This is a genomic window from Streptomyces sp. NPDC048196 (assembly GCF_040652715.1).
In the GTDB taxonomy this organism is placed as follows: Bacteria; Actinomycetota; Actinomycetes; order Streptomycetales; family Streptomycetaceae; genus Streptomyces; species Streptomyces siderophoricus.
The window spans coordinates 732,843-774,982 of the sequence record NZ_JBEZMM010000001.1; the positions used below are offsets into that span (position 1 = coordinate 732,843).

Annotated in this window: 32 protein-coding genes and 9 pseudogenes; 19 read left to right on the plus strand and 22 right to left on the minus strand. The window is 68.7% G+C overall.

All coding sequences use genetic code 11. The features are described 5' to 3' along the window. Window positions 1-11: 11 nt before the first annotated feature. Window positions 12-713: a VOC family protein gene (locus AB0E02_RS03435; protein ID WP_362135446.1), complete on the minus strand. Its 702-nt coding sequence runs from the start codon at window positions 711-713 to the stop codon at window positions 12-14. Between the two features lie 20 nt (window positions 714-733). Between AB0E02_RS03435 and AB0E02_RS03440 the strand changes: the two genes are divergently transcribed. Beyond that, window positions 734-874, plus strand: coding sequence for a hypothetical protein (locus AB0E02_RS03440; RefSeq protein ID WP_362135448.1), 141 nt, complete (start codon window positions 734-736; stop codon window positions 872-874). Between the two features lie 211 nt (window positions 875-1,085). Here AB0E02_RS03440 and AB0E02_RS03445 read toward each other — a convergent pair whose 3' ends face one another. Beyond that, on the minus strand, window positions 1,086-1,958 hold the full coding sequence (locus AB0E02_RS03445; protein WP_362135450.1) for a helix-turn-helix transcriptional regulator: 873 nt from the start codon (window positions 1,956-1,958) through the stop codon (window positions 1,086-1,088). Between the two features lie 190 nt (window positions 1,959-2,148). Here AB0E02_RS03445 and AB0E02_RS03450 point away from each other — a divergent pair, with 190 nt between their 5' ends. Both AB0E02_RS03450 and AB0E02_RS03455 read left to right on the plus strand, forming a co-directional pair. Further along, entirely contained in the window at window positions 2,149-3,015 is an 867-nt protein-coding gene (locus AB0E02_RS03450; RefSeq protein ID WP_362135452.1) for an oxidoreductase, read from the plus strand. A 782-nt stretch (window positions 3,016-3,797) separates the two neighbouring features. Further along, the gene (locus AB0E02_RS03455; protein ID WP_362135454.1) at window positions 3,798-4,376 is read left to right on the plus strand and encodes a dienelactone hydrolase family protein; all 579 of its coding nucleotides are present in this window, start codon (window positions 3,798-3,800) and stop codon (window positions 4,374-4,376) included. Between the two features lie 129 nt (window positions 4,377-4,505). Here the strand turns inward: AB0E02_RS03455 and AB0E02_RS03460 are convergent, their stop codons facing one another. The 4 genes from AB0E02_RS03460 to AB0E02_RS03475 form a co-directional block, all read right to left on the minus strand. After that, window positions 4,506-4,727 (minus strand): NUDIX domain-containing protein, encoded by a 222-nt coding sequence (locus AB0E02_RS03460; protein ID WP_362135456.1) that lies wholly within the window; start codon window positions 4,725-4,727, stop codon window positions 4,506-4,508. Window positions 4,728-4,856: 129 nt separating this feature from the next. Then, the gene (locus AB0E02_RS03465; RefSeq protein WP_362135458.1) at window positions 4,857-6,896 is read right to left on the minus strand and encodes an ATP-binding cassette domain-containing protein; all 2,040 of its coding nucleotides are present in this window, start codon (window positions 6,894-6,896) and stop codon (window positions 4,857-4,859) included. A gap of 674 nt (window positions 6,897-7,570) precedes the next feature. Continuing rightward, a complete protein-coding gene (locus AB0E02_RS03470) occupies window positions 7,571-7,831 on the minus strand; it encodes a hypothetical protein (RefSeq protein WP_362135460.1) in 261 nt (86 codons plus the stop codon). 77 nt (window positions 7,832-7,908) lie between these two features. After that, window positions 7,909-8,802, minus strand: coding sequence for an NADP-dependent oxidoreductase (locus AB0E02_RS03475; RefSeq protein WP_362135462.1), 894 nt, complete (start codon window positions 8,800-8,802; stop codon window positions 7,909-7,911). Window positions 8,803-8,872: 70 nt separating this feature from the next. Here AB0E02_RS03475 and AB0E02_RS03480 point away from each other — a divergent pair, with 70 nt between their 5' ends. Next, window positions 8,873-9,448: a helix-turn-helix domain-containing protein gene (locus AB0E02_RS03480; RefSeq protein ID WP_362135464.1), complete on the plus strand. Its 576-nt coding sequence runs from the start codon at window positions 8,873-8,875 to the stop codon at window positions 9,446-9,448. A 478-nt stretch (window positions 9,449-9,926) separates the two neighbouring features. After that, window positions 9,927-10,694, plus strand: coding sequence for a GNAT family N-acetyltransferase (locus tag AB0E02_RS03485; RefSeq protein ID WP_362135466.1), 768 nt, complete (start codon window positions 9,927-9,929; stop codon window positions 10,692-10,694). A 78-nt stretch (window positions 10,695-10,772) separates the two neighbouring features. Here AB0E02_RS03485 and AB0E02_RS03490 read toward each other — a convergent pair whose 3' ends face one another. The 3 genes and pseudogenes from AB0E02_RS03490 to AB0E02_RS03500 form a co-directional block, all read right to left on the minus strand. Further along, the gene (locus AB0E02_RS03490; protein ID WP_362135468.1) at window positions 10,773-11,063 is read right to left on the minus strand and encodes a hypothetical protein; all 291 of its coding nucleotides are present in this window, start codon (window positions 11,061-11,063) and stop codon (window positions 10,773-10,775) included. Beyond that, window positions 11,045-11,482 (minus strand): helix-turn-helix domain-containing protein, encoded by a 438-nt coding sequence (locus tag AB0E02_RS03495; protein WP_362135470.1) that lies wholly within the window; start codon window positions 11,480-11,482, stop codon window positions 11,045-11,047. Before AB0E02_RS03495 ends, AB0E02_RS03490 begins: the two co-directional genes overlap by 19 nt. A 1,019-nt stretch (window positions 11,483-12,501) precedes the next feature. Beyond that, window positions 12,502-12,823: pseudogene (locus AB0E02_RS03500) on the minus strand (transposase); the annotation flags it as partial. Between the two features lie 316 nt (window positions 12,824-13,139). On the opposite strand from AB0E02_RS03500, the gene AB0E02_RS03505 reads away from it, so the two are divergent. Continuing rightward, window positions 13,140-15,536 (plus strand): Orn/Lys/Arg decarboxylase N-terminal domain-containing protein, encoded by a 2,397-nt coding sequence (locus AB0E02_RS03505; protein ID WP_362135472.1) that lies wholly within the window; start codon window positions 13,140-13,142, stop codon window positions 15,534-15,536. A 582-nt stretch (window positions 15,537-16,118) separates the two neighbouring features. Here AB0E02_RS03505 and AB0E02_RS03510 read toward each other — a convergent pair. The 4 genes and pseudogenes from AB0E02_RS03510 to AB0E02_RS03525 all read right to left on the minus strand — a co-directional run. After that, window positions 16,119-16,289: pseudogene (locus tag AB0E02_RS03510) on the minus strand (AAA family ATPase); the annotation flags it as partial. 460 nt (window positions 16,290-16,749) lie between these two features. Next, entirely contained in the window at window positions 16,750-17,076 is a 327-nt protein-coding gene (locus tag AB0E02_RS03515) for a MerR family transcriptional regulator (RefSeq protein ID WP_362135474.1), read from the minus strand. 1,541 nt (window positions 17,077-18,617) lie between these two features. Further along, window positions 18,618-19,517: an NAD(P)-binding domain-containing protein gene (locus AB0E02_RS03520; RefSeq protein WP_362135476.1), complete on the minus strand. Its 900-nt coding sequence runs from the start codon at window positions 19,515-19,517 to the stop codon at window positions 18,618-18,620. After that, on the minus strand, window positions 19,514-20,395 hold the full coding sequence (locus AB0E02_RS03525) for an NAD(P)-binding domain-containing protein (protein WP_362135478.1): 882 nt from the start codon (window positions 20,393-20,395) through the stop codon (window positions 19,514-19,516). Before AB0E02_RS03525 ends, AB0E02_RS03520 begins: the two co-directional genes overlap by 4 nt. A 128-nt stretch (window positions 20,396-20,523) precedes the next feature. Between AB0E02_RS03525 and AB0E02_RS03530 the strand changes: the two genes are divergently transcribed. From AB0E02_RS03530 to AB0E02_RS03545, 4 genes and pseudogenes are all read left to right on the plus strand, one after another. Then, window positions 20,524-21,543, plus strand: a complete 1,020-nt coding sequence (locus tag AB0E02_RS03530; RefSeq protein WP_362135480.1) for a helix-turn-helix domain-containing protein — start codon at window positions 20,524-20,526, stop codon at window positions 21,541-21,543. Between the two features lie 174 nt (window positions 21,544-21,717). Continuing rightward, window positions 21,718-22,002, plus strand: coding sequence for a hypothetical protein (locus tag AB0E02_RS03535; RefSeq protein WP_362135482.1), 285 nt, complete (start codon window positions 21,718-21,720; stop codon window positions 22,000-22,002). A gap of 83 nt (window positions 22,003-22,085) precedes the next feature. After that, window positions 22,086-23,642, plus strand: a complete 1,557-nt coding sequence (locus AB0E02_RS03540; RefSeq protein ID WP_362135484.1) for an oxidoreductase — start codon at window positions 22,086-22,088, stop codon at window positions 23,640-23,642. Window positions 23,643-23,701: 59 nt separating this feature from the next. Continuing rightward, a pseudogene (locus AB0E02_RS03545) lies at window positions 23,702-24,004 on the plus strand (IS5/IS1182 family transposase); the annotation flags it as partial. Here the strand turns inward: AB0E02_RS03545 and AB0E02_RS03550 are convergent. Next, window positions 23,897-24,874 (minus strand): methyltransferase domain-containing protein, encoded by a 978-nt coding sequence (locus AB0E02_RS03550; protein WP_362135486.1) that lies wholly within the window; start codon window positions 24,872-24,874, stop codon window positions 23,897-23,899. The pseudogene AB0E02_RS03545 and the gene AB0E02_RS03550 overlap by 108 nt on opposite strands. Window positions 24,875-25,215: 341 nt before the next feature. Here AB0E02_RS03550 and AB0E02_RS03555 point away from each other — a divergent pair. The 5 genes and pseudogenes from AB0E02_RS03555 to AB0E02_RS03575 all read left to right on the plus strand — a co-directional run. Beyond that, window positions 25,216-25,448 (plus strand): annotated as a pseudogene (locus tag AB0E02_RS03555) (ABC transporter permease); the annotation flags it as partial. 170 nt (window positions 25,449-25,618) lie between these two features. Next, window positions 25,619-25,888: pseudogene (locus AB0E02_RS03560) on the plus strand (ATP-binding cassette domain-containing protein); the annotation flags it as partial. A gap of 21 nt (window positions 25,889-25,909) precedes the next feature. After that, a pseudogene (locus tag AB0E02_RS03565) lies at window positions 25,910-26,271 on the plus strand (ABC transporter permease subunit); the annotation flags it as partial. 5 nt (window positions 26,272-26,276) lie between these two features. Then, a complete protein-coding gene (locus AB0E02_RS03570) occupies window positions 26,277-27,260 on the plus strand; it encodes a glycine betaine ABC transporter substrate-binding protein (protein WP_362135569.1) in 984 nt (327 codons plus the stop codon). Window positions 27,261-27,960: 700 nt separating this feature from the next. Next, window positions 27,961-28,755 (plus strand): annotated as a pseudogene (locus AB0E02_RS03575) (Tn3 family transposase); the annotation flags it as partial. 381 nt (window positions 28,756-29,136) lie between these two features. Here AB0E02_RS03575 and AB0E02_RS03580 read toward each other — a convergent pair. Beyond that, entirely contained in the window at window positions 29,137-29,430 is a 294-nt protein-coding gene (locus tag AB0E02_RS03580; RefSeq protein WP_362135488.1) for a DUF1330 domain-containing protein, read from the minus strand. 182 nt (window positions 29,431-29,612) lie between these two features. Between AB0E02_RS03580 and AB0E02_RS03585 the strand changes: the two genes are divergently transcribed. Then, a complete protein-coding gene (locus AB0E02_RS03585; RefSeq protein WP_362135490.1) occupies window positions 29,613-30,695 on the plus strand; it encodes a helix-turn-helix domain-containing protein in 1,083 nt (360 codons plus the stop codon). 930 nt (window positions 30,696-31,625) lie between these two features. Here the strand turns inward: AB0E02_RS03585 and AB0E02_RS03590 are convergent. The 3 genes and pseudogenes from AB0E02_RS03590 to AB0E02_RS03600 all read right to left on the minus strand — a co-directional run. Then, window positions 31,626-31,947 (minus strand): annotated as a pseudogene (locus tag AB0E02_RS03590) (transposase); the annotation flags it as partial. Between the two features lie 47 nt (window positions 31,948-31,994). Further along, window positions 31,995-33,050: a hypothetical protein gene (locus tag AB0E02_RS03595; protein WP_362135492.1), complete on the minus strand. Its 1,056-nt coding sequence runs from the start codon at window positions 33,048-33,050 to the stop codon at window positions 31,995-31,997. A gap of 62 nt (window positions 33,051-33,112) precedes the next feature. Next, a complete protein-coding gene (locus AB0E02_RS03600; protein WP_362135494.1) occupies window positions 33,113-33,670 on the minus strand; it encodes a hypothetical protein in 558 nt (185 codons plus the stop codon). A 496-nt stretch (window positions 33,671-34,166) separates the two neighbouring features. Here AB0E02_RS03600 and AB0E02_RS03605 point away from each other — a divergent pair, with 496 nt between their 5' ends. Then, window positions 34,167-34,634: a carboxypeptidase regulatory-like domain-containing protein gene (locus AB0E02_RS03605; protein ID WP_362135496.1), complete on the plus strand. Its 468-nt coding sequence runs from the start codon at window positions 34,167-34,169 to the stop codon at window positions 34,632-34,634. A 750-nt stretch (window positions 34,635-35,384) separates the two neighbouring features. On the opposite strand, the pseudogene AB0E02_RS03610 reads toward AB0E02_RS03605, so the two are convergent. Together AB0E02_RS03610 and AB0E02_RS03615 are read right to left on the minus strand one after the other, a co-directional pair. After that, window positions 35,385-35,823, minus strand: a pseudogene (locus AB0E02_RS03610) (TnsA-like heteromeric transposase endonuclease subunit); the annotation flags it as partial. A 677-nt stretch (window positions 35,824-36,500) separates the two neighbouring features. After that, window positions 36,501-36,638 (minus strand): hypothetical protein, encoded by a 138-nt coding sequence (locus AB0E02_RS03615; protein ID WP_362135498.1) that lies wholly within the window; start codon window positions 36,636-36,638, stop codon window positions 36,501-36,503. 95 nt (window positions 36,639-36,733) lie between these two features. On the opposite strand from AB0E02_RS03615, the gene AB0E02_RS03620 reads away from it, so the two are divergent. Beyond that, entirely contained in the window at window positions 36,734-37,855 is a 1,122-nt protein-coding gene (locus AB0E02_RS03620) for a hypothetical protein (protein ID WP_362135500.1), read from the plus strand. 296 nt (window positions 37,856-38,151) lie between these two features. Here the strand turns inward: AB0E02_RS03620 and AB0E02_RS03625 are convergent, their stop codons facing one another. Both AB0E02_RS03625 and AB0E02_RS03630 read right to left on the minus strand, forming a co-directional pair. After that, window positions 38,152-38,634, minus strand: coding sequence for an SAM-dependent methyltransferase (locus AB0E02_RS03625; RefSeq protein WP_362135502.1), 483 nt, complete (start codon window positions 38,632-38,634; stop codon window positions 38,152-38,154). Between the two features lie 215 nt (window positions 38,635-38,849). Further along, on the minus strand, window positions 38,850-41,390 hold the full coding sequence (locus AB0E02_RS03630; protein ID WP_362135570.1) for a Helicase associated domain protein: 2,541 nt from the start codon (window positions 41,388-41,390) through the stop codon (window positions 38,850-38,852). 22 nt (window positions 41,391-41,412) lie between these two features. On the opposite strand from AB0E02_RS03630, the gene AB0E02_RS03635 reads away from it, so the two are divergent. Next, window positions 41,413-41,835, plus strand: coding sequence for a hypothetical protein (locus tag AB0E02_RS03635; protein ID WP_362135504.1), 423 nt, complete (start codon window positions 41,413-41,415; stop codon window positions 41,833-41,835). Window positions 41,836-42,140: the final 305 nt, after the last annotated feature.

The window sequence follows — 42,140 nt, forward strand, 5'->3', positions numbered from 1 at the left end:
TTTCTTGACCCTCAGTCCAACAACTGCGTGAGGCGCTTGAGGTCGTCGTGCACGGACTCCTGCTCCTGCGGGGTGAGGTGGACTGCGGTGGCCGCGGCGATCGCGGATCTCGCGGTTTCTTCGTCGCCGGCACGAGTGGCGATGTCGGCACGCAGTACGAGAAGACGAAGCAGCTGTACGGGAGTTGGCCGTTCTTCCTGTAGGCGCAGTGCCCGGTCGATGATCTTCGCGGCGGACTCCAGGTCCTGCTTGGAGTCGGCTAGGAGGGAGGCGTGATGCAGGGCCCGGGCGAAGGTCTCCTTGGGAGCGGGGCGGTGGTGCTGGTTGTCGCTCGTCTGCTGCCCTATGCGGATGCAGTTGCCGCCCGGGTCGGTCATGAGGAACTGCCGCACGCCGTGTGACGTGTTCTTCAGCGGCCCGATTCGCGGCAGCCCGCGGTTCGGTACTCGCCCGTACGCCGCCTTCAGCCCGGCCCGAAAGGTTTCGTGGAGCCCGTCGACGTCATCGGTTTGGACGATGCACGTACTGAATGACTCGGCGGGCTCGTAGTGCTTCATCCCGAAGAAGTGGAGCTGTATGCCGCCGCGCTGGACGACTGCGTACGGATTGGGGCTCTTCTGCTGGAAGGTCACCTCGAACCCAAGGGTCGTATAGAAGTCGAGAACAGGCTGGATGGTCCGACACGGCAGGATCGGAATCGTCTTCTCGCTCATACCAGCAACTCTAGTCAAAGTTGAGTAGAAGGGGCGCGGACAACACCGGCAAGACCAAGCAGCTCGGGATCCTCGCGCGGCGGCTCGGCTCCGCCGCCGTGGCGAGCGGGCCGCTGGACGCGCACGACGCCCCGTGGGAGGCGATCAAGAGGAACGACTGAGCCGGTGATGATTCGAGGCAGGGCCGATGCAGGAGGTCGCCGCAGTCCTGACCGCCTCCTACCTCCGCCTCCTACCTCCAGCGTTCTCGACACCCAGCCGCAGGGGTCGCGAACCTGCGCCTGATGGACCGGGGCATCCCGATGCCGGAGGCGTCCGTTGCCGCGGCCGCCGCGGTAGGTGGCCGACCGCTCCTCGTGGACCGGCGGGCGTCTAATGATCTGCGTGCTGCCCGTGCGAGGTCTCGGGCTGCCGTATCCACGCGGCCAGTAGCCGAAGTGCCTCTTCGGAGCTGGAGCCTGCCTCGGCGGTGTAGACACTCAGCCGCTGGTCCGGGTCGGCGGGCAGGGTGAGGGACTCGTAATTGAGGGTGAGAGGGCCGACGATCGGGTGGTGGAAGTGTTTGCTGCCATGCGTGTGCCGATACACGTTCTGGTCGGCCCACCAGCGGCAAAAGTCCTCATCCCGGACCGAGAGTTCGCCGACGAGTTCGGCCAGCAGCGGATCGTGGGGATGGCGTCCGGCGTCGCGCCGGAGCGAGGCGACGATGTCCTGGGCGTGGGTTTCCCAGTGGGTATACAGCGAGCGGGCGGTCTCGTCGCAGAACATGAACCGCACAAGGTTCCGCTCGCGGTGCGGCAACGCGTCGAAGTCGGTGAGCAGCGCACGTGCCATGTGGTTGGACGCAAGTACGTCCAGTCGCCGCCCCAGCACGAGGGCGGGGGTGTGCTCCAGGATCCGGAGCAGGTCGCGCAGCCCCGGGCGGACCGGCTGCGGACGCGTCGCCGTGCGGCGGGGCCTGCCTGCGGCGGGCTTGGCGAGCTGGAACAGATGGGCGCGTTCGACGGGATCGAGGCATAGCGCGCGGGAGATGGCGTCCAGCACGGTCCCGGAGACGTTCAGCCGGCGTCCGCGTTCCAGGCGTACGTAGTAGTCGACGCTCACGCCCGCCAGTTGCGCGACCTCTTCGCGGCGCAGTCCTGGCACTCGCCGAGAGCCGCCGTCGTCGGACAGGCCCGCCTGGCGCGGGGTGATTCGTGCCCGTCGAGAGCGGAGGAACTCGCCGAGAGCTGTGTTGCGGTCCATGCCGTTCACGATAGGGCCCGAGATCGCCCCGACGGCCGGCGAAAGGGGGACTGGCAGTCCCCCGGTCCGGCTGTCCCCGGGCCGAAGCGGAACCCCCGGAAGCCGATCAGCAGCCGATTTCGGTGCTGAAGTGGAACGTGTCGAGGCCGACCGGGGCTCAACCACCCCGGTCGGCCTCTGTTCGCAACGTATGAAGGGAACTCCTGTGTCGGACACCAAGACATTCCTGATCACCGGCGTCAGCACCGGCCTGGGCCGCGCACTCGCACGCGCGGCGTTGGCCGCGGGCCACCGGGTGGTGGGCACGGTGCGCACGCCCGCCGACGCACGGGCCTTTGAGGCGCTCGCCGACGACGCGCACGCCCGCATCCTGGACGTGACCGACCATGACGCGGTGGACACGGTCGTGGACGAGACCGAGCGCGACCTGGGCCCGGTCGACGTACTCGTCGCCAACGCCGGGTACGGCCATGACGGCCTCTTCGAGGAGTCGTCGATGGATGACCTTCGCCGTCAGTTCGAGGTGAACGTCTACGGAACCGTGGCGGTGATCAAGGCCGTGCTGCCGCACATGCGGGAGCGCCGTGCGGGCCACATCATCGCCGTCACCTCGATGGGCGGGCTGATCACCATGCCGGGCCTCAGCTTCTACCACGGCAGCAAGTTCGCGGTGGAGGGCATCCTCGAAACGCTCGGCAAGGAGGTCGCCGATTTCGGCATCCATGTCACCGCCGTCGAGCCGGGCAGTTTCCGGACCGACTGGGCCGGCCGCTCGATGATCCGCGCACCCCGTGCGATCGCCGACTACGACGAGCTGTTCGAGCCGCTGCGCGCCCGGCGCATCAACGGCAGCGGGCACCAGCCGGGCGACCCGGACAAGGCCGCGGCCGCGGTGCTGCGCATCGTGGTGGCCGACCAGCCGCCGACGCGCCTGCTGCTCGGCACCGACGCGCTTCGGCTCGTCCAGGCCGGACGCGACGCCTTCGAGCGCGACATGCAGGCATGGGCCGAGCTGTCGGCCTCCACCGACTTCGACGACGTCAGCCGGCCCGCCTGACGTCACTCGCTGTCGGGCCCCCAGCGCGGGGCCTCGACGGCGGCCGTCACCACCAAGCGGGCCCGTTCGAGGTCCACCACAGCCGGACCTGCTCGTAGCCGTTCACGTCACCCAGTGCCTCCTGTTAACCGCGTGGAGGTGAAACTCAAACTGAGAAGTCGTCTCATGTGGTGAGTCTGCGGTAGCAGATGAGAGTGCAAGAGAGCCTGGTGAATGCGAGAACGCCCAGGCCGGCGGCTTCCCGTGGCGCAGCAGCCGCACCACGTCCCTGGTGATGAGGAACGGGGGAATGAGAGTTCCCGGTGGAGTACGCAGCGGAAGGGTGTCGGCCGTCGGAAAGCCGCCGTCCCTCGGCTCCCCGCCTGAGTTCCGGTCGGCCGGCGTGCAGGGCGGCCGGATCGTCGGACTGCTGACCTACACGGTCTCGCACGAATACTGGAGATCGTCTCGTTGGACGCGGTGGTTCAACATAGCGGAGTCGGCAGCTCTCTCCTGAGCGCTGCTGCCAAGACCGCGAAGCAGACCGGCGCACGACGAATCTGACTGGTCACCACGAACGACAATCTGGATGCGCTGCGGTTCTACCAGCGCCGCGGGCTGCGGATCATCGGAATCACCCCGGGAGCGGTGGATGCGGCGCGTGCCGTGAAGCACAGATCGCTGATCCTGGTTCCACCACCTGACCCTGCCAGGCTGGGGACCCGCCCGTGGTTGTCAGTGCTGCGGGTCATACTCGTGCCGCGGCGCCGCCTGGGCACTGCATCACGAGGGGAGCGAGCGATATGGCTGAGGTGCTGGTTTTCCACCACGGGCACGGACTGACTGCCGGTGTCCGCGAGTTCGCCGAGCAGCTGCGACGGGCCGGACACACCGTCCATGCCCCCGACCTGTTCGAGGGGCAGGTATTCGACAGTCTTGAGGAGGGCATCGACTACGCCGAGAGGATCGGGTTCGGCACGGTCATCGCGCGCGGAACCGCCGTCGCCGAGGGGCTGCCTGCGGAGCTCGTCTACCTCGGGTTCTCACTTGGTGTCCTGCCGGCGCAGAAGCTGGCTCAGACCCGACCGGGCGCGAAGGGCGCGTTGTTGCTCGAGGCATGCGTCCCGGTCTCGGAGTTCGGCGCTGCCTGGCCGCAGGACGTCCCGGTCCAGGTCCACGGCATGGACGCGGACCCGTTCTTCTCCGGCGAGGGCGATGTGGATGCGGCCCGCGCGCTCCTCGATACGGCGGCGGATGCTGAGCTGTTCCTCTACTCCGGCGACAGGCATCTGTTCACCGACAGCAGCCTGCCGTCGTACGACAAGCACGCTGCCATGCAGGCCACCCACCGGGTGCTCGGCTTCCTCGACCACATCAAATAGCCAACCGAAGCGGGATCAACCATCTGATCTGAGCACGTCCCCCTGCCCGCCCCTCGGGACCACCAGGAAGCGCGACAGCAACGGCCTCAACTCGCCGTCGCAGACCTGCAGTCTGCGAATCGTCCCAGTTCAGAGCCGGACGGCGATACCGTCGTTGGTCCCTGCTTCCTGTACGGCGAAGGGGACCAGGTCGGGGATGTCGAGGCCGGCCTCTTCGCGCAGTTCACGCCGGACCGTCTCTTCCAGGGGCCGGTCGCCCGGTTCATGGCCGCCGCCGAGCAGGGACCACGAGCCCGGTTCAGATGCCGGGGAGCTCGTCCCGCAGGTGCAGCAGGTAGGCGCCGGACCCATTGTGGATGAGTGCCGAGGCGTTCGCCATCTCCGCTTCCGCTCCTCGCTCCGCTCCCGGCTCGGCTCCCGGCTCCGGTTCCGGCTCCGGTTCCGTCGGTGAAGCGGAGACGCGTTGTCGCCTCTTGTCATTCACGGGTGCACCGTCCCGGAGCCGGAGCCAGAGTCAGAGGCGGAGGCTGCGGACGCGGTCTGGTAGCCGGCGGCCTGGAGGGTGAACATCTGGGCGTAGTCGCCCTCGAGAGCCATGAGTTCTTGATGGGATCCCGACTCGGTGATGCGCCCGCCGTCGAACACGTAGATGCGGTCGCAGTCGACGACGCTGGCCAGCCGGTGGGAGATCAGCACGGTGATCCGGTCGTCGCGGAACTTGCCGCGCAGCACGGCCTGGTAGACGTCGTGTTCGGCGCGCGGGTCCATGCTGGCGGTCGGCTCGTCCAGCAGCAGTACCGGTGCGTCCTTGTAGAGACCGCGGGCCACGGCGATCTTCGCCCATTGTCCGGCCGACAGCTCCTGGCCGTCGCGGAACCGCTTGGACAACAGCGCCTGCCAGGTGCCGGGCAGACCGGCGATGACCTGTTCGGCACCTGAGGCCCGCGCGGCGTCCAGTGCCCGCTGGGGATCGGCCTCGGTGAGCGTGCCGCGCGAGACCGTGAGGTTCGCCAACGCGCTGAAGGGGAAGCGCACCGGATCCTGCAGCACGGTGGCCACACGCCTTTGAAGGGATTCGGTGTCCAGATCCGCGACATCCACGCCGTCCCACAGGACCGCCCCCGTCTGCGGCTCGTAGAGACCGGCGATCAACCGTGAACAGGTGCTCTTCCCCGACCCGTTGAGGCCGACGAAGGCGACGGTCTCGCCGGCACTCAGGGTTAAGGAGATGTCATCGAGCGCTGGGGCATCCTTGCCGGGGTAGGTGTAGCTGACATTCCGCAGCGCGATGGTCTTCACGGTCCCGGGTGCCGTCTGCTGTCCGCGGCGGGGTTGCAGGGTGCGGCACCGTTCCTGGAAAGCCAGGAGGTCGCTGACCCACATCGCATGCTCGTAGACCAGGTGGGCGACGTCGACGAACCGGGTCAGGGAGGTCTGGCCTGCCTGAATGGCGATCACTGCTCCGGCACCGGCCGCCAGCGGAAGCCACCCTGCGATCAGCATGGCTCCCAGCGCGACGTAGGTGACTCCGGCCCCGATCCCACCCAGGCCACGCCCGGCCAGAGTCAGGAGCGCGGCACTCACCCCCAGGCGGGTGTCCTCCTCGGCGATCCGAGTGGTGAGACGGTGGTGCTCGTCGAGCAGGGCTCTTTGGGCGGTGTCCGCTCGCAGTTCGGCGGCCGAGTCGCGGTCCAGCAGCAGCCAGGAGAAGACCCGCACTCGGCGCTGGAGAGCGTTCCACCGCCGGAAGCTGTGAAAGTGCGCTCGGGCGGTGCGCACGGCCGCGGCTCCCACCGGCAGGACGGACAGCGGAAGCAGGGGCAGCAGCAAGGGGTGCAGGACGGTCAGGACGCCGGCTGTGCCGATCAGTGCCAGGAAGGCGGAGGCCATGGAGATGACTTGGCCGACGATCTGCCGGGCATAGAAGAGGCCGCGGTCATTGGCCCGGTAGACGTCGTCGTGCCAGTCGGCGTCGTCCACCACCTCCAGGCTGACGTGAGCGGTCAGTTGAAGGAAGTTGCTCTCCAAGGCGGTGCGGATCTTCGGCGTTACGTGGGCCTGCGCGACGGAGACGCCGGCTTCGAGGAGGGCTCGGGCGGAGAGGAATCCCACCACGAGCAGGATCTGCGGGACGGCCGAGCGGACCTTGTCCGGGGTCGGGGCCTGGGCGAACAGCTGGTGCAGAACGGCGACGGACGCGGCCAGGCCGAAGGCGGACATCGTCGCGGACGCCAGCTGGAGCACCACCACGGCCACGGTCGCCGGCCGGTCGGCACGCCACGCCAACTGGCCGATCTGGCGCACGATGCGGGGCAGCCGGCCGAGGATCTGCCCGACCGTCGCTTTGGCAGCGGCGCCGTCGTAGATCGACCAGTACGCCTCTTTGAGGTCGTCGGCGATGTCGTCGCTCGGCGGTCCTGCAGGCATAGCCGTCGGCGGCAGGCCCAGGGCCTCGCGCCGGGGAGCGGGTACTTTCCCGTGCGGCTCGGGCGTGCCGGCTGAGGCGGTCGACTCGCTCATGCCCCCCACCTCGTATCGGGTCGTGACGAGCGCAGTGCACGGCGAATTACGGCGTCAACTCCGCGCCTGGGCAGACAGGTGGCCGCGGGCGTGGGCTGCCTCCGTTCGCACCGAACCGGGGGAGGGGTGATGGTGCGCGCGGGATTCACGGCTTCTCCAGGAGGCGGTGATGGGTACAGGTGCTCTAAAGAACGGTCCTTTCTGCTCCCCGTAACGGGTGACGAAGGGGCAGATTCTGGCCGGATGTTCTATTCAGTGGTTGAAGGTAGATGGAGCCTGGGTTGCAGGGGGGCGGGAACTCGAACGGCATGCTTCATTCCTTCGTGGGATTGCCTCGCTGCGGTTGGTGAGGATTCGAGGCGGGGCTCGGGCATGCCTGGGCGGGCAGTGGCCCTGACGCGCCGCTGCCCCGTGGAGGGGGCTTCAGGATGCGGAAGCGTGCAGTTCCTCGTGCCAGCCCTTTGTGTGTAGTTGGGTGCCGCGCGAAGAGCATTGACGGGCGTTCGACGCTGGCCAATGTACGGACGGGCGGTTCATTTCCGCTCGCGCGGAGACCACGTCCACCAGACGTTGCCCGTAGGCCGGCCGTCCGGTTCACCTCTTGTTGCGCGGAGAGCACCTTCGCTGGGCATTGGGAAGATTCACGGAACCGCGCTGACGGACGGACAGCTGGCTCAACCGTCGTGCTCTTCAGGGAAGCTGCCCATCGTCTCCCTCAGACGGCACCGTGCCGCATCCAGACGCTCCGCGTAATCAGCAGCGAAGATCCCGGGAAGTGCCGTGTCCAATGTCCCCGCGAGTTTGTGGATCGGGGCCCACGCGGCTGGGTCGTCGACCAGACGGCTGAGATCGGTCATCTGAACTCGCTGCAGCCAGTCCGAGAGGACGAGGGCTTCGTCGGAGGTGAGCTTGATGGTGATCTCAGTGTCGTCCACGAGTCGAACTTAGCCCGGCGCTTGACGGAAGTCTCGTTCGACGTAGAGGCAGAAGGGGACGCCGGGCGGGCGGCGGCTCAGATGACGAGGACCCGGCGTCCCCGGGTGTGGCCGGCGCGACTGTCGGCGTGCGCCGCCGCTGCCTCGGTGAGGGGGTACGACTTCTCGACCGGGATGTGGAGCCTGCCCCGGGCGATGAGGTCGACGGCCTCGGCGAGCGCGTCCGGTACGCTCCCGGCCACGCCGGAGAACCGGACGCCCAGCTGCGGCGCATCGAGGTCGGCGATGGAGACGACCTTGCGTGAGTCCCCGGTCAGCTCGACGAGTTCGCGGATCACGCCCGAGCCGGCCAGGTCGAGGGCCGCGTCGACCCGGCCCAGGTGCCGCACCCGTTCGACCCAGCCCTCGCCGTAGGTCGTGGCGAGGGCGCCCAGGCCGCGCAGGTAATCCTGGTTCGCGGCCCCGGCCGTGCCGATCACCGTGATGCCGCGCTCGCGGGCGATCTGCAGCACCGCCGACCCGACGCCGCCGGACGCGCCGCTGACCAGCAGCGTCTGCCCGGACCGCACGCCGACCTCGCGGATGATGCGCAGCGCGGTCTCCACCACCGACGGGTACCCGGCCGCCTCCTCGAAGGTCAGCCTCTCGGGCATCCGGGCCCAGGCCGACAGCACGGCGAATTCGGCGTACGTGTCGGTGCCTTCGCCGAACACGCGGTCGCCGACCTCGACCCCTTCGACGCCGTCGCCGACCTCATCCACCACCCCGGCGGCGTCCAGTCCGACCCCGGCGGGCAGCTCGACCGGATGGGCTCCCAGGACTTGGCCCTCCCGAATCCTCCAGTCGACGGGGTTGACACCCGCCGCCCGTACGGCGATGCGTATCCGACCGGGGCCCGCGTGGGGCTCCTCGGCTTCCACCAGTTGCAGGACCTCGGGACCGCCGAACTCGGCGAAGCTGATTTTCCTCATGCGGTCGAAGATAGCCATAACGGTTAGGATTAAGCAACGGTTAGGGATTGCTACCTGGTAGTGTCAGGGCATGACCGAGCCGCCCGGACGCCGCGAACGCAAGAAGGCCGCAACCCGTCAGAAGATCGCTGACACCGCGCTGCGGCTCTTCCTGGAGCGCGGGTACGACGCCGTGGGCATCCGTGACGTGGCGGCCGAGGCCGACGTGGCCGTCACCACCGTCTTCGCCCATTTCGCCTCGAAAGAGGCCCTGGTGTTCGAGCGCGACCAGGACTTCGAGCAGCGCCTCACGCGGGCGGTCACCGACCGGCCCCCGCGCGAGCCGCTCATCCCGGCGCTGCACCGCGAGGTCCAGGCCCTGGTGCGGCACTGCACGGCGGAGGGCAGCGCCCCCGTCCGGCGCATGATTGAGGGATCGCCCGCCCTGCGGGAGTACGAGGAGTCGGTGAGCCTGCGTCACGCGCAGGCGCTGGCTGCGGCCCTGGCCGCCGATCCCCACCTGTCCCGGAGTACGACGGCCTGCCGGGCGACCGCGCGGTTCGTCATCGACGCCTACGCGCTGGCCTGCCAGGCGGACGATCCCGGGGCCACGGTGGACGAGGTCTTCCGGATGATCCAGGCGGCCTGGGAAACCACCGCGCCCTGAGCCGGGGCGCCGGCCCGCTGCGCCCTGAGCCGGGCCGGGGCACGACACAGGCGGGTTGCACTGGGCGGCCCGTAACGGACCTATCCGCGCGGTCATGTGACTACCGCCTGGCCGCCCAGGAACTGTCCGATGGGTCGTGTGACCTGCTCGCGCTGACGTCGTTCGGTCGGTGTGGGGCGGGGTGTCTGTCGGATCAGGAGTAGCCACCCGCTTCGACAAGAGAGCGTACATTTTCCACGGCACCGTGACCGTTGCAGCCATTCGGCTCTGGCTTCGTTCGTGACCTGCTGGACAGTCCTTGGCGGACTTACAGCGGTGATGGTGTCGGCTTGTGCGTACTCTTGCCGTCGTCGCCTCAAGTCCGTGCAGGCAAGGGTGGCTACCGCGAGGCCGTGGCTTGGGCCCGCTTCGAATAGGGGCCGTCTCGGTCCGCTCATTTTTCGTTGCCTCTTGTGCCTGGTGATGCTGGAGTGAGCGGATGGATCAGGACACAGTGCTGGCGGTCTTCGATCGCGAGATGCGACAGGGCGTCCGGGCCGATGGGCCCGGAGCCCGGGTAGAGCGGGTGGGCGGCGTCGTACGCCATGTCGGGGCAGACGCCGACGGTTGGAACGGAATCGTCTGGTCGGACCTGGACGAAGCCACTGCGGACGCCGCGGTCGCGGAACAGGTGGAGTACTTCACCTCCCTCGGGCGCGGGTTCGAGTGGAAGCTGTACGGGCACGACCGGCCGGCTGACCTGCCCGGGCGGCTGCGGGCAGCGGGTTTTGTACCCGAGCCCGAGGAAACGCTGATGGTCGCCGACATCAAAGACCTGCCCACGAGCATCGAACTACCCGAGGGTGTTCGCCTGCTCCCGGTGACCGATGCTGCCGGGGTCGAGCTCGCGGTGGCCGCGCAGGAGCGGGCGTTCGGCGAAGCGCGGCCGTACCACCGGCAGCTGTTGCTCGGCCAGTTGGCCGCCGGCTTGCCTCCCGCGATCGTTGCCATGGCCGGTGACGTGCCGGTGAGCGCCGCACGGATGGAACTGCACCCGGGTACGTCCTTCGCGAGCCTGTGGGGCGGGGGCACAGTGCCAGAGTGGCGCGGCCGGGGCGTCTACCGGGCCTTGGTCGCCTTCCGCACCCGCATCGCAGCCGAACACGGCTACCGCTACCTCCAGGTCGACGCTTCCGACCAGAGCCGTCCGATCCTGCGACGCCTCGGATTCGTACCGCTGGCCACCACCACCCCGTACGTACGCTGACCTCACCCAGAACGCGCCATCGACCGACCGCGCTCAGCGCCACGAGGACGACGAGGCCGCCGGTGACCGCGAGACTGGTCAGCACCGCCGGGAAGGCAGCCCATGGCTTGCCTGGCGCGGCCTGATAGGACCGGAGCGGATGAGGTCGTCGCCGAGGCGTTCGAGGAATCGGCCTGCCAGGGCCAGCCGGGCTCCGGCAGTGGTCTGGGCTCCGAAGACCTCGGCGCCGCGCAGCGCGGTGGCGGCGAGCCGATGGTTGGCGGCGGCGCTGGCCACGACGGTCCGCAAGCCCGCGTTGTCGTCGAGGAAATACCGGTGGCGGCGACTCCCGTCGTCGCGGCCGCGGCGGATCAGGTTCTGCCGTTCCAACAGGCGGACCGCCTGCGAGATGGTCGCCGCGCTGACGTGCAGGTGCTGCGCTGGCTGCCGGTCTCGGAGGCGAACAGGCAGGCCATGACGCGGGCGGCGGTGCGTGGGAGGCTGGTTTCGACGAGTGCCGCGGTGAGGTCGGTGACGAACGCAGCCGTTGCGTCGGGGCCGGCGCCGGGGCGCTCGATGGTCCGCTGCGCCGACGCGGGCGGCTGCGGCCTGCGCCGGGCTCGGTGGGTGGTCGCGAGCTGTGCCAGTTCCGCGCGGTAGCGGGCGGGTCCGCCGTTGCGCGCGACCTCGCGGCTCACCGTCGAGGTGGGACGGTTCAGGCGCCGGGCGATGTCGGCATAATTCAGGCGCTGTGCCAACCCGGCGGCGATCTGCTGCCGGTCGGCTCTGGTCAGCCTGCGTCCTGGCATCGGGTGCGGTTCCTCCGCTTGGGGGAGTCTCGGCCACAGTGTGCACTGGTCGCCGATCGTTGCAACGTCCCCTCGCTCGGCGTGCGTTGACCCGGCGCCGCCCGCGGAGGCCTCGGCTGGTGGGCCGTCGTCGACCACGATGCGGACCCGCCCCGCCTCCCTGGCGACTGCATCCGCGACGAAGACGAACAGGCCCGCTACCTGCGGCAGCAATTGGACGTCTTCAACGAGGAAGGTGTGGACACCACGTGAGGACAGCCTCGGCCATTGACGACATTGCGATTCGGGCTGCAGCGGGAGCCGCGAAAGATTTGCCATGCCTTCAGCCGGGCGACCCCGCGCTCGGCCGGGACCCGTTCAGTCGCGCCTGTGCCCATCTGGCCGCTCGCTGTTCGGGCGTCAGCTCCTCTCACCGGTGCCGCTTGGTCGGCGTGGTAAAGGGAGGGTCGGGCCCCTGGTAGAGCCAGGCCGTCTCTTTCGGGTCATCGACCGGCATACTGGGCGCCATCCTAAACACGGCCGGAAGAAGATAGCGTGAAATCCGACATATTTCGCATCAGTGCAAGCCTTGCAGCTGCCACCGTGACGGCACTCGCCCCGTCCTCTTGCGGGGCAGGCAAACCCGTCATCACTCCAAAGGCCGTAACTCATTCCGAATTGGTCGGCCGATGGGACGGGGAGCGGAAGTGTGGATCGCCGATACTTCGACTACGTGACGATTACACCTTTTCCAGCAAAGATTTTCCGGTCCAGTGGGACGGACCCGTGCCGGACGCGCAGGTGACACGCCGTTCATCCGACGGGAAATGGCATGGGGTCAACAAAGACCCTGGCCTGCCGCCCTATCTGATGCTGAGTTTCAAGAATCACAATGACATCCAGACTCTGGACTTCTATTTGAAGCATGGAGAGCTGCAGATGGATGGGACTGTCCACGCGGACGGAGGGGACCCCTATCCCTACCCATGTCACTACAGACGCACTTCTGTCGACCCTGAGGCCTAGGACGTTTATCTCGGTCATCTCGCTGGCCAAATGAAGATGGCGGCGAGGTAGATTCCGGCGAGGTAGATGGTGGCGATCCTGTCGTAGCGGGTGGCCGGGCCGCGCCACTGCTTGAGTTTGTCGATGCAGTGTTCGACTGTGTTGCGTTGTTTGTAGGCGTCACGGTGGAAGGCCGGTGGTCTGCCGCCGCGGCTCCCACGGCGTTTGCGGTTGGCGGCCTGGTGGCGGGCTGCGGGTCACGGCCCGGATTCCGCGCCGGCGGAGAGGGGAACGGCTCGCGCGGGACGAGTAGGCCTTGTCGGCCAGGATCATGTTCGGTGTGGTCCTGGGCCGACCCGACCGATGGGCCGGGCACCCGTAAAGCGGGCCATGACGTCGGTGAACGCTGGTGTGTTGCCGTGTCACCGGTTCGCCCTCGGCCCAGTCGGCCTGCCGCCATTCGTAGCGCTCGACAGAGGGCGGACCCACCGGACTTCGCCGCCACATGCGTTCACATGGCGCGGTCAGGGACGTGATTTCCCATCTCCCTCGTGGGAGTGGTTTCGACCAGTCAACGGGGCGCTGCCGGTGATCTTCCGGTTGTCTCTCGGCCAGCAGGCATGGCACGCACCAGCAGACCATGCGCCGACACGCGCAGAACAGAGGGGCCACTATGACCGACGGGACGGTTCTGTTCGCGGTACACGAGTTCCCAGGGAGCCAAGGCGCTGCCGCTGAGCAACTGCGCAGAGTACGCAACGAGTTGGAGGCCCGAGGTCTCGACGTGCGCTGGGCCACGACGGCCGACGACGCCCAGGCGGTGCTGCGCACCGAGGCAGGTATGGCCGCCGCCGTGGTCGACTGGGACCTTCCCCGGGCCACCGGAGGCGACGGTGAAACAGGCGGCGCCGAGGTACTGCGCCACGCCGCCGGGCGCTTCCAGAATCTCCCCGTCTTCCTGGTCACGGCGGGCGAAGACCTGGAACACCTGCCCCTGTGGGTGGCCGAAACGGTGATCGGCTACATCTGGCCGCTGGAGGACACCGCACCCTTCATCGCCGGCCGCATCGCCAGCGCCGCCCGCGGTTATCAGCACAACCTGCTGCCACCGTTCTTCAAGGCACTGCGCCGCTTCGACCACGCGCACGAGTACTCCTGGCACACCCCTGCCCACTCCGGCGGTGTCGCCTTCCTCAAGTCCCCCGTCGGCCGGGTCTTCCACGACTACTTCGGAGAACGTCTGCTGCGCAGCGACCTGTCGATCTCCGTCGAGGAACTCGGTTCCCTCTTCGAACACACCGGCCCGGTCGGTGCCGCTGAGCGCAACGCCGCCCGCGTCTTCGGCGCCGACCGCACCTACTTCGTACTCCACGGTGACTCCACCTGCGACCGGATGGTCGGTCACTTCAGCGTCACCCAGGACGAGATCGCCCTGGTGGACCGCAACTGCCACAAGTCGGTCCTGCACGGCCTGGTCCTCTCCGGAGCCCGGCCGGTCTACCTGGTCCCCACCCGCAACGGCTACGGACTGGCAGGCCCCCTGCCGCCCGCCGAGATTGAGGCACAGTCGGTTGCCTCCCGGACCAGCCGCAACCCCCTCACCCAGGGCGCCGTCTCGCCCAAGGCCCAGTACGCGGTGCTGACGAACTCCACCTACGACGGCCTGTGCTACGACACTCTCCAGGTCGCCCAGGCCCTCGCACCCAGTACCCCCCGGCTCCACTTCGACGAAGCCTGGTTCGCCTACGCCCGCTTCCACCCCCTGTACGCCGGCCGTTACGGCATGGCGGTCGGCCCCGACACCTTCCCCGGCCCCGAACGCCCCACCGTCTTCGCCACCCAATCCACCCACAAGCTGCTGGCCGCCCTGTCACAGAGCGCCATGGTGCACATCAAACCCGCACCCCGGGCGCCGGTGGAGCACGACCGGTTCAACGAGGTGTTCATGATGCACGGCACCACCTCACCGCTGTATCCGATGATCGCCTCCCTCGACGTGGCCACCGCGATGATGGACGGCCCCCAGGGACGCTGCCTCATCGACGAAGCGGTGACCGAAGCCATCCGCTTCCGCCAGACGGTCGTACGTGTCGCCCGGCGCATCGCCGCTGCCGGCGACCGGCCCGACTGGTTCTTCGGCGTCTGGCAACCCGCGACCGTGACCGACCCGGCCACCGGCGAGCGTCTGCCCTTCGCCGACGCACCGCCCGAACTGCTGCGCACCGAACCGTCCTGCTGGCAACTGGCGCCCGACGCCGACTGGCATGGTTTCACCGGCCTGACCGAGGGCTACTGCCTGCTCGACCCCATCAAGGTCACCCTCACCTGCCCCGGCATCGACGCCACCGGACAGATGTCCCAGTGGGGCATCCCCGCCCGCGTCCTCACCGCCTACCTGGCCACCAGGAACATCGTGGTGGAGAAGACCGACAGCTACACCACGCTCATCCTCTTCTCCATGGGGATCACCAAGGGCAAGTGGGGAACCCTGATGGACGCCCTCATGGACTTCAAAACGCTCTACGACCACAACACGCCTCTGGAGCGGGTGCTGCCCGAGCTGGTCGCCGCCCACCCCCACCGCTACACCGGCCAGACCCTGCGCGAACTGTGCCAGGAGATGCACCACCACCTGCGCGATGCCCGCCTGGTCGAGCTGCTCGACACCGCCTTCCAGGACCTGCCCGAGCCCGTCACCCCGCCCCAGCACTGCTACCAGCGCCTCATCCGCGGCGGCACCGAGCGCGTAAGGCTGGCCGACGCGGCCGACCGGGTGGCCGCCGCCATGGTCACTGTCACCCCGCCCGGCATCCCCGTCCTGATGCCCGGCGAAAACACCGGGAGCCCTGACGGCCCGCTGCTGCGCTACCTGACCGCTCTGGAATCCTTCGACCGGCGCTTCCCCGGCTTTCGTAGCGAGACCCACGGCGTCACCCTCGACCCGGGCACCGGCGACTACCTCATCGAATGCGTACGCCAGATCCCCGCCCAGCAAACCGGCCGCACAGCCGGAGAGCACCACAAGACACCGACGCCGCACCCGCCCAGTTCTCAACTGCCCAGAGGCTGACATCAAGGCACCAGGTAAGCCCCCGCCGGCCCCGGCCGGGCCGGGGGCGGCCAGAAGCTCCGCTGGCCGCGGGCCAGGAGGTCGTCCACGGCGCGGGCCTCAGCGGCTCCATGCTCCATGGCGAAGACCGTGAAGCCCAACTTCTCGATCAGGACACTCAGAATGCGGTGGGCAGCGGGGTGAACTCGCGGATACGGTGGGGAACTTTCGCCCACGGCGATCACGTGAGCGCTGCGGTCGAAGGGGCGCCATGGCTCCTGGTGCCGGTCCCCTCCGTAGTGCCTGATGAGCGGGGAGCGGGCGGCTGTTCCGGCCGCCTTCGCCGCGGCGGCCGCGCAGACGGCGAGGACGAACGGCCAGAAGCTGTGCGCCAGACGAAGCCGGCCGTGGCCAGCGCCTGAACGACAAGGGTGACTGCGTAGCCGCCGCGTGCTCCGTGCCGGTCCGCCAGATGGCCGACCGGCACCCAGGGCCAGCGCAACCAGACCGGCGATACCGAGCCCGAATCCCACCTGACGGGCCAGGGCATCAGGGGGCATGACAAGGCTCCACGTCCTCGGCAGAAGGTAAGGGGCCGCCAATGAGTTCGTCGATTTCGAGCAGGCCGACGCGTCCGTAGCGGGCGATGGTCTTGCTGCGCTGTTTGTTGTCGGCCGCCTCGATCAGTTCGCTCACGAGGGCGGTGGTGGTGTAGCGGACGCGGTGGCAGGCCATCGCGGCGGCTGTACCCAAGGCGATCAGCAGGTGGACTTGCCGATGCCGGAGTCCCGATCAGACACACCGCTCGCCCTGGCCGGCGGCCAGCCAGTGGAGGAACCGGGCCCGCGCCGTGTCGGGTGCCACACGATCGACGGCAGGTCGCCGGTCGGCCGGGCCCCGAACACCCTCTCGCCGCAGCCGCAGCCGCAGCCGCAGCCGCAGCCGCCGTTCGCCGTCGCAGGTGAGTTGGTGAGGTCGGCGTCGGTGGGCGCCGGGTGGGCCGCGTCCAGCCCGCGCAGTGACACCAGGGTTGGCTGAGCATGAGAGTTGGCCGGCCCGCCGGTCGGTCATGCCGGGGGTCCGTCGGCCAAGCGATGCCAGGCGCTCAGAGCCTCGGTGCCGCGGACGGGCCCGGTGCATGGCGTGGGCCCGTCCGCCGGTTGCGCGTCTGCCATCGCGGGTCAGGCCGTGCCCGCGGCGGTGATCAGCTCGGCAGGTCGGTGTCGAAACGCCGTTACGAGGTGGCGCCGCGGGTGCGCAGTTCTTCGTTGATGCGCTGGGCCTCTTCGAGCTGGTCTTCGAGGATGATGATGCGGCAGGCGGCCTCTATCTGCGTGCCGGCGTCGACGAGTTCGCGGGCGCGGGCGGCGATGCGCAGCTGGTAGCGGGAGTAGCGGCGGTGGCCGCCTTCGGAGCGCAGCGGGGTGATCAGGCGGTGCTCGCCGAGGGCACGGAGGAAGGCGGGGGTGGTGCCGAGCATTTCGGCGGCCCGGCCCATGGTGTAGGCGGGGTAGTCGTCGTCGTCGAGCTTGTCGACGGGGCGGGTACTGCGAGGGGGCATAGACCTCTTCTTTCGGGGACGCATCGAGGGGCCCGAGTGCCGTACTGGCACTCGGGCCCCGAGCTTTCAACACCATCTACCGGCTGACTGCGCCGGCCTTCTTGTTCCGCTGGTCCGCCTGGGAGGGCGGAGGTGCGGGGATCGCGGTTGCGTGACCGGGGACCACCTTCCAATCCGGGGCCTGCGGTACCCGAGCGGTGTTCTGCTTCGCCCGGGCGATCCTGATGGCGTCTGCTCCTTACCTCATTCGGTTACTCGGTTGTACTGCTGGATACCGCGGGTACTGCATGCGGCCCCTGGGGCCGCTCGGCCCGGCAGTCAGTGAAGGAGCCCACCATCTCCGGCCCCGCCACACTCCACTGCCGTTCCGCGTCCTGCCTGGCCTGCTTGCACGGCAGTTCATCTCTGCCGTGCCCTCTTCGACTTCTGGGCTACGAGAAAACGCTAACTCCCGCACGCGCCAATGTCTACTCTCCCCATGGCAGATTTTCTCAACCCCGAGTGAGGGGAGTCCTGCCTCAGGTACACCCGGAAGAGTGACATTTGGACTGAGGGGCAGCACGGCGGCCACAAGCTGAGCCGCAGCACAACCGGCCCAGACCGGGTGTCAGCGCACAGCCCCGCAGGCTCCCTTGCGCCCGCAACGTCCGCCCGTGCTGGCGCCTGACAGCCTCGACGCGGCCCTGGCCTTCATACCTCGGAAACCCTGCCCTGGTGTCCCCGAACTCGTGACCCATGCCCTGCGCCACGGCGGCGACCTGGTCGTCGCACTCGCCCGCCTCGCCGGGCGGGCGCCTCGCCTTCAAGGGCGAGGCGCCCACGCCGCTCAAGCCACCTGGATCGTCACCGCGCCGGTCCGCGGGCCGTACCGTGCCGGTCGCGCGGGCCGTCGCCGTCCTCGAACGCTTCCAACTCGCCGACTGGACCTACGCGTTCGCCCCGCTGCTGACCTCCGGCCCGTTCGGTACCCCCGGGGCTTCCGGACGCCCCGCCCGTCCACCGAACCCGTGGACGGCACCGGCCGACGCCGAGCCCGCCACCAGCGTTTACTTCGCAGGTCCCTTGGCCAGCGTCCCCGCCCGCTGTGGCAGGGACCCCTGCCTGGCGCCGTGTGCGCAACCGGCGGGAGCGCTATCACTCTGCGACCCCAACAAGGGCGCGGGGTCCGGGTCCGAGCCACCCGGACCTTCGGTCTACCCGATCGGCGGCGATTCGATTTACCCCATGGTGTCGCCACGTCATCACCTCGGGACTGCCCCGCGACAACGGCCCGCTTGGGCGGGGCCGGCGGCACGGCACGGCCCATCAGGACTGTCAGAGTCGGTGACTCGTCATCGCATGAGCAAGCCGACGGGTGAGCAGCTTGCACGGCCACCCGTGCGCCGGGGATCCGTCGACGGTCTCCCACACCGGATGAGCACTGAGCACCCGCGTCGGGGGCCGGTTCGATGCGTCGACCGTGACCGTCGTGGCGTGGATGAGGGACCCGGCGCAGGCGTGGAAGTCGGCGTACAGATCCGCGAAGGGCGGCATGGTGATGCTCAGGTGCCGCTCAGGAGCGGTTCGGCGACGCGGGCGAGGCTTTCCGAGCCGTGGCCGTCTGCCACCTGGCGGTCGATCAGGGCCTTGAGGGGGGCGAGCGTGGATGCGGGGATGCCCTGCGTCTGGCTGGCCCGGATGATCGTCTCCAGGCCGGCGGCGTTCATGGCCAGGCTGGACTCGCCGGTGGTGTAGTCGCCGCTGTCGATCTCCTCGGCGAACGTGGCCAGTGCGGGGAACAAGTCGGCCAGCCAGGACACCAGCCTCGGGGTGAGTTCGGCGGTGCTGATGCCGGCCGCCTTGGCCATCGCCGCGGAGTGGAAGAAGCCGCCGAGCATGCCGTACATGCCGGCGAGCACGGCCACGTCGTAGCCGGAGGCACGGCCGGCGTCGGCGCCGAGGAAGGTGCCCTTGCCGAGCAGGTCGAGCGGCGCCCGCCAGCGCCGGTGGACGTCCGGCGAGCCGCTGTAGCTGACGGATGCCTGGGCGGTACCGATCGTCTGGGGCACGGCGTACACCGCCCCGTGGAGGTATTCCGCGCCCTGCTCCGCTGCCCAGGCGGCGAGTGCCCGGGCGTCCTCGGGGCCGCCGGAGGTGAGGTTCACCAGGGCCCGGCCGCGTACGGCGCCGGCCGCGCCGGTGAGCACCTCGCGGGCGGCGGGGGAGTCGAGTAGGGCGACGATCACGAGGTCAGCCGCGGCGATGGCCGCGGCGGCCGTAGCCGCTGCTGTGGCGCCGCGCGTGACGAGCGGCTCGGCCCTGGCCGGGGAGCGGTTCCAGACGGTCACGGGGTGGCCGTCGCGCAGCAGGGTCCCGGCGATCGCCTGGCCGAGGTTGCCGAGGCCGATGACGGTGACGGGGGCCGGGAGGGCGACGGGTGTGGATTCGGGGACGGTCTTCACTTCGACTCCGTTTCGGCGAGCACCTTGATGACGCTGGCGAAGCTGTCCGAGCCGTGGCCGGCGGTCTTGGCCCGTTCCATGGTGGACTTCAGGAGCGTGGGCAGCGCGGTGTCCAGGCCGCGGGCGACGGCGGCATGGATGAGGTGGTCGATGGTCGCGATCTGCACGTCCACGGTGGCGTCGTCGCCCGGATAGCGGCCGGTGTCCACCTGGCCGGCGTACCGGGTGAGGAAGCCGTTCACTGTGCTCAGCCAGCGGATCGCCACGGGCGTGAACGCCGTGGCCGTGACCTTTTCGGCGCCGACCAGCGCGGTGCCGTGCAGCCAGCCGGTCATGGTGGCCCACATCAGGCCCAGCAGGGCGGCGTCGTAGAGGGATGCCAGGCCGGGGTCGGCGTCGAGGTGCAGGGGGTCGCCCAGGGCCGCCAGGGTGGCGCGGTGGGCGTCGAACACCTCGCGTGGGCCGCTGTACAGGAACATCACCTCGGAACTCCCCACGCCCGGGGGGGTCGTCATGATCGCGCCGTCGAGGTAGTCGGCGCCGTGCGAGCGGAACCACGCCAGTGCCTGGTGTGCCTGCTCCGGGCTACCGGAGGTGAGGTTGACGACTGCCCGGCCCGTGAGGGAGCCGGTTGCTCCCTCGAGAAGGGCATACAGCGCGTCGTAGTCGATGACGCAGGGGATGACGAGCGGGCTCGCCGCAATCGCTTCCGCAGGGGTCGCGGCGAGGCGTGCGCCCCGGTCGGTCAGCGGCACGGCCTTGTGCGGCGAGCGGTTCCACACGGTCACCGGGTGGCCGCGGTCCAGCAGGGCGGCGGCCAGTGCGAAGCCCATGTTCCCCAGTCCGAGGACGGTCACCGGCTGTGGGGCAGACGTCATGTCAGTTCTCCTTGAGCGGTTGTTTATCACCTACGTACGAGAGTCGCAGCGCAGGCTTGAGCCCACCAGTGACACTGATGACGACTCCCACCAAATTCCTGCCACTTCGTGGTCGTACGATGGCGGGCATGAGCGTTGGTTCCGTCGCCCTGGTGGTGACTGAGAACATCGAGGTCCCGTCCTGGGACCTGTACGAACTGAGCATCCCTGCCACGGTGTTCGGCAAGCCGCAGCCCGATCTCGCAGACCGGTGGTACGACCTGCGGCTGTGTGGAACGGGGGACCGGTCGCCGGACTCGCCCGGCTCACCGGGCTTCGGGCTGCGCACCCCCTACGGGCTGGAGGACCTGGTCGGCGCCGACACGGTCATCGTGCCGTCGGTGCCGGACCCCTGTGTCGAGGAGGGCGTCCCGCTGCCACCGCGGCTGATCGAGGCGTTGCGCCGGGCGTACGAGGCGGGAGCTCGGATGGTGTCCCTGTGTACCGGCGCGTTCGCACTGGCCGAGGCGGGGCTGCTCGATGGCCGTCGCGCCACCGCACACTGGATGCACACCGTCCAGCTCGCCGAGCGTTACCCGAAGGTACGGGTGGATGACTCGGTGCTCTACGTGGACGACGGCGACGTGCTCACCAGCGCCGGCATGACCGCCGGGCTCGACCTGTGCCTGCACCTGGTCCGCCGCGACCTCGGCGCGCACGTCGCCAACCAGTTGGCCCGCCGCATGGTGGTGCCCGCCCACCGGCCCGGCGGCCAGGCGCAGTTCATCGACCTGTCGGTGCCCGCCACTGACGACGAGGGCCTGGGGCCCGTGCTGGAGTGGGCGCAGGCGCGCCTCGACCAGCCGCTTACGATCGAGGACCTGGCCCGGCGAGCCGCCGTGAGCCCGCGCACCTTCTACCGGCGGCTGCGGCAGGCCGCCGGCACGACGCCACTGCGGTGGCTGCTCAACCAGCGGCTCGGCAGGGCCCAGAGCCTGCTGGAGTCAACGGATCTGCCGGTCGAACGGATCGCACAACTCAGCGGCCTCGGCACGGCGAACAACCTCCGCCACCACTTCCTCAAGCACATCGGCATCCCCCCTGCCGACTACCGCCGCGCCTTCCCTCGACAGTCACCCGGAGGGAAGGTCCCCAACCCGTCGTCGTAGACACACAGCCGATTTCCCAGCCGGCCGCAAGGACCGGGGCCGGAGGACGCAACCCTCCCGGCCCAACCGGGTGCGCGGGGTGGCGACGGCACGCCACCGGTCACCGCGCGCGTCAGCCGTGGCGCGGCGGCGGTACGGCACGCGTACGCCGGTGTGGCCGGCAGTCCGTACACCGTGACCGCGAACTACAGCGGGGACCGGAACGTCAAGCCTGCCGCGGCCACCGACACCCACACCGTGCAGGCTCACGCTGCCCTGACCACCACGACGGTGACCTCTTCACCGGATCCCTCGGTGGCGGGTCAGCCGGTGGCCGTCACCGCCACGGTCACCCACACTTTCACCACCACGTCCAGGAGCCCGTACACGGTCACCGCCACCTTCAGCGGGAGCACCGACTTCAATCCCTCCACTGGCACGGACACGCACACAGTTGTCGCCCACGCGGGCGTGGCCTAAGAACCACTAACTGAATGAGCAGCTCTCCGATCCGCGTGCGGTAAGGCAAGGCGAGCGCGAAAGGAGATCACTACTCTGCATGGGTGCTCTCCTATGACGAGTTGACTTCACCAGAGCGTGAGCTGTGGGATGCGTTCCCCGAGGGACGCTGCGTGGACCTGTGTAGGGGTGTGCCCGAGGAAGACCGTGTGGCCGAAGGTGGACAGTGGGGTACCGAGCGGACGGTTCGGGCCGCCGTGATCGTGGCGCTCCTCCAGGGCGCGAACACCGCGCAGCCGGGCGCTGTCGCGTGTCTGAGGCTCGCCGGGGCGCGGATATCCGGGCATGTCAACCTGGCTGGCGCGCACATCGCTCACGCTCTCTGGCTTGAGGACTGCTGGTTCGAGGAGGGCGTGGACCTCTCCGGAGCGTCGACCCAGTCGATTGCGATCGTGGGCAGCCGAGTACCGGGCGTGGAAGCCGGCTTGATCCGTGTCGAGGGACGCATCGATCTGCGGCGCTCTCGCCTGGAAAGCGGCTCCGCCTCGCCCTTCCACCGAAGGGTCACCGCCTTGTCGCTCATCAACGCTCACGTGAGCGGCGCCGTGAACCTCAACGGCGCCGAAATCACCGCACCCGAGGAATGGGCAGTGTCCGCCGGCGGACTGGTCGCCGAGGGCGGCGTCTACTGTCAGGACGGGTTTGTCGCGCACGGTGAAGTCCGTCTCATGGGAGCACAGCTGCCAGGCGGACTGCACATGCGGGGCGCACGCCTGGTGGGCCCCGGCCGGCGCGGGGTGGCGATCGCCCTGGATAACGCCGTGGCCTCGACGCTCAACTTCTCCGGCGGGTTCATCGCGAACGGAACCATACGGCTGCGGGGTGCCCGGATCTCGGACAACCTGACCTTTGAAGGAGCCGTCCTGAACGGGCCGCCTGGCGGCCACGGCCCCTCCTTGGTCGCCCTGCTGATGCAGGCCGTCGACTTCGACTTCACCCTTGCCCGGCCACCGTCCGGCGCCGTGGACCTGCGGGGCGCACAGGTGTCCTATCTTCACGATAACGACCACAGTTGGCCGGACGTGGTGGAGTTGGACGGCTTCGTCTACGGCTCCATCAAGGTGGACGAGGCTGGCGAGCGGCGAGAGGCAGTGGGGCGCCTGGACTCCGTGGCCCGCCGCTTGTCGTGGATTCGACGCAGCCCGGGCTACAGCCCCCAGCCGTACGAGCAGTTGGCAAGTTGGTATCGGAAGGCGGGCCACGACGACGACGCCCGGCGCGTACTCCTGGCCAAACAGCGCCAGCGGCGACAGACTCTGTCTCCGGCCGCGCGTGGGTGGGGGCACCTGCTTGATGCGACCGTCGGTTATGGCTATCGCCCCTGGCTGGCCGGCGTCTGGCTCCTCGCGCTGACCTTGCTGGGCACACTGTCCTTCGGCACACACTCCCCCCACCCGGTCCAACGAGGACAAGGCCCCCCGTTTCAGCCCCTCGTCTACACACTCGACCTGCTGATCCCCATCGGCGGTCTGGGTCAGCGCACGGCTTGGTACTGGTCGAACGGCTGCCTCCAGTGGCTGGCCTACCTACTGATCGCCTTCGGCTGGGTGCTGACGACCGCCGTCATCGCGGGTGTCACCCGCACCCTGCAGAAAAACTAGCGGTCGACAGCTGAGCTCAGGCGTCGCCAGCGGATCAGCGCGCATCCGAGGGTGAGGAAGTGATGTACGTGCTGCGGACCGATGTCGCCTGGTGCGGCGTCCCCGCGGAGACTGTGGGCTCCTTCGGAGTGACGGTTTGGCGCCGGCTGACGGACGGGACAGAGACTGGCGTGTGGCCGCGTCTTCACGCCGCCTTGCTGACCGAGCTGCGCCGTGCCGACCTGCCGGACCTCGACGACTGCCCCGTGGACGGGTCACACGTCCGGGCGCTCAAAGGGGGACACGTCGGCCCCCCGCCGGTCGACCGGGCCCGTCCCGGTGCCAAACATCAACTGATCGTCGATCGCCGTGGAACTCCGCTCGGCGGGACGGCGTCCCCAGGCCGAGATCAGCGGCGCGAGTGTCAGGTCGAGTTCGCCCGCGTGGAGGGCGGCCAGGTGGGCGTCGATCTCGGCGTCGTCGGCCAGGCCGGCCGCGAGCAGCTCGCCGCGCACGTGCCGGATGGTCGCCGCCTCCAGCCGGTCGCAGGCCGGCCCACCGACCGGGAAAGAGCCCGCCGCGGCGACATCTACCAAGCCGGCCTCACGCAAGGCTCGCGGCAGTGTCCGGCCGTAGCTCAGGTCCGCGCCGCGGCGCGCCAGGAGCTCCCGGACCGCGTCGCGCAGCCGGTTGGCCCGCCGCTGCGCAGGGCCGCTGTCGTCCAGGCATGCCAGTGGCTGCAGAGCGGTATCGGCGTCCTCGATCAGCAGCCAGCCGCCGGGCCGTAGCGCTGCCGCCATCGTGGCCAACGCGCGCGCCCGGTCGGGTACATGGACCAGCACGAGCCGGGCGTGCACCAGGTCGAAGGTTCCTGGCTCCGGGGACGGATCAGCGGCGACGTCGTGCTGGCGCACCTCGTACCCGTCGCCTGCCTTCAGCCACGACGGGTCGATGTCTGTTGCCAGCACGTGACCGGTCGGACCGACGGCCGCCGCGAGCGCCTCCGGGATACCAGGGCCACCGGCCCCCACTTCCCAGCAGCGCGAGCCAGCCCTGACCCCCAGGCGTTCGAAGTGCCCGCGCGTCACACCGTCGAACAGCTCGGCCAGCCAAACGAATCGCTCGCCCGCCTCGGCGCGCGCGTTGTCCAGCAGGTACCCGCGGGCGGGAGCGGACTTTGCACCGAGCGCGGTAGGGCCGCCTAGCGGATCCGGTCGGCCATGGACGTGCGGCGGGCGGGGCGAGGAGGTCATGACTACATGGTCCACCTTCCCAGGCCACCAGCGCCACGACGACGGGAGAGGGGTGTCTCACACAGCCAGCGAACCCCGCACGTCCTTCAGCACCGTTTTGCTCCCTGACGCGCCGGAAGGGGTGCATGTATTCGGCCCCACAGCCGGCGCACCAGGTGCGGGACAGGGCGCCGACCGGGCCGTCGGCTACGGCGGGTTCGACCTCGTACCGGACGCCTTCGATCACGACCTGAAGCACGACCTGAAGTCGGGGCCGGCGGAGCCAGCAGATGCACGTTCCCGTTCATGACGGGTGGTACCTCTTCTCCGGTTCGGGGTCGGGGCCGAGACCACACACCGACACTGGTGTCCGGGTGTTGGTCCCGGTGCTGGTGGGTATTGCGGCGGTCGCGGCCTATGCGTCAGGGCCCGGGCTTGGCAATCAGATCTTCCGTGGGTTCTCTGGCCTGGGCGGTGCGAACATGCTCATCAAAGTAGTGTCGGGGGCGCTTGGAATCGTCGTCGCGGCCTGCCGTTCGATGCCGGGTACGTGCTGATCGGACGGCTCACCATCTCAGGGGGGATCCGTGACTGACTCTGTCGAATTCGTCGGACCGACCTGCTCGACGTCCGGTGCCGTGGGCCGCGGTGGATCCGCCCGATCTGCTGGATGCGCCGGGCCGGCCGGTCGCCGCCAGCGGGAGTATCCGGCTGGCTAACCTCACCAAGCGCTGTCCGGGCAGCCGAGCCCGGGCCGTGGGGGACGTGACCGGGGACGAAGCGGCCGGCGAAGCCGTGATCCTTATGGGATCTTCGGGCTGCGGCAAGGGCACCACCCTGAAGATGATCAATCGGCTGATCGAGCCATCCTCGGGGCAGATCACCATCGGCGGTGAGGACGTCACCGGCATCAGTCCTGTGGTGCTGTGCCGCACCTTCGGCTGCGTCATCCAGGCCACGGGGCTCTTTCCCCACATGACCGTCACTGAGAACATTGGGCTCGTTCCGAAGATGGCTGGCCAATCCTGCGCGGAGGTGCGGGACTGGGGTGAGGAGGTGAGCAACACCGTGGCCGGCGCGAGGGGCACCGGCCCGGCATTGGTGGAGGCGGTGCGCGGCATCGGGATGTCGCCGCTGCTGATGTTGTTCCGGGTCGAACTGCCCCTGGTCGTCCCGCTGTTCTGGTGGGCGTACGGACCGCGCTCGTGCTGAACGCCGGCACCGCGACGCCGGCCGCCTTCGGGGTAGGAGGAGGGCTCGGGGACCTGGGCTCTTCCGGCATCACCCACCAGTGCACGTCGGTGCTGGTGCTCGGCTTCGTACTGATGGTAGTGACGGTCGCCATGGCGCTGATCATGGACTGGCCGGGGACGCTCGTCGAGTTGCTGCTACGCCCACGCGGTTTGGAGGTGGAGTGATGCGCATGGCCCGGGTACGGACGGCCGTCGCGGGGGTGGGTGCCCTGTTGCTCGCCGCGGCAGGGCTGAGTGGCTGCGGATTGACCAGCGGCAGTCCGCTGGCGGACTCGGTGCAGCCCGGCTCCCTCGGGCAGGGGCGACCGCTGAAGGGCGCCCAACTGACCGTGACGTCAAAGGAGTTCACCGAGCAGATCATTCTGGGTCAGATCATGGGGCTGGTCTTCAAAGCGGCCGGCGCGGAAGTTTTGGACCGGACGAACATCCAGGGCTCGATCGGTGCCCGCGAGGCGGTCAAGTCCGGTGCGGCGGACGGGATGTATGAGTACACCGGCACGGCCTGGATCACCTACCTCGGTCACACCAAGCGGGTCGTCGACCCGCACGAGCAGTGGGAGGCCGTACGCGATCAGGACCGCCGCAACGGCATCACCTGGCTGCCTGCCGCCCCGCTCAACAACACCTACGCGCTGGTCGCGAACCAGGCGAATGCGCACAAGTACCGGCTGCGCACACTCTCCGACGTGGCACGTCTGACGAAGAAGGACCCGGGCGCGGCGACGATCTGCGGCGGAAGCGAGTTCTCGGTGCGCGAGGACGGCCTGCCGGGCGTGGCGAAGACGTACGGTTTCGCCCTTCGGCGCGGGAACTTCAAAAAGATGGACGACGGCGTCGTCTACACCCAGGTCGCCGAGGGCACGGCCTGCGCCCTCGGCGTGGCGGCCACGACCGACGGCCGCATTCCCGCACTCAAGTTGAAGGTGCTTCAGGACGACCGGCACTTCTTCCCCAACTACAACGCGGCACCCGAGATGAACAGCGCCACCATGAGGAAGTACCCCGCCATCGCCGACCTCCTCGCCCCGATCACCAAGCGGCTTACGGGGGCCGAGGCCCAGCGGTTGAACGCGCGGGTGGACGTGGACGGGGAGGACCCGCACGAGGTGGCGAAGGACTGGCTGGTGCGCGAGGGCTTCATCCGGGAAGACTGACAGCCGGATCCGCACGAGCCTCCGACGAGCAGGAGGAGAGCGCCCTGCCGCTGGTGTGGACGCTGCCGTCCGGAGGGCCGGGACACCCTGATCCGAACGACGCGCCCTGGTCGCGCCATGGACTGAGGAGCCGGTCAAGGCGCTGGAACGCTGCTTCGTCGCCGGAACGCTGCTTCGTCGCCTTCGAAACCGCCGCGGTGGCGCCGGTGCCGTCCTTCCATGGGGCGGAGGGTTTCGACTGCGGTGGCTTACTCAGTCGCGGGGCGGCCGTAGGGCTGGCCCACATGGCCGGGAGGTGTGTGCGTCGGCGCGGCCGGTGGAGACGATCGAGGCCATCCGCGCGGCCGGCGGGGGCCGGCGCAGGCAAGGCCGTCTGTGCGCTGCCCGCACCGCGGCGGGAGTTGACGGGGGCCGTGACAGCGGTGGGAGTCGTGGGAGCGACTGGGGCCGGGGTCGGCGGCGCGGGGAGCCGTCTGACTGGCCGTCTGACCGGACGCCTGGCTGGCAGGGCGCTTGACCTCAACTCAACTCGATGTATGAGGGTGCGGGGCATGAACCACGACATCGCCCACGCCTCCTCGTTCCCGTTCTCCACCGACTCCCTCGACGGACTCGCCGCTCGGATCGCCACCGGCGCTACGATCGTCGGCTCGGCGGGTCCACCCGCTTCTCCCGCGAGTCTCCGGGCCTCCAGGAACAGGACGGCGGGGTGAAGACGGAGATGGTCGCCACCGACAACGCCTCCTACTCCGACATGGCGTTCGGCCTCTTCAAGATGCTCGGCTTCCGCTGCGCCCCGCGCTTCCGTGACCTGAACGAACAGCGGTTCTGGCGCGCGGACCTGCCCGACGGCGACGAACCGTCGGGATACGGGCCGCTGGACGCAGTGGCCTGCAACAAGGTCAACCTCAAGCGGATAGTCACGCACTGGCCGGACATGCTCCGCGTCGCCGGATCGCTGATCACCAACCAGGTGCGCACGTACGACCTGCTGCGGATGTTCGGCCCCGAGGCCACCCCACCCCGCTGGGGGCCGCGTTCGCCGAGTACGGCCGGATCGACACGACCAGGCACCTGCTCGCCGTGGTCGACCCGGTCGACAACACCTACCGGCGGCTGAGGAACCGGCAGCTCACCGTGCAGGAGTCCCGCCACCGCCTGGCCCGTGCGATCTGCCACGGCGGCGCGGGGCCAGATCCGCCAGGCGTACCGCGAGGGCTAGGAGGACCAGCTCGCCGCGCTCGGTCTGGTCCTCAACGCCGTCGTCCTGTGGAACACCCGCTACCTGGATGCCGCCGTCGCCCAACTCCACGCCGAGGGCCACGACATCAAGGACGAGGACGTCGCCCGCCTCTCCCCGCTCAAGGACCGGCACATCACCTTCCTGGGCCGCTACCTGTTCAACATCAAGGCCAGCAGCCCCGGCCGGGACCTGCGCCCGCTGCGCGACCCGGATGTGCCCGAGCTGGACGAGGACGACCAGGCCCTGGACTGACCTGGGCTTTCCCAGGCTGCGCGGGTGTCATTCGCGGGCGCTGACCCGCGGCGCCTCGCCTTGATCTTCAACCTGCGCCACACGGTCGCGAGCCGGTCGGGTCAGTCGGCTCTGCGGTGATGGCCCGGACGCCTTCGGGCGGTTACAGCCCAGATGGATGCAGGATGCGCCCCTGGTCATCGAAGCCGTGTGTGCGCTGGACCGATCTGTCGTGTGAGAAGCGGTTCGCGGTTCGCTTCGGGCGAGCGTGAGTTTCGTCGACGAGGTCAGCGAGACAGTCCAGCCGGCCCGGACCTCGTCTGGTGAGTCGTCGTTGAGCACCGTGGGCGTATCGGGTGACGGATGCTCAGCGATGGCTGGGCCCGCCGGTCAGTCGGCGGGTCAGTCGATGCCTTCGATGATGCGGAAGTCGCGCTCGAAGCCGTCGGGGAGGGTCACCAGCGCCTTCTGGTATGCCTCGCTCTCGTATGCCGCGACGGCCTGTTCAAAGCTGTCGAACTCGATCAGAACGACGCGTTCGGTGATTCCGGCCTCGTGGGCGACGACTCGACCGAAATTGGACAGGACGCGCCCGCCCCCAGCCCGGACAGCCGGACCGGCCAGCTCGTTGTAGTCAGTCAGCTCCTCAGGGTCGAAAATGGCGGGGTAGACACTGACCCAGTAGCCCTTGGCCATGGAAAACCTCCTGTGTTCGGCCGGACACGTCCGACTTCGAATGGACACTCAGATTGCTCGATCCGACGAAGGCCCAGGGGGTCGAGGTTCCCAAATGTCTTCGTCGAGGTCATGCCTTGATCCTTGCCGTTCGAGCCGGCCTCGGCCATGGCGCAAAGGTCAGCCTCCGATACATTCTCGCCATGCCCGTCCACCATGCCGCCCCCGGTACTCCCGGCGCCCGCGACCTAGCCGATCGCACCGCCGAACCGGATCGCGCGATGCACCCACAACCGCGGCCTGGCGCGCCTGGCGCCCACAAGGTGGTCGTCCTCGTACTCGACGGGATCTACCCCTTCGAACTCGGCATACCTCACCACGTCCTGGGCTCCGCCGGTGGCCGCTACGAGGTGGTGACCGCGGGCGTGGACGGGAAGCCCGTGCGCACCGTCTCGGACCTGACCGTCACCCCCCGGCACGGCCCTGAGGTGCTGGCCGAGGCGGACACCGTGATCATCCCTGGGTACGCGATCACGGGCTCGGCCGCCGCCACGCACTCGAAGGCCCTGGACGCGCTTTCCAGCGTCCGGCCCGGCACCCGTCTGGTGTCGATCTGCAGCGGTGCCTTCCTGCTGGCCGGCACCGGTCTCCTCGATGGGCGTCGGGCCACCACCCACTGGGCGCTCAGCGACCGCTTCCGGGAACTGTTCCCCCGGGTCGAGCTCGACGCCGGCGTTCTTTTCGTCGACCACGGTGACGTGTTGACCTCAGCGGGGGCGGCCAGCGGCTTCGACGTCTGCCTGCACCTGCTGCGCCAGGACCACGGCACCGAGGTCGCCAACCAGGTCGCCCGCTTCTGCGTCATGCCGCCGTACCGGGACGGCGGGCAGGCACAGTACATCGAGCGGCCCCTGCCGCCGACAGGCGCAACCGGCACCGGACCGACCCGCGACTGGGCATTGCAGCGGCTTGAACTGCCGCTGTCGCTGGGCGAGTTGGCCGCGCACGCGGCGATGAGCACCCGTACCTTCGCCCGGCGCTTCAAGGAGGAGACCGGTCTGAGCCCCGGCCGCTGGCTGACCTCGCAGCGGCTGCGGCGGGCCCGGCACCTGCTGGAGTCCAGCGATCTGCCGGTCGAACGCGTCGCCCACGAGGTCGGATTCGCCACCGCCACCTCGCTGCGGCGGCACCTCGCGGCGGAGGCCGGAGTCGCCCCGTCGGCGTACCGTCGCACCTTCCGTGCCCCGGATCCGGCCGCCGGCGATGCGGGCTCCATCCCCACCTAGCCACGACGCACCGTACGCTTCCCGGTGGTTCATCCGAACCTCTGCGCCGGGCGCACACCAGGGTGGGGACCGCCATCGCGGCGATGCCGACCAGCGCTGCCGTGGTGTAGGCGTGGTCGTTCAGGAAGAGACGACCGTTGTCGGTGCCGGTGCCGGTGCCGGTGGCCAGGACCAGGCCGCCTATCGCGCCGCCCAGGCAGTACCCGACGCTGCGGACGACGTAAGGGCGGCGGCCCCGTCGCCCTGGTCGGCGCCGAGGAAACATATCGACGATCGCCAGCACCAATGGCCTGCTGAGACAGCAGAAACAGGCGGACCACGACTCGGCCGGCAGCATGCGCGGCCTTGCCCCGACCATGCCGGAACGAACCACAGAAGGATCCCCGACAGCGTCTCCCCTTGGTGGGGCAGTCGGGGCGCTGATCCGTCATCGTCGCCGTGGCGGTCACCCAGGCTCTCACAAACGGTCCTTTGCCCGAGCATGATCAAGAACGGTTGCCGGACCCCGCCGATCCTCGATCGGTTCTCACAACCCGTCCTCACTCAAAAAGCGGCATGGCCCCCCTTCTGAGACTTGCATTGCGCGAAAATCCGGGCCCCTGACGGACCCTCAAACCCCTTCCCCCTCCGAGCAGTCGGACGCGGACGATGTCGAGCGGCACGCCTGCCCGAAGTGCGACACGCAGCCCAGCTCGCCGTGCCGCTCGCGCTCAGGAGCGGTCACCTCCGCCTACCACACCGGCCGCTTCACCCTGGTGCCCCGCCTGAAGAAGGCGCTGAGGGTGCCGACCCCGGCCGACCGCAGGCCAGGGCAGCCGTGGCGGCCCGGCACCAACACCCCACCGCCTGCGCCGATCGACATTGTCGCGGATCTCCCAACGGATCCGCAGTCGACCAACGGATCCGCAGTCGACGGAAGCCATGGATTCAGGCATTCGTGCGCTCAACGACCCAGCGAACGGTGCCGAGCCCGGAACCATGTGGCATGCCTCGTCGAGTGATGATGGACTTGTGCCTCGTTTCCACAGCAGGCGGCGTGCTTGGCGAAGTCGTAGCCGCGGTCGGTGAACAGCTGTTGCGGTCGGTGACGAGGCCTGGGCGTGTCCCTTGGGTGGGGTAGCGCGTCGAGCAGGGGCAGCAGCTCAGTGACATCGTGCCGGTTGCCGCCGGTGAGCCTGACAGCCGGCGGGTTGCCATGGGCATCAGCGATCAGGTGATGCTTTGAGCCCGGTCGGGCATGATCGACCGGGCTTGAAGGACTTTCTCCGGCGGGTCGCGCGCCCTCGGCCATCGGGCGGCTCAGTCAGTGGTTTCGGGCTCCAGCCGGTCGGTGACGATCTCGGTCATCGACAGGCAGTCGCCGCCGAGGGTGACTCCGCTCGCGGTCACGCTCGGCGTCAGCGAGATGGGGCAGGCACCGGGACGGTCGATGGCGAAGAGGCCGAAGGTGGCCGTCCCATCGGCGATTTCATCACTGTTGGCGTGGCCGAAATAGGCCTCGACCCCGTTGGGCTGGCAGAGCATCACGTGGAATCCGCCGGTGCCGTCGGGCCAGGTGAGGACCAGGTAGCGCACCGAGTAGTCCGTACCGAGCGGCGCGAGCGTGGTGACCACCCCGGCCAGCGACGGGCCCTGCAGGAACGTGTCCGGCATTCCCATCTGGATGTCGGAGTCGATGCAGAGCAGCATCCGTTCGTCCCCGCACTCGATGGCGAGCACCCCCTCCCGTTCGGGCCGTACCAGGTACAGCTCGCCGGCCGACATCCGGCTCAGCAGCGCGAAGTCCTCCTCCGTCGGCGCAGAGGTGTTGATGAAGAACACCTTGTCCTCGTTGGCCGGGATCGCAACGATGCGTGAATCGTCCGCGGGGCTGAGTTCAAAGCCGGACCGCCCCGCCCGGTAGGCGATCACGGACAGTGTGAAGGCGGCCTGGTCGCCGACCGGATCCCCGGCCGGGGGCGCCATCTGGGCGAGGACGTCCAGGGAATCGGAATGAGCCACCTGCTGCAGGGTGCGCCAGGCGGCCAGCGCGATGACCGGGTCGTCGGAGAGCGCCGCGGCCTGGGCCAACGGCACGGCTTCCTGGCCCATCACCGCGGCACGGCCGAGCGCTGCGGCAACCGTGAACGGGTCCGGCGCAGGCTCCGCCAGCACCTGTCCGACCGCCTGGGCCAGCGCCCCCAGCGGGCTCGGGTCGATCAGGGAGAGGATGCCCAGAGCGCGGACCCGGTTTTCGTCGTCCGCGGCGAGCGCACGGCTGAGGGCGTCGGCGAGGTCGTCGGAGTCGAGCGCGGCCAGGAGCGAGGGGTCCGCCCCGTCCTTGGACGCGAGCAGTTGGTCGATGCGGTCGGTCATGGTGTCCGTGCCTCTCTCGCAACCCTCTGGGTTCTGACACTGGGGTGTGACAGGGGTCCGACCTATAGGGTGACCTGGCAATGCGTGATCATCTTGACCGCTTGGGCGGGTGTGATCCCGGTGTTGGTACCCGACTGCGCCCGCATGAAGTTCGCGGGGCCGCACAGCGATTCGTCCTTCTCGCAGTGCGGCAGGCCCAGGAAGTGACCGACCTCGTGGGCGAAGGTGTTGCCGCTGTCCGCCGTGCTTCCGTTCAGGGACACCACCGGCGCTCTCAGCGCACCCCTGGCCCTGTTCTTCCCGCACGCGCCGGGCGTGGGGGAGTATCCGACGTCCGTGGGGTGGAACATGCGCTTCACGACGAACACGTCGAGAGCATCGTTGCTGCGCACGGCAAACCGGTCAGCCAGGGCCATGGCGTCGGCTGAGTTGAAGATGATTGCGTCCACCCCGGCGAGCCTGTGTTCGATCTTGAAGCGGTTCACCGTACCGATCACCGGGCCAAGGGTGGCGAAGATCTTCTTCATGATGTCCACGGAGTCGTTGACCTGCTTCAACTCGGCCGGAGTGAAGATGTCCTCAGAGACGACGATCAGGTTGATGTCGAAGTGCACGGCCATGACGGCTCCAGAGGTGGCGATGCCGGAGGCGACGACTCCAGAGGTCTCTCAGCAAAAGGATGACGCCGGCTCCGGAGGGCCGCCACTCGACGGTTTCTCTCGACAGTTTCAACGGTTTCTCTTGTGCCACCGGTGTTGTCCTCTCAAGCCTTCGTCCAGTGACCTGCCGCCTCAAGTGGTGGCAGGTTTTGAGCTCGGACAGACTGGGTGAGAGGGACGGATGGAAGACGCTTGTGTGCCGGCGGCCGGCATCTGGCCCGCTCGCCTGCAGGAGCGCCAGCTGCTCGTCGAGGTACGTCGAGGTTGCGCCAAACGCCAGGCAAGCTGACCAACGACCAAGTGCGGACTCGACGGGAGCATCGACCGCGCCGTCAGCACCTCGCGCATTGTGAGCGAAAGCGAGAGCTGACCAAACCGACCGCCGATGCCTCGTACGACCAAGGTTGTGTCGGCCGTACGCGCCATAAACGGCGCGTATCGCCGGGAGGAGACTTTCATGCATGGCCATGTGCGAACCATCAAGGCAAATGAACCGATTCGGCTGATCCAGGTCAGCGTCTATCGTCGCGATCTGTCGCGCATCAAGCACGTCTATACGGACGATGAAGGGCGTTACGACGTGGAGATTCCCTCCGGTGAATCAGTCACCGTTCGGTTCGACACCCATCCCACGCTCAACAACGCAGAGGACTGGCAGCCTTCCGTGGTCTCCAACGTGGTGGCCGACAATAACGTGCCCTTGGACCGTTGCCTGCTGCGCAGCGGACAGGACGCCGATCCGGCATCGGCCGTGGACGCTCTGGGTGGGTATCTCTTTGCTGCGGCGTTGAGTGATGCGGAGGCGGAGGGAGAGGACGGCTACGCGGCCACGGCACGGGCACGCCTGTCCAGGCTCAAACAGCACACCCAGGCGCTTCAGGAAGTCCAGGAGCGGCTTCACCGTTATTTCAGCGGACAGGCATAGCCGAGGCACCGTAGCCAAGCCAAGCCAAGCCAAGCAGTTGGTCCATGGTGCTGGCTGTCTGGTGAAGGGGGAGCCACAGCTGCTCGAGAGGATCGACGCTGCCGTTGCCGCAGCACGCTCGCGCAACCCGACCAGCCCGTGTGCTCCGTGCGAAGCGCGATTCTCGGCGTTGCGGAAGCCACCGCCTGGGCCTCCCGGTCCTGAAAGACGTGTTGCCGAACGCGCTGCGGCCGCCCGGTCGGGGACGCGGCGAAACCGCTGACTCGCTGACCATGCCGGCAGAGATGAGGGTGACCAGCTCGAACGGTCCGCCCGGCATCAGAAAGCCGTCGATGCCGAAGCCCCAACCAGGGGCCATTCATGGTGCTACGGTCTCCGGCGGCAGGAACCACTTCAGTCAACCACTGCGGGTGGTGGCCGCCTCGGGTGAGCTTGCGTATCGGCGGCTCGTCAGCATCGTGTAGTACCTGCGCGCCACCTACCCGGCCAGCCCACATCGATGGTGAACCCCTACGCCTCCTCGACCCACGGGACTCATGCCCCAGGTCGAGGTGTCGTTCCGCCCGGGACCCCAACCTGCTCGGGAGGTCTCGCCAGGGGATGCCGGTGCGGTATCGGTAGATGTCGCCTCCACGATACGGCGGTGGTCGGCCCACGCTCTGCCACGCCGGCCAGCTCTGCTTGGCAACAACGGATGGATCCCGTCCCCCTGTTGGTCGGTCAGCCGGGCGTGACGGAGCATCGAAGTCAGAGCGGCTCCTCAAGAGGCACCATCAGATGCCCGCACCACAGCGCGTGATAGACAGCCGGCAGTACTTGCAGAGGATCGCCGACCACGGCTGCGCCGTCGGCCAGCGGCCGGGGCACGGCGAACGCCTCAGTCAACGCGGCCCGCAGCCCGGGCGGGCCCTGATTGCGTGGGTGGCGGTAGCCGGCCAGCCACCGCAGATTGCCGCCACCACCCTGGAGGTGGCTCAAGCCGCTGGTACGCCCAGCCCACGCGGGCACACGCCGCCTCCAAGACCATCCGCGCCCGCTACGCCCTGTCTCCACCGGCGGTCGGGCTGGAGCGTCAGTCGGCGAGCAGGCCGGTGCCGTCGGCGTACCGGGCGAACAGCTGAGGCACCCACCCGGTAGTCGCCGACCACCACCAGCCCGGCCCCCACCGACGCCCCGGCACCACGGGAAAGTCACAGGTGAAGAGCGTGACCTTGATGCCCACGGGCTGGCTACGGCCTGGATCTATGGAGACGTGGTGCATCACGATCCAGAGCGCCGTCGGGAAGGCGATGCCTTTGGGTTGCGCAACCGGTTTCGCGCCGCTGTGCCGTTGGTCGCCTGGGCCATGGTCGGGACCATTGAGCTCCTGAACTACATCCGAGCCCTGAACGAGGCTGGTCTGCTGCAACTCCGCCAGGAGCTCTTCGGTGAGCAGGCCACCTTGAAATCGACCGTGTGGGAAGAGACCGCCGAAGTGTTTACGCTCCCGTCGGCGCTCAAGCCCCCTGGCTTGCGCGCTCCCCAATGCCCCAGACGTGGCTCCCGCTGCTCAAGGCAACCGACCTGTCGATGTTCCAACACCCTTTCGCGGGACAACTTCTGCATGCGGAGCCTTCACACTCATTGACGGAACCCCCCTCATCTGAAGAGGTCGAAGCCACGCTCACCCAAGGGCGGCTACAGCAGGGCACAACTCGCCGCCTGGGGCGTCCCGTGGCCGCCCGCTTAAGGGATACAAGGACGAGCTGACCGCTGGAAGGGCGCACGCCAGGACGGCGCACCGCCGCCGCCCCTGCCCAGCTCGGCCCCGGCCGACTTCGCGTAGGAGACGCTCGACTTCGGCTTACCGAGGCGGATGCGCGGCCCTCAGGCGTACTGGAGGTCGTCCAGCAGGACGACCTCCAGCGCCTTGTCCCACCGGCCGCACAGGAGGAACGGAGCGACCTCTATCCGCTCGCAGAGGATCAGTCTCTCGGACTGAGCGCCATGAGGGATGCTGTCCACCGCGTAGGACGTTCAAGGACCGTTTCCCGGCCGAATGCTCATGCTCCGTTGGCCAGTTGGCGCCAACCTGGGTGGGGATGATGACGCGGTGAGTCGTGGATCTGAGCAACTACGAACTCCGCTGGCCGACGTCGCTGTTCGTGTCCGAGGGTGAGCGTGTCCTTCGCTCGTCGAGTACCTCGTGGGAGGATCAGGCGATATGGCTGCTGACGGAGGCCTTGGCCGGTACCACAGCGGTGGCCGACTTCGAGGACCTGTCCAATCGCCCTGCGCCCTCGGACGATCCATGGGCCAGCAAGACCCCCGGCTGGGGGAAGCGGGGCAGGATGGACAAGCGGGACTGGCTCACGGAGCTCGTCGGCCGCGCCAACGAACTGCGGCATGCGGCAGAGCCGCGACCGTACTGGCCACAACGGCAAGGCCGCGGCCTCTCGCACGACGGCAGCACAGCGCGCGACACCCGCCGTGACTTTGCCCGGATCATCAGCGACTTTGTCGACAACGGCTACCTGGTGGAGGTCTTCGGCGAGGAATGCGTCGACGACCCCACCGAGCTGCCGGACGCCTCCCGAGTGATCGAGCGGCGATCGGCCATCCCGGACCTGTGGCCTCTGGCCCCGGAGACGTGGGACGAGGACACCTTCTTCGGCCTGATCGAGGTCTTCCACGACCTGGTCAGCCGGCCCCGCACCCGCCGCTTCCACTCCTGGAACAACTGCGGGTGGCACCACTCGGAGTTCCACACCGGGCCCGCCCGCATCCTGTACCGGGGCAAGGTCAACGAGCTGCTGCGCGAGGCCGGCATCGAGTACGAGCTGGCTGCCGGAGGCGAGGACCTCGGGCGCCTGGTCGCCGTCACCGACGACGTCCGCAGCGCGCTGGTGCACCGGGCACTCAATGACAGCGCTCCCGACATCACGACCCGGATCCGCCACGCGATCGCCCTGTTCCGCGGCCGGGACACGACGGTAGAGAGCAAGCGGTCGGCGATCGTCACCCTCGCGGGCATCCTCGAGGAACGCCGCGCCCTGCTCAAAGACAAGCTCGGCAAGGACGAAGGGGCGCTGTTCGAGATCGCCAACCGCTACGACCTGCGCCACCGCAAGGCAGACCAGCGCGGTGACTACGACGAAGCGTTCCTGGGCTGGATCTTCTGGTGGTACCTCGGAACGGTGGAACTCACCAACCGGCTCATCGCGGCGCGGACCGCTGCCTGACCCGCGCACCATCCGAATCCGTGGTCGAAGCCTTTCAGGACGGCTCAAGCCCGGCGGCGGGCCGCACAGCGAGCACAGCCGCACCCCTGGCTGCTCGGCTACGTCCAGCGCCCGGTCCAGCGGCACCCCGACGCCCGGCTCGGCGCCTCTTCGCAGTCGACGGCGTGCACGACACCCTCCCTTCGGGCTTCCGATCTTGAAACGCCGGTGAGGCTGGCCAGGAGGCGGTGGCCCTCGGTCTCGATGCCGAGGGCGGCCGGCCGGGGCTACCACGCGCTTGCGGAGGTCCGGGTGGGTCAGTGGTAGTGGCGCATGATGTCGGTGGCCCAATCGGGTTGGGTGGTGGGGCCTTGGGGGCCGAACTCGGTCATGTAGGGCTTGATGTCGAGTACGGGGGTGCCGTCGACGGCGTCGAGGCCTTGGACGTGGAGGTCGAGGCCGTCGGTTTTGAGGAGGCGGCAGCGGGAGACGCCGAGGCGGTTGGGTCGGTTCTTGCCGCGCTGGGCGAAGATGCCGACCAGGGGCCAGTCGGTGTTGCCGCGGGGGTGCCGGGCGCCGGTCTGGATCTTGTCGGTGGGGACGCGGTCGAAGTGGTAGACGATTTCCAGGTGGGAGAAGGCGTCCAGGCCTGCCACGGCTTCGGGGCCGTAGTGGTCGGCGTCCAGGCGGATGATCGCGGTTTCCTTGCCCCACTCGTCGTCGCGGACCTCCGCCCGGCCGCCGACCACCCGGCCCACGGGCACCGAAACCACTGCGGCAGGAGTGGTGTTCTCGGGCATGTGCGGTGCCTTTCGTCCAAAGGGTGGGTCAGCTGGTCGAGTTGGCTTACCGTACCGATGGCTGGCGGTCGTCGGTCAAGTGGCTCCGGAACCTGTCGGCACCTCTTCTCGGGGAGTACGGCCTGTCGGCCCAGTCCTTCCACCCGAAGATCGGGGGCGCACGCCTGTACGCCAACGTCATGGAGAGGAGCCTGAACCTTGGTGTCCGCGCTCGGCTATGTCCATCGCATGCCGATGGCGGATAGCTGCTCTCCCCGTTCCGGGGAGAGGGTTGCGGCCCGCGAGCGTTGGTTGTTGATCCATGTTCCGAGTCGGACCTCTCGCTCCTCCTGCTCTTCACTGCTGCCGCCGTTCCCGTCACCGCTGACGATGATCCGTTCGATGTGTTTGCGGGGTACTTGTAGGTGGCCTTCGCGTTGGTAGTACTGGCGGGCTGCGGCGTAGTTCTTGGACCACTTGTCAGCTTGCGTGTGGTGTGGCTTGGGTTTTTCGTTCTCGCCGGCGGGTTCGATTCCGAGGATGTGTTCGCACAGCCACTGCTGTGCGGTGGTGAGGTTGTCCCAGCCGTGCCGGACCGAGCGCACCCACCGGCCGAGGTCTTCGCCTTGGTGCACGACGTCGCCGGGCGCGGTCGGCAGCGGGCGGCCGGCGTGAAGGTGGAGCCGGGCCAGGTGGAAGCACCGTTGCCATGCCACGGGCCAGGTGGGGCACCAGGACGGGTCGATGTTCTCCAGCTGCTCGCGGCGTTCCTCCGGCAGGGCGCCGGCCGTCGATGTCACCGGTAGGCCCTGGGCACGTCGCTGCTCGGTCTCGGCAGCCTTCCGGGCGGCGGCCCTGGCGTTCTTCAGCCAGATGCCCACCTTGTAGCCCTGGTGGGTGGCGTCCAGCGGTGCGAGCAGGTGGCCTGCCTCGGCCGCCCACCCGCGGGCGGCGGCCAGGCCCTCCTCCCATGCCACATCGAAGTGCGACCAGACCATGCCCAGCTTCTCCAGCTGCTCGATGCGGTCGGCACCCATCTCTCCACGGGCGTAGATCCTCCTGGCGTCGGCGATCCATTGCCCCAGCGGGAACGCGGCGAGCGCGGCAGGCCACCCCTCGGCTTCGACCTCTTGGTCGTCGCGGCCGGGCACGCGGTAGGTGAAGGGGACGCGCAGATCACCGTGGGTGCGGGCGTAGATCACGGCGGCTTCGATGCCGCGCCGCCAGTGCTCGTGCTCGGGATTGAGGACCCGCAGGTTGATGAACGCCGCCAGGGCGGCCGGGTCCCGCGGAGTGCTGAACTTCAGCAGCTGCCGGGCCGGCACCGACAACCGGTCACTTCGGCCGCTGTCGACCCCATCCCCCTCAGAGCCCTCGCTGCGGCTCTGCACGCCTGTGACACGGCTTTGTGCCTGCTGCTCGGCGAGTTGTCCCACCACGCGGGTGTCGTGCGCCCTAAGAGCCTCCAGCAGCTTCGCGAGCCCACTGTAGGCCCGCGAGGTGAGCATGGTGTCCACCGTCTCCCCAGGCTCAAGCAGCACCGGCACCACGAGGGATGCGACCTTCCCCTCACCGGGCTGCATCCGCAGCGCCCGGCCCACCGCCTGGACGAGATCCGGCATGGACCCACGCACGTCCGCCCAGAACACCGAGTCACAGCTGCGGATATCGACGCCCTCGCCCAGGACCTTCACCGACCCCAGATAGCCCTTCTCCACGACCGTGCCGTCCGTGGCGATCCCCTCGGCGAACTCCCCAAGAACCCGACGCCGATGCTCAGGCCTGTGCTCCCCGCACAGCCAGTCGGCCCAGATCACCTTGGGATACAGCCCAGGGTCGACGGCGTACAACTGTGCGCCGACATCAAGAAGACCGGCCGCGAACGCCTCAGCTTCCTTGACGACGTGATGGAAGACCAACGTGCGCCGGAAGCCTTCCTCGGCCGACGCCCTCACCAGCGCGGTCTGCAACGCGGCGAGCCGCGCCCCCCGCACCTGGTCCGAGCGCCCCTCAGCACCCAGCAACTGCGCCGCCTGCAGCTGGGGGTCGGTGATGTCCACACACACCACCTGATAGGGGGCACAGATCCCCCTGCCGATGGCCTCCGAAAGCGTCAGCGTGAAACACCTGCTCCCGAAAAGCGAGCCGGGATCGTCCTCCATACTCGCCACCAACTCACCCGGCGCGCCCTGGCCGGCGTCCTCGTCCCCCTGCCACAGCCGGGGTGTGGCGGTCATATAGAGGCGGCGCAGGGACGGGATCTTGTGGTTGTCGTGGACGACCGCCCATGGCTTCCCGATTCGTCCGGAGGTCCGGTGTGCCTCGTCGACCACGATCAGGTCCCAGCCGGGAAGGCCGGCCCTGTGGGCACGTTCCAGCGTGCCCAGCCCGAGCGAGGCGTACGTGGCGAACACCGTCACGCGGTCGAACGGACGCACCCAGTCGACCAGCTCCTCCACGTCCGTGGTGTTGGGGAAAGACACCTCCTCCCCACGCAGGGAAGACACCCCGACCATCGGGCCTGCGCGACCCCCCTCACGCCAGGCGGCCTCGGTCTGGGCGAGCAGGTCCAGCGAAGGCACCAACACCAGCACACGGCCCGCGTGGAGCTCCTCCGCACTGCGCACAGCGACAAGGCTCTTGCCGGAACCCGTCGCCATGACCACCTGCGTGCGAAGCCCACGTGAAGGCACCCGCGCACCGGCGGGCAGTTCGAGCGCACGCAGAACCGCGTCCACGGCCTCCCGCTGATGAGCCCGCAGAACCGTCCTTGCCATACAACGACCCCTTCGACTCTTGATGACCTTCACCACGGACAGGACCGACCATCACGTGGCGGGCTACTCTCACTCCAGAGTCTATCCAGACCCAAAAATGATGCACACCCTGCAGAAGGCCAGAGCAAAACGCACCCACCAGGACAACGACCACAACACCAGACGCCAACTCAACGCCAACTACCTCGCCGCCCTCGCACGCACCAGAAACAACCTCAGACTCGCAGCGTGCTCCGCCCGCACCTCACCCGAGGAACGAGCCCGCAAAGCCATCGAAGCCTTCAAAGAGGACAACGCCTATGAGCTGCGGTACCAGATAGCCCTCATGGCGCCAGCACCAGTCATCGAAGCGTCCACCACAGCCTTCCGGACCCTTAGAGACCTGCGAGACCTCATTGAGAGCTACATAGACCTCAGCGACCGCTGGGGAAGAGCACTTCGCTGAACTCCGCACCGCGATGCGCGGCAACCTCGACGACACCAACCACACCCCGTAGCCGACTGCCCGCGCCAGCGGGCTTGCCTGAAGGCGAAGCCGAAGGCGCAAAGGGGAGCGAAGCGACCCGTTTGCGCGAAGCGCACTCAGATCCCAAGCGAAGCGCGGGATCTGACGGCCCGAAGGGCCGACCCGTGGCGAAGCCACGGGCAACCGGGTTGCGCAGCAACCCGGTTCGACCCGCGGAGCGGGTCGAACCGCCGAGCGAAGCGAGGCGGTCCGCTTGCACAGCGCGCAGCGCTGATCGGTAGTGC

What these genes read in the sequence shown, in the direction of transcription:
- AB0E02_RS03635 (WP_362135504.1), top strand. Translation starts at nt 41,413, where the DNA reads ATGACCTTCACCACGGACAGGACCGACCATCACGTGGCGGGCTACTCT.
- AB0E02_RS03550 (WP_362135486.1), bottom strand. Translation starts at nt 24,874, where the DNA reads ATGACCTCCTCGCCCCGCCCGCCGCACGTCCATGGCCGACCGGATCCG.
- AB0E02_RS03585 (WP_362135490.1), top strand. Translation starts at nt 29,613, where the DNA reads ATGCCCGTCCACCATGCCGCCCCCGGTACTCCCGGCGCCCGCGACCTA.
- AB0E02_RS03530 (WP_362135480.1), top strand. Translation starts at nt 20,524, where the DNA reads ATGAGCGTTGGTTCCGTCGCCCTGGTGGTGACTGAGAACATCGAGGTC.
- AB0E02_RS03435 (WP_362135446.1), bottom strand. Translation starts at nt 713, where the DNA reads ATGAGCGAGAAGACGATTCCGATCCTGCCGTGTCGGACCATCCAGCCT.
- AB0E02_RS03625 (WP_362135502.1), bottom strand. Translation starts at nt 38,634, where the DNA reads ATGCCCGAGAACACCACTCCTGCCGCAGTGGTTTCGGTGCCCGTGGGC.
- AB0E02_RS03495 (WP_362135470.1), bottom strand. Translation starts at nt 11,482, where the DNA reads ATGCCAGGACGCAGGCTGACCAGAGCCGACCGGCAGCAGATCGCCGCC.
- AB0E02_RS03600 (WP_362135494.1), bottom strand. Translation starts at nt 33,670, where the DNA reads ATGGCCGTGCACTTCGACATCAACCTGATCGTCGTCTCTGAGGACATC.
- AB0E02_RS03515 (WP_362135474.1), bottom strand. Translation starts at nt 17,076, where the DNA reads ATGCCCCCTCGCAGTACCCGCCCCGTCGACAAGCTCGACGACGACGAC.
- AB0E02_RS03630 (WP_362135570.1), bottom strand. Translation starts at nt 41,390, where the DNA reads ATGGCAAGGACGGTTCTGCGGGCTCATCAGCGGGAGGCCGTGGACGCG.
- AB0E02_RS03480 (WP_362135464.1), top strand. Translation starts at nt 8,873, where the DNA reads ATGACCGAGCCGCCCGGACGCCGCGAACGCAAGAAGGCCGCAACCCGT.
- AB0E02_RS03460 (WP_362135456.1), bottom strand. Translation starts at nt 4,727, where the DNA reads ATGGGTCCGGCGCCTACCTGCTGCACCTGCGGGACGAGCTCCCCGGCA.
- AB0E02_RS03595 (WP_362135492.1), bottom strand. Translation starts at nt 33,050, where the DNA reads ATGACCGACCGCATCGACCAACTGCTCGCGTCCAAGGACGGGGCGGAC.
- AB0E02_RS03505 (WP_362135472.1), top strand. Translation starts at nt 13,140, where the DNA reads ATGACCGACGGGACGGTTCTGTTCGCGGTACACGAGTTCCCAGGGAGC.
- AB0E02_RS03525 (WP_362135478.1), bottom strand. Translation starts at nt 20,395, where the DNA reads ATGACGTCTGCCCCACAGCCGGTGACCGTCCTCGGACTGGGGAACATG.
- AB0E02_RS03465 (WP_362135458.1), bottom strand. Translation starts at nt 6,896, where the DNA reads ATGAGCGAGTCGACCGCCTCAGCCGGCACGCCCGAGCCGCACGGGAAA.
- AB0E02_RS03580 (WP_362135488.1), bottom strand. Translation starts at nt 29,430, where the DNA reads ATGGCCAAGGGCTACTGGGTCAGTGTCTACCCCGCCATTTTCGACCCT.
- AB0E02_RS03605 (WP_362135496.1), top strand. Translation starts at nt 34,167, where the DNA reads ATGCATGGCCATGTGCGAACCATCAAGGCAAATGAACCGATTCGGCTG.
- AB0E02_RS03485 (WP_362135466.1), top strand. Translation starts at nt 9,927, where the DNA reads ATGGATCAGGACACAGTGCTGGCGGTCTTCGATCGCGAGATGCGACAG.
- AB0E02_RS03445 (WP_362135450.1), bottom strand. Translation starts at nt 1,958, where the DNA reads ATGGACCGCAACACAGCTCTCGGCGAGTTCCTCCGCTCTCGACGGGCA.
- AB0E02_RS03455 (WP_362135454.1), top strand. Translation starts at nt 3,798, where the DNA reads ATGGCTGAGGTGCTGGTTTTCCACCACGGGCACGGACTGACTGCCGGT.
- AB0E02_RS03475 (WP_362135462.1), bottom strand. Translation starts at nt 8,802, where the DNA reads ATGAGGAAAATCAGCTTCGCCGAGTTCGGCGGTCCCGAGGTCCTGCAA.
- AB0E02_RS03570 (WP_362135569.1), top strand. Translation starts at nt 26,277, where the DNA reads ATGGCCCGGGTACGGACGGCCGTCGCGGGGGTGGGTGCCCTGTTGCTC.
- AB0E02_RS03450 (WP_362135452.1), top strand. Translation starts at nt 2,149, where the DNA reads ATGAAGGGAACTCCTGTGTCGGACACCAAGACATTCCTGATCACCGGC.